This window comes from Streptomyces sp. SS1-1 (assembly GCF_008973465.1).
Taxonomy (GTDB): Bacteria; Actinomycetota; Actinomycetes; order Streptomycetales; family Streptomycetaceae; genus Streptomyces.
This window is the reverse complement of the sequence record NZ_WBXN01000004.1, coordinates 56,798-114,468: the sequence shown is the minus strand read 5'-3', so window position 1 is coordinate 114,468 and position 57,671 is coordinate 56,798. Positions and strand designations below refer to the sequence as shown.

The window sequence follows — 57,671 nt, the reverse complement described above, 5'->3', positions numbered from 1 at the left end:
GAAGCGGCCGGTGCACACGCCCCTCACGCGGCCACCCCCGCCCGCGGTGTGAACCGGTGGGCGACCAGGTCGGCACCCAGATTCAGGACGACGGTCAGCACGCCGAACACCACCGCCAGTCCCTGCACCACGGGTACGTCCCGTTCGGCGACCGCACCCAGCAGGACGGTGCCGAGCCCGGGAATCACGAACAGGGCCTCCACCACGACGACACCACACAGCAGCCAGTCGACCGTGCGGGCCAACTGCTGCGCGGCGGGCGCCGACGCGTTCGGCAGCGCGTGCGCGTACCGGATCCGGACGCCGGACACGCCGTAGCGGCGGGCGTGTGCCACATACGGTGAGCCCAGGGCGTCGATCATGCCGGCGCGGACCAGCCGCGCCAGCGAGCACACCGGCCGCGACAGCAGCACCAGTACCGGCAGGACCAGCGCCGCCGGATGCGCGAGCAGGTCGGTGCCGTAGCCGAGGGCGGTCGGCGGCAGCCAGCCGAGCCGCAGCGCGAACACCGTCACCAGCAGCACCCCGAGGGCGAACTCGGGGACCGCGTACACGGCCAGTGTCACGGAGCTGATCAGCCGGTCCACCGGCCGGCCCGCGTGCCGGGCGGCCAGCACCCCGAGCCCGAACCCCACCGGCACCAGCAGCAGCACGGTCAGGGAGGCCAGCAGGAGGGTCGGGCCGAAGCCGTCGGCGAGGTACTGGCGCACCGGACGGCCGGAGACCAGCGAGGTGCCGAGGTCGCCCCGCGGCAGCCCCGCCGCCCAGTCGGCCAGCCGCTCCCAGGCCGGCCGGTCCAGCTGCATCGCCTCCCGGATGGCCGCGACGCGGGCCGGGTCGGGCTGGTCCCCGGCGAGGGCGACCGCGGCGTCGCCCGGCAGCGCCTCGGTGAGCGCGAAGACCAGCAGCACCACGGCCACGGTCTGCAGGCCGCCGAGGAACAGCCGCCGGGCGACGAAGGAACGCGAGGTGCTCACGCGAGCCACACCGTGTCGAAGCGGGCCCAGTCCAGGGTGTTGGCGGGCGCCTTCGCGTCGAGCCCCCTGACCCGTGGGGCCGTACCGATGATCCAGTCCGCGAACCCCCAGACCAGGAAGCCGCCTTCGGCGTGCAGGCGGCGCTGCATGCGTTCGTAGACGGCGGCGCGTCCGGCCCGGTCGCGGGTGGACTGGGCCTGCTGATAGAGCGCGTCGAAGTCCTTGTGCCGCCACTTGGTGGCGTTCGTGGTGGAACCGGTGAGCAGCCGCTGGGATATGTGGGCCTCGATGGGCATGGCTCCCGAGCGGTAACAGGACAGGGTGCCGTTGTCGAGGATGTCGCTCCAGTAGGAGTCCTTGCTGCCCATCGCGACCTCGACGGTGACCCCGGCCCTCCTCGCCTGGTCGCGGAAGATGCCGGCCGCCTCGGTGAACCCGGCGGCGACGGCTGAGGTGTTCAGGGTGACCTTCAGACCCTCGGCGCCGGCCCGCTTCAGCAGCGAGCGGGCCCTGTCGAGGTCCTGCCGGCGCTGGGGCAGGGCGTCGGCGTAGTACTCGTACCCCTTGCCGAACAGGTCGTTGCCGACCTCGCCCGCGCCGGACAGCGCACCGTCGACGAGTTCCTGGCGGTCGGCGATGAGGAAGAACGCCTGACGCACCCGTGCGTCGTCGAAGGGCGGCCGGTCGGTCTTCATGCAGAACGCCTGCATGGCGCTGCCGCGCAGCCGCACGATCTCGATCCGCCCCTTGTCCTCGTGGGCGCGGGCGGTGGTGGGGCTGAGTTCGTGCGCGTACTCGACCTGCCCGCCGAGCAGCGCGTTGACCCGCGCGGACTCCTCGTTGGCCACGACGAACTCGATCTCGTCGAGGTGCGGGGCACCCTCCCAGTAGGCGTCGTGGCGGCGGAAGACCGCGGAGCGGCCGGGTGTGAAGGACACGAAGCGGAAGGGACCGGAGCCGACCGGCTTCTCGTCGAAGTCGGCGGCGTCCTCGGGCACGATGTACGCACCGAACGCGGCGAGCACGTTGGGGAATTCGGCCGTGGGCCGCTTGAGCACGAACTCGATGGAGCGTTCGCCGGTGGCGCGGCTGGCGTCGAGGTCGATCGGCTCCAGCGACGCCCTGGCGCGGAACGCCCGCTTCGGGTCGGCGATCCGGCGGTAGCTGTGGAGGACGTCCCGCGCGGTGACGGGGCTGCCGTCGTGGAAGACGGCCTCGCGCAGGGTGACGTGCCAGCGGTCCAGCGTCTTGCCGGGCTCCCAGCTCTCCGCGAGCCGGGGCACGGCGGACAGGTCGGCGCCGTAGTCGGCGAGCTTGTCGAACAGGGCCTTCGCGCGGGCGACATCGGCGAACAGGTTGGCGAGGTGCGGATCGAGGGTCTCGCTCGCACCCCCGCCGGCGAAGGCGGCGCGCAGCCGCCCGCCCTTCCTGGGCGAGCCGGCGTCCTGGCCCGCCCCGTCGTCGGCGCCGGGGCCGCCGCACCCGGCCAGGGCGAGCGCGCCGGCGCCGGTCGCGGCGAGGAAGCCGCGGCGGCGCAGCTCGGGGAAGGGGGAGGGACGGTGGGTCGAAGCGTCGTGCATGGGAATCCTCAATGGGTGGTGGTGGGGCGGGTGGGCGGCTCGGTGGGACCGGGCGGTCGGATGAGACGGGCCACCACGTGCAGCCGGTCGGCGTCCGTGGTGTGCCCGGGGAGCAGGCCCTCCCGCCAGGGCGGTTCGGTACGCGGGCCGGGTCCGTCGTGCAGCTCCAGGACCTCGAAGCCATGGCCGGCCAGCACGTACCGCAGCTCCTGTGGGAACAGCAGCCGCCACGCGGAGTGCTGCTCGACCGGCGCGGAGCCGTCGTCGGCGGTCCACACGCGCCTGCGGCGCAGCAGTTGGTCCGTACGGTCCACCGTGAGGGTGGTGACGGATCGGCGGACGGTGCCCTGCCAGGTGAACGCGTCGGTCCTCGGCGTGTCGAGGAGGTCGGTGCGGCCGAGGAAGTACGCGCCGTTGCGCATCTCCGCGACGAGCAGGCCGCCCGGCGCGAGGGCGTGGCGGCAGGAGGAGAGGAAGCCGTCGAGCTGGTCGTTGGTGTGGCAGTACAACAGGGCGCTGTCCAGGCACACCACGGCGTCGCACACGGCTCGCCCGAGGTCGAATCCGTGCAGGTCGGCGCGGACGTACTCGGGTCCTGGGTGATGCTCGCGGGCGTAGGCGAGCATCGCCTCGGAGAGGTCCGCGCCGATCACCGTACGGCCGGCGTCCCGCAGCCACGCCGCGTCGCGGCCGGTTCCGCAGCCGAGGTCCAGTACGCGCGTGCCGGCACCGTGCCGCCGCAGGCAGTCCTGCGTCCAGCGTGCGGCCAGGTGGCCGGGGTCGGGGAAGCGGGCCTCGTACAGGGCGGGGTGGTCGGTGAGCAGGTTGTGCACCACGGAGGTCATGCCGGGGTCCTTCCTCGTACGGCGGCGGGGACAGCGGGCTGCGGCGGTGCGGGCAGCGATCCCAGGCGGCGCAGCCGCAGCACACCGACCGCCGAGGCGAGCCCGGTGAGCGCGCAGCACGCCCACGGCAGCCACGCGGCGCCGCCGTGCCGCCCGGTGTCCATGGCCCAGCCGACGACGGCGTTGCCGAGCGCGGCGGCGACACCGGAGACGACGTAGAAGAGCCCGAAGTGGGTGCCGGTCAGTGCGGGGCGGCCGAAGGCGGGGACCATGTCCATCACGAACGGCTGGGCGACCATCAGTCCGAGGTACAGCAGCAGGGCGCCCGCCAGCACGGGCAGCACCCCCGACACCGCGCCGCCCGGTCCGTCGGACGCCGTGGCGACCAGGACGGGCGGCAGGAACGCCGATGCCATGAGGCACAGCCCCGTCGCGATCCAGCGGGCCCGGTCCCCTCGCCGCCGGAGCGCACGGGTCAGCCGCAGCTGGAGCGGGAGGCTCGTGAGGGCGCCGACCACGAAGACCAGGCCGGCGGCACCGTCCCAGCCGGTGGCCCGCCGTGCCTCGTCGGGCAGCAGCAGGTACAGCTGGCTCTCCAGGGTGAACAGGCCGGACATGGCGAGCGCGAAGGCCAGGAAGGCGCGGTTGCCCAGCACCTCCCGCCAGTCGGTGAGCACCCCGCCCCCGCTCGGCTCGACGGGCCGGGCGGGCAGCATCAGGGCCTGTGCGACCGTCAGGACCGCGAAGACGCCGGCGGCCGTCAGCGCAGAGGTGCGGAAGTCCACCAGCAGCAGCGCGCTGCCCAGCAGTGGGCCGATCAGCGCCCCCGTGGTGGCGAACACATGGAACAGGGCGAACGCCTCGGCCCCGCGTCCCTCGGCCTCCCGCGCGACGTAGGCACGGACGGCGGGGTTGAACAGCGCGCCCGCGAACCCGCTGAGGACGGACGCCGCGAGCAGGACGGCCAGGTGGTCGCCGAGCGCGAACAGGGCGAACCCGGCGGTGCGCAGCGTGCAGCCGGCGATGATGACGCCTCGCGCACCCAGCCGGTCGGAGGCGGAGCCGCCGATGACGAACAGCCCCTGCTGGCTGAGGTTCCTGACGCCCAGGACCACACCGGCGACGGCGGCCGACAGACCCAGGTTCTCGGTGAGGTGGGTGGCGAGGTAGGGGATGAGGAGGTAGAAGCCGGTGTTGACCCCCAACTGGTTGACCAGCAGGAGCCGAACGGCGGGTGGCAGGCGGCGTATCTCGTGCCAGGTCTTCACGGCGCCCCGCCCCCTGGTGCGACGCCCAGCCCCGGCGATCCGCTCGCCCGAACCCAGCCGTCCCTACCCCCGATGCCGGTCCACGGGTCGTGCGCGAGCAGCAGGTGCCCGTCCAGGTCGGTCCAGCGGGCCCGGTCGGCGAGGTGCACGGCGGGCGCGATCCCCAGCGTGCTGGCGGCCAGACAGCCCAGCATCAGCCGCGTACCGCTGCCGTCGATCGACGCGGCGATGCGCAGCGCCGCGTGCACCCCGCCGCACTTGGCGAGCTTGACGTTGACACCGTGGACGCGCCCGGCCAGGCGGCGCACGTCCTCCAGGTCGACGGCGTCCTCGTCGGCGATGACGGGCAGCGGTGACCGCTCGGCCAGCGCGGCCAGCCCTTCCGGATCGCCGGGTGCGAGCGGCTGCTCGACGGCCTCGACGCCGAGCGCGGCGAAGCGGGGCAGCAGGGCCCTCGCCCGCGCGGTGGTCCAGGCGCCGTTGGGGTCGAGAAGCAGCCGTGCGTGGGGCGCGGCGTCCAGGACCGCCCGGACGCGTTCGACGTCCTCCTCCGGATCGGTCGCCCCCGCCTTCACCTTGAGCACCCGGAAGCCGCTCGCCGCGAGGGCGCGGGCCTGCGCCCCCGCACGCGAAGGCGACGTGATGCCGATGGTGCGGGCGGTGGCCGCGACCGGGGGGTCCTCGGTGCCGAGGAGTCGGTGGACGGGCTTGCCCGCGCGCTTGCCGACGAGGTCCATCAGAGCCGCCTCGACGGCGGCGGTCACGGCCGGGGGAGTGCCGTCGGCGGCCAACTGGCCCGTACGCAGGGCCTCCAGCGCGGTCTCGGGATCGGGGAAACGGTCCAGGTCCGCGCCGGCGGCGGTGAGGTGCCGCGCGAGCCCCACGGCGTCGAGCCGGTAGTACACGCTGGCGACCGCCTCGCCGTGACCGGTCACGCCCTCATGCCTGACACTCAACTGGACGGCGTCACGGGCGGACATCGTCGAGCGGGAGATGCGCAACGGCTCGGCGAGCTCCAGGCGCACGGTGCGCAGGTCGGTCCTCATCGGCCCTCCTCGGGGCGTGAGTGGAGCGGGGACACCGGTGCGGGGGCCGGCCTCCTGCGACCTCTCCGCGAGTCGGGAGCGGGTCGGTGAGGCAGGTGCCGTGAGCCGGCGCTCACTGGTCCTCCTCACGCGGCGCGACCGGATCGGTGACACGGGTGCAGCGCGCCCAGCCGGTGGCCTCGGCGGCGTACGGGTGCGGGATCTCCACGGGCCGGGTGGCCGCCGCGGCGGGGTCGGCGCCGTGGGCGGTGGTGAAGTCGTCGTCGTAGACGGTGGAGAGGTAGCGGTGCGGCCCGTCGGGGAAGACGGTGGCGACGACCGCGCCCGGGTGGACCCGGGCCGCCCAGGCGGCGACGCGGGCGACGGCACCGGTGCTCCAGCCGCCGCTGACGAAGTTGCCCCGGGCGAGCCGCCGGCAGCTGTCCACGGCCTCGGCAGGTCCGACCCAGTGCACCTCGTCGAAGGCGTGGTGGGCGACGTTGCGCGGATGGATGCTGCTGCCCAGGCCCCGCATCAGACGGGGCCGGGCGGGCTGCCCGAAGATGGTGGAGCCGACGGAGTCGACACCGATCAGCCGTAGGGCCGGCCAGTGCCGCCGCAGGGGGCCGATCACGCCGGCGCTGTGCCCGCCGGTGCCCACGCTGCACACCAGCACGTCCACATGGTCCAGCTGGGCGGCGAGTTCGGCGGCGAGCGAGGCGTAACCGGCCGTGTTGTCGGGGTTGTCGTACTGGTCGGGCCAGTAGGCGCCGGGCAGGACGGCGAGCAGGGCGCGCAGCCGGGTGATCCGCGCGGCCTGCCAGCCGCCCCGGGCCGCGGGCCGGTCCACGATCTCCAGCCGCACCCCGTACGAGCGCAGCAACTGCCGTATGGAGGGCTCGAGTTCGCTGTCGCCGACCAGGACGACGGGATGGCCCAGGGCCTGTCCGGCGAAGGCGAGCCCGACGCCGAGGGTGCCGGAGGTCGACTCCACGACGGGGGCCCCGGGGCGCAGTTCGCCGCGCTCCCGGGCACCCATCAGCATCGACACGGCGGCCCGCGCCTTCATACCGCCCGCGGCGAGACCTTCGAGCTTGGCCCAGAATCCGGGGTGGGGGCCGGGCAGGTCGGTGGTGACGCGGAGGATCGGGGTGCGACCGAGCAGGGTGAGCAGTTCCGGGCGGGCGGTGGTCCGCAGGGCGGTGGTCACGGGGTGCCTCCCGGGCATCCGGCGCGGTAGCGGTGGACGGTGCCGGGGCCGCCGTCCAGCCAGAAGAAGGGGTACGGCTCCGCGCACACCGCGCTCACGCCGTGTCCCAGCAGCCGGGGGAGTACGGCGCTGCCGGTCTGGGCGAACATCACCAACTGCTTGCCGTGCCGCAGTGCGTGCTCCCGCAGCGCTTCGAAGGTCCCGTTGCCCAGGGTCATCCCGGACACGAGCAGGGCGTCGCAGCGGCCGGCCCGGGCGAGCGCGTCGGTGGCGACCGGCTCGCCCCACTCGGTGACGCCGCCCTTGAGGTCGCAGGGGATGTAGCGCAGTCCCCGGGAACGCAGCGCCTCGAGCAGGGAGTTGACCACGCCGACCACGAGCACCGTCGACCCGGGCGGCAGGACGAGCAGCCCGGCGACCGCGTCCGCCCGGACCCGCGACTTCTCGAGCGACGTCCCGGCCGGCAGGGCGACGGGCCGCGCCCCGTTCTCCGGGGTGTGCGGGAACACGTGCATCAGGTAGGCGTCGAGCGCGGCGACCCGCACCGGCAGCATCGGATGCCCGAGCAGCCGGGCCACATCAGCGCCGGCGCAGTCCTCCACCGCGCCGTCGGGCAGCGCACCGGGCTCGACCGCGCAACTGCCGACGGCCTCGGCCAGCCGCAGACTGAGCACCTCGTTGCGGTACCCCGTGCCGCGTCCCTCGTGTCGCACGGCCTGCCGGGTGGTGAAGGCCACGGAGATCCGCAACCCGGCCGGATCCGGGCCGAGTTCGCCGGCACGGGCGAGGGAGAGCAACTCCTCGAACGTCGTGGCGCCACCGGCGGAGAGCGGGTCGGCGGAGAACGGGCCGGCAGTGGCACGGGCCGCACCGGGGGACAGCGAGCCGACGGACCTCACCGGATCACCATCCCGGACCGCACCTCGGCCAGCAGCGACTCGACGCGGGCACGAGCGCCGCCGCCCGACGGGTCGCCCGCCATGACATGCCCCAGGTACTCGTTGTTGCTGCCCGCCCTCCTCACCTGCCGCCCCGGCTGGGCGAGTTCCACCTCGAGCACGTCCGGGGCCGTCCGCGCACGGCCGCCGTCCAGCGCCACGAGGGTGCCCGTGGCCTCCGGTACGAGGAAGCCGATGGCCGCGCTGCGCAGTCCGGTGTCCGTGCGCCGCAGGTCGGGGGAGCGGCCCAGGCCGACGTCGACGAAGGCGGCGGCGAGGTCGATACCGGTGACATGCCGTAGCAACTCGGTGATGCGGTTCCCGGCAGGGCGTGGATTGACCTCGACCACACGCGGGCCGGCCGACGTCAGCTTGATCTCGGTGTGCGCCACCACGCCGTCCGTGAGCCCGAGCGCCGTGATCGCGTCGATCGCGGTCCGCTCGACGGCCGCCCTGTCCGTGGCGGACAGGGCGGCGGGGAACATGTGGCCGGTCTCGACGAACGCCGGCTCCCCAGCGATGCTCTTGTCCGTCACCCCGACGACGTGCGCCACGCCCGCGTGGGAGACCGACTCGACGCTCACCTCCGGGCCGTCCAGCAGCTCCTCCAACAGCACGGCGGACGCCCGTTGCTGCCCGCGCGCGTTGACCGGGAAGTCGGCCAGCGCCTTGACGGCGGCGGCGAGTTGCGCCTCGTCGTCCACCCGCCGCACCAGCATCCCGGCGCACAGGTCCACGGGCTTGACCACCAGCGGATAGCCGATGTCCCGCGCACACCGCGCGATGTCGGCCCACTCCTCATGCACCCCGAACCGCGGCCCGGGCACCCCTGCCTCCGCCAGCACCCGGCGCGTGGCGTCCTTGCGGCAGGCGTTCTCGATCGCCTCTGGAGCCGGTCCGGGCAGCCCGAGCCGGGTGGCCGTACGTGCCACCACCGGCAGGTAGTAGTCGCACGACGTGATCACCCCGTCGAACCCCAACACGCTGTGCAAACGCTCCACTTGAGGCACCAGTGTCTCCGCGTCATTGGTGTTCGCGGTGATCACGTTGCGCGCCCCGAGCAGCGGGTGCGCGGTGCCCTCGGGCGCGGCACGCAGGTAGTGGTGGAGGTCCCGGGTGAGGAAGGTGAACTCGTGGCCACCCTCCCGGATCGCCCGTGGCAACAGCCTGCTCATCGATCCGACCCAGCTCTCGACCACCAGCAGATGGGCCACGGCTCCCCTTTTCATGTCGTCTTCGATTCGTCGCGAAGGACGCGGCCAGGAGGGTCCAGGCCACGACGTCGTCGACACGATATCGGTAATCATTTTCATTGTCAGGTAGCGTGGGGGTCCCGATGAGGCCCGGACGAGGCCGAGCTGAGGAAGGAACTGCCGATGCCCCGCACCACACCCACCGGTTACACCGTGCGTCCCGCGACCACCGAGGACGTCGACGGCGCCCGCGCCGTCATGCTCGACACCTTCTACAAGGAGTTCGGCTACGGCTACGTACCCCGATGGCACCAGGACGTCATGGACATCGAGGGCACGTACCTGGACGACCCCCGTCACGTCCTCTTGGTCGCCCTCCACGGCGGCGAGGTGATCGCCACCACCGGCGTGCACTCGACGGGCCCGGCTCACCCGCCGCACCCCCGCGCCCTGGCCGAACGCTATCCGTCCGGGAGCACCGCACAGTTGGTCCGCGTCTACGTCCGCCCGGAGCACCGGCGCCGGGGGCTGGCACGCACGCTGGTCGAGGAGGCCCGCGACTTCGTGGCCGGCACTCCGGGCTACGACCGCCTCTACCTCCACACCAACACACGGGTGCCGGGCGCCGAGGCCTTCTGGCGTGGCATCGCCAAAGAGATCTTCGACGCCCGCACCACGGGTGAGCACGGCCCGGGTGTCGCCACGGTGCACTTCGAGATCCCGCTCTGAGGACGCCCCGCTGAGCGCGTTCATCTTCGAGCGACGGCCTGGAGACGATGGCCGGAAAACGGCCTTTGCGCCGACAGCCGCGCATGCCGCGAGGGTGGGGCTGGGCAGGGTGGTCCTCGAACGGGCAGCCGTAAGGGGGATCGGATGTCATGGGACTGGGCAACGACGGTCACCACGGCCGGAGGTGTCGCGGCCGCGTTGATCGGTGTCGTCGCCGGCTCGTACCTCACCAGCCGCGTCAACCGGATGCACTGGTCGCGCGAGAAGCAGATCGACGCCTGCTCGGCCATCGTCGCCGAGTCCACGCGCATCCAGCTCGCACTGCGTCGCGCCTGGAAGCACGGCGACTCCGTGGACTGGGTGCCGTGGAACGTCGCGTTGGGCACGATCTGGCTCGTGGGCAGCCCTGCCGTGGTACAGGCGGCGGCAAGGATCGACGAGGTGTTCTGGGCCCACAGCGACCAGTTCATCGACCAGACCGCCCCAGGTGAACAGGAGTGGCGCCGGGCCCGGGACGAGATGGAATCCGCCCGCCTCGAGTTCATCAACGCCGCCCGTGTGTCAGTCGACCCTCAGCACACGCCGCTGCATCAGGCACCCGTCGCCAGGCCCCCGTTGCCGGGTGCCGATTCCCCCGGCGCTGCCGGCGCGGACGGTGCGAGTGGCGCCGGGGTCGCCTGATCCGGCACCGCGCTCGCCCAGGCGAGGTGCCTGTCGTCCCTGTGCCGTGACACCACGGAAAAGACCCGAGAGGGATTTGTAAACGCTCTTGACCTATGAGGTCGCCGTACATACGGTCCTCCGTCGAAGCGCTTCGACGCGCCTCATCGAAACGATTCGACTCGATCCGGTGAGGCGCCTCATCCGTTCGGCCCAGGTAGGAGTCACTTCAATGGTGAAGGTGCGCAGTCCGCTGGCTCTCACGGCAGCCGCCCTGGCGGGCGTCATGCTGATGACGTCGTGCGGGAGTTCCGACGGTGGTGCGGAGGGCGACGGCAAGACGCTGAAGCTCTGGCACTACGAGGCCCCCAACAGCGCCATGGGCGTCGCCTGGAACCAGGCGATAGACGAGTTCAAGAAGTCCCACCCGGGCGTCAAGGTCGAGTTCGAGGCCAAGGGCTTCGAGCAGATACAGAAGACCGCCTCGATGGTGCTCAACTCCAGCAACGCCCCCGACCTCATGGAGTACAACAAGGGCAACGCCACCGCCGGCCTGCTGGCCAAGCAGGGCCTGCTCACCGACCTCACCCCTCAGGTCACGAAGCACGGCTGGGACAAGCTGCTCAGCCCGAGCGTCACGACCACCAGCCGCTACGACGCCAAGGGCGTCATGGGCTCCGGCAACTGGTACGGCGTCCCGAACTTCGGCGAGTACACGATGGTGTACTACAACAAGGACCTCTTCGCGCGGCACGGCGTCAAGGTCCCGACCACGTTCGACGAGTTCGAGCAGGCCCTCGCCGCCTTCAAGGCCAAGGGCATCACCCCGCTCGCCAACGGCGGCGCCGAGTACCCGGCCCACCAGTACCTGTACCAGCTCGCCCTCACCAAGGCCGACCGCGCCTGGGTCGACTCCTTCGAGCTCTACAAGGGCAAGGCCGACTTTCACGACGCCGCCTGGACGTACGCCGCCGCCACCCTTTCCGACTGGGTGAAGAAGGGCTACATCGCCAAGACCAGCAGCGGCGCGAAGGCCGAGGACGCCGGCGTGTCCTTCATCGGCGGCAAGTCCCCGATCTTCTTCTCGGGCAGCTGGTGGTACGGCCGCTTCCGCGACGAGAACAAGTTCAAGTGGGGCTCGTTCCTCTTCCCCGGCTCCCAGCTCACCCTCGGCTCCGGCGGCAACCTCTGGGTCGTCCCGAAGAACGCCAAGAACAAGCAACTGGCCTACGACTTCATCGACATCACGATGAAGAAGGGGATCCAGAACACCCTCGGCAACAACGGCGGCGTGCCCGTCGCCGCCGAACCCTCGGCGATCACCGACGCCAGTTCCAAGGAGCTGATCGAGAACTTCAACAAGGTCTCGTCCGCGGACGGCCTCGCCTTCTACCCGGACTGGCCGGTCCCCGGCTTCTACGACGTACTCGTCTCCGCCACCCAGAAGCTGATCACCGGCAGCGCGAGCCCCGACGCGGTCCTCGACGAACTGCAGAAGGCCTATGACGCGGGTGCGCCCACGTCATGAGCGCCCGACCCCTCCGGCCGCGCAACCCCTACGCGCTGTACCTGATCCCCGGCGTCCTCGCCTTCCTGGCCGTCGTGATCGTGCCGTTCGCGATGAACGTCTACTTCAGCCTCACCCACTGGCAGGGCGTCGGCTCGCCCGCCTGGGCCGGGCTGGATAACTACCAGGCGCTGATGAAGGACTCGCGGTTCTGGGAGTCCTTCCGGCACAGCGTCGCCATGGTCCTGGCGATGGCGGTGATCCCCACCGCCATCGGCCTGGTGGTCGCCGCGGCGCTGTTCGACTTCATCGGCAAGCACTTCGGTTCGAAGACGGCCAGCGTGCTGCGCGCCTGCTTCTACCTGCCCCAGGTCCTGCCCATCACGGTCGCGGGCATCGTCTGGAGCTGGATCCTGGCCCCCGAGAACGGCTCCCTCAACGAGCTGCTGGAGGCGGTCGGGCTCGGCTCCCTCCAGCAGGACTGGCTGGGCGACCCGGACTTCGCGCTCTACAGCGTGATGGCCGTCATGGTCTGGGTGCAACTGGGCTTCCCCGTCGTGATCTTCATGGCGGGACTCCAGCGGGTCGACCCCTCGCTCCACGAGGCGGCCGAGCTGGACGGGACGAACTGGTGGCAGCGCTTCTGGCACGTGACGCTGCCTCAGATCCGCCCCGAGATCTACGTCGTCATGCTGTGGTGCACCATCGCCGCCCTGAAGGTCTTCGGCGCGGTCTACGTCCTCACCAAGGGCGGCCCCGCCGACGCGACCATCGTGCCGTCCTACTTCTCCTTCTCGACGTTCTTCGAGAAGACGGACGTCGGCTACGGCTCGGCGATCGCGACGGTCCTCACGCTCATCATCCTGGCGCTGACCACGATCGGACTGCGCTTCCAGACCCGGTCGGAGGACGCACAGTGAACGCGCTCAAGCGCTACCCGGTGCTGGTGGCGATGCTCCTCGGCGCGGTCTTCATGGTGCTGCCGCTCCTCATCGTCCTCGTCAACGCGCTGAAGTCACCCGCCGAGTACTCCGCGCACGGCCCGCTGTCCCTGCCCGACGGCCTCTACCTGGACGGCCTCAAGGACTTCTGGACCCGCGTCGACTTCGGGAACACGCTGCTGAACTCGGTCGTGATCTCCGGTTCGGTCGCCGTCCTCGGCGTCATCCTCTCCGTCCTCAACGCGTACGCGATCGGCATCGGCCGCATCAAGGGCAAGGCGTACTTCCTCGCCTTCTTCGTCCTGGCCAACGTGCTGCCGCAGGAGGCCCTCGTCTACCCGCTCTATTACCTCTCCAAGGAAGTGGGCCTGTACGACACGAGGCTGAGCCTGATCATCGTCTTCAGCGTCGTACAGGCGGCCTTCGGCACGTACCTGCTGTCCTCCGTGCTCGGGGCCTTCCCCAGGGAGATCATCGAGGCCGCCCGGATCGACGGCGCCAACAGCTGGCAGATCCTGTGGCGCATGGTGGTCCCGGTCAGCCGGCCCACCATCGGCGTCCTGCTGGTGTTCTTCTTCATCTGGACGTGGAACGAGTTCCTGCTGCCCCTGGTCATGCTGCCGTCGAACGACAACCAGACCGTCTCGGTGGCGCTCGGCGTCCTCCAGGGCCAGCGTCTGATGGACGCGACGATGACCAACGCCGCCGGCCTGCTCGGCGCCCTGCCCGCGATCGTCTTCTTCCTGCTCTTCCAGCGGACCCTGACCCGGGGCATCGCCGTCGGCGCGGTGAAGTGACCCCCAACCCCTCCGTACATACCGAGAACGCCGGTGGCCGCCCACCGGGAAAGGCATCGACGATGAAGTTCACCAACGGGTACTGGCTGCTGCGCGAAGGCATCACGGCGGCGTATCCGGCCGAGGTCCTCGATGCCGTCCCCGGCCCCGGCACCCTCCGGGTCCACGCCCCCACCCAGCACATCCGGCACCGCGGCGACCTGCTCAAAGGCCCGCTCATCACGGTCGACTGCACCGCGCCGATGCCCGGCGTCATCGGCGTGCGCATCACGCACTTCGACGGCGGAGTCGAGACCGGCCCCCACTTCGAACTGCACCACCAGCCGCACGACCCCGTCGTCGCCGTCGACGACGAGCAGGCCGTCCTCACCTCCGGCGACCTGAGCGTCCGCTTCCGCCTCGACGGCGACTGGCGCATGGAGTTCCAGGCCGGCGGACGCACCCTGACCAGCAGCGACACCAAGGCCATGGCGCTGATGGAGACCGCCGAGGGCGAGCACTACATCCGCGAGCAACTCCGGCTGGGCGTCGGCACCTCCGTCTACGGGCTCGGCGAGCGCTTCGGTCCGCTCGTCAAGAACGGCCAGAGCGTCGACATCTGGAACGCCGACGGCGGCACCAGCAGTGAACAGGCTTACAAGAACGTCCCGTTCTACCTGACCGACGCCGGCTACGGCGTCTTCGTCGACGACCCCGGCAAGGTCTCCTTCGAGGTCGCTTCCGAGCAGGTCTCACGCGTCCAGTTCAGCGCCGAGCGGCAGCAGTTGCAGTACTACGTCATCCACGGCCCCACACCGAAGGAGATCCTGCGCAGGTACACCGCGCTGACCGGCCGCCCGGCGCTCCCGCCCGCCTGGTCGTTCGGACTGTGGCTGACCACCTCCTTCACCACCTCCTACGACGAGGAGACCGTCACCGGCTTCGTCGAGGGCATGGCCGAACGCGATCTCCCGCTGTCCGCCTTCCACTTCGACTGCTTCTGGATGCGCGAGCTGCACTGGTGCGACTTCGAGTGGGACTCGCGGGTCTTCCCCGACCCCGAGGGGATGCTGCGCCGCCTCAAGGAACGGGACCTGCACATCTGCGTGTGGATCAACCCGTACATCGCCCAGCGCTCCCCGCTGTTCGCCGAGGGCAAGGCCGCCGGGTATCTCCTCAGACGCCCCGACGGCGGCGTCTGGCAGTGGGACCTCTGGCAACCCGGCATGGCCCTGGTCGACTTCACCGATCCCGACGCCCGCGCCTGGTACGCGTCCAAGCTCGAAGCCCTCCTGGACATGGGCGTCGACTGCTTCAAGACCGACTTCGGCGAGCGCGTCCCCACCGACGTCGCCTGGTCGGACGGCTCCGACCCGGAGCGGATGCACAACTACTACACCCAGCTCTTCAACAAGACCGTCTTCGACGTACTGCGCAAGCACCGCGGTGAGGGAGAAGCGGTGCTCTTCGCCCGCTCCGCCACGGCCGGCGGCCAGCAGTTCCCCGTGCACTGGGGCGGCGACTGCGAGTCCACCTACGAGTCGATGGCCGAGTCCCTGCGCGGCGGACTCTCCCTCGGCCTGTCCGGATTCGGCTACTGGAGCCATGACATCGGCGGTTTCGAGGGCCTGCCCGACGCCGGCCTGTTCAAGCGCTGGACCGCCTTCGGCATGCTCTCCTCCCACAGCCGCCTGCACGGCTCCTCCTCCTACCGCGTGCCATGGCTGTTCGACGAGGAGGCCGTGGACGTCCTGCGCCACTTCACCAAGCTCAAGCTCAGTCTCATGCCCTACCTCTACGGAGCCGCCCACCAGGCGCACACCGAAGGCGTCCCCATGATGCGGGCCATGCTGCTGGAGTTCCCCGACGACCCGGCCTGCGCCCCGCTGGAACGCCAGTACATGCTCGGCGGGGACCTGCTCGTCGCCCCCGTCTTCTCGGAGGACGGGGAAGTGTCGTACTACGTGCCCGAGGGCACCTGGACCCACTTCACGACCGGCGAGCAGGTCACCGGCCCCCGCTGGGTGCGCGAGACCCACGACTACCTCAGCCTCCCGCTGCTGGCCCGCCCCGGTTCCGCGATCCCGGTCGGCTCGGTCGACGACCGTCCCGACTACGCGTGGGCGGACGACGTCACGATCCGCGTCTTCGAGCCGGCCGACGGCTCCCGCACCACCGTGCGCATCCCCGGCGAGGACGGCACGACGGCGGCCGAGATCACGGTCGTGCGCGAAGGATCCACCCTGCGGGCCGAGACCTCCGACGCCTCCCTGCCCTGGGGCGTCGAGGTCGCCGGCGGCCCCTCCGCCCGCGCCGAGGCCGGTACGGCCGTTCTCGCCCTGACACTCTCCGATGCCCGAGGATGATGGGGCACAACGGGACTCGAGAAGGTACACGCATGGTCAAGATCACTGACGTGGCGCGGCACGCTAACGTGTCGCCCAGCACCGTCAGTTACGCCCTCAGCGGCAAGAGGCCGATCTCCGAGGAGACGCGCCGCCGCATAGAGGACAGCATCCGGGAACTGGGCTACCGGGCGCACGCCGGCGCCCGCTCCCTGGCCAGCAGCAGGTCACAGGTGATCGGCCTGGTCCTGCCGCTCCGCAAGGGCATGCACCTGCCCGTGGTGATGCAGTTCGCCACCTCCGTGGCCACCGCCGCCCGGGAACACGACCACGACGTCCTCCTCCTCACCCACAACGAGGGGGAGGAGGGCATCAACCGGGTCGCGCGGAGCCGCATGGCGGACGCGTTCATCATCATGGACGTCGAGATGGACGACCGCCGGCTGCCCCTGCTGCGCGGCTTGGAGCAGCCGTCCGTCCTGATCGGCTTCCCGTCCGACCCGGCCGGACTGACCTGCGTCGACCTGGACTTCGCGGGCGCGGGCGAAGCATGTGTGGAACACCTGGCCTCGCTCGGCCACCGCACCGTGGCCCTCGTCGGCTCGCCCCCGGAGGTGTACGTCCGCGGCACCGGCTTCGCCCGCCGCGTAGCCGCCGGCTTCACGGCCGCCGCCGACCGTCTCGGCCTGCGGTCCTCCGTCCACCCCTGCCCGGAGACCCCGGCGGCCGCGCAGGCCATGGCCGAGAGACTGCTGCACGAGCAGCCGGAGCTGTCCGGCGTGGTCATCCACAACGAGCCGGTCACCCAGCCCCTGATCGCGGCCTTCCAGACGATGGGCCTGCGCGTCCCCCAGGACCTCTCGGTCGTCGCGATCTGCCCCGACGAGACCGCCGAGCAGGCACCGGTGCCCATCACATCGGTCTCGATCCCCTCGGCCGAGATAGGCACGCGCGCGGTGGAGCTCCTGATGGCCAAGCTCGCCGAGCACGACGACGTCCCCGAGACGACGATGCTCCCCGCGACGCTGACCCACCGGGCCACGACGGCGCCGCCTGGCGGCCTGCCCGACTGAAGCGCGGCGCCGGCCGGCGCGGCCCGGCAGGCCGGATCGAACGGCGCCTGGTCGCGGCGTATGCCCCAGGGCGCGTTCCTGGCGGCGGTCCGGGAAAAAAAGATCACGCGTCGCTGTCGATCCGCTCACGTCCCGTTCGACGTCATGATGTGCGGCACCCGGCCGCACGAGGACCCGACGGAAGGTGATGAGGCGACCCATGGGGCAACTCCTGCGCGTCATGAACTTCAACGTCTCGAGCGACGGAATCGGTGCCGGTGAGGACCAGACCCTTGAACGGCCGTTCGGTCACGTGCGCCCCGAGGCGCTGTTCGCCTGGGCCGGAGCCACGGCGAGCTGGCCCATGCGCACTGATCCGGGAGGGAGCAGGGGCCTCGACGACTGCTTCACGCGCGACTTCGCGCGCAACATCGGTGCCGAGATCATGGGGCGCAACAAGTTCGGCCCCCAGCGAGGGCCCTGGCAGGACCACGAGTGGAACGGCTGGTGGGGCGAGGAGCCTCCCTTCCGCACTCCCGTCTTCGTCATGACCCACCACGTGCGTCCGTCGTTCACGCTCTCCGACACGACGTTCCACTTCGTCGACGGCAGCCCGGCCGAGGTCCTCGGACGTGCGCGAGAGGCGGCTCAGGACAAGGACGTCCGACTCGGCGGCGGGGTCACCACCATCCGGCAGTTCCTCGACGCCGACCTCGTCGACACCCTGCACGTCGCGGTCTCGCCGGTGAAGCTCGGGTCCGGTCTACGGCTCTGGCAGTCCCCTGACGAATTGCTCGACCGGTTCCACCTGGAGGTCGTGCCCAGCCCGAGTGGTGTGACGCACCACCTGTTCTGGCGAAGGTGACGCGGAGCCGTCCGCGGCCAGTGCGAGCGTGCGCCCGGGTCCGACCGGTCGCGCGCCGCGAGGCCGCGGTGGGTGGAACGCTCCCGCCGGGGGGTGTCACGTCGACCAGATCACCCCGCCGTTCTGCACGATCACCACCTTGGCGTCGGCACGCAGGACCAGTTGGGCACCTTCGTGGCCCCAGGTCTGCGAGGCCCAGATGGGGCGGTCCTCGCCGTTGTGGATGACCAGGTTGCCGTCCGGCTGGAAGATGGCCCGGTGGTTCGGGCCGAAGGTCATGGACGCCCAGATGGGCTTGCGCTGCTCGTTGTATACGACCAGGTTGCCGTCGGTCTGCATGACCATCCGGATGCGGTTGGTGGTCCAGGCCTGGTTGACCTCCAGGACACTGGGCGCGGAGACGGTCTCGGTACTCCAGTCCGGCTTCGGGCTCGGCTTCGGCTTCGGCTTCGCCTTGGGCTTGGACTCCGGCTTGTCGCTCGGGCTGGACTGCGTGGCGGGCGCGGCCGGCTGCGCAGGGGCGACCCTCGTCGGCGCGCTCTGCGTCGCCTTCGCCTTCTTCGGGGACGGACTGGGCTTCTCGGCCACGTAGTCGTCGAGGGCGGCCGGGGCTGACGTCGGATTCAGGACGGTGTCGGAGCCTCCCGCGGCCAGCTCCCTGGTGGACTCGGGAGGCCCGTCGTCCCTCGCGCTGCCGGTGAGCAGCAGCGGAATGGCGATCAGCGCGGCGCCGGCGACCGCCGCTCCCGCGAGGATCGGCTTGCGGGGGCGCCCGCTCCGCACGCCGGTGCCCGTCCCGGCGCTGGGCGGCACGGTCCCGACGGCCGCCGCCGCGGCCACGGCGACACGTGCCTCGGGGGATGATCTGGTGGACGCGCTCGCCGCGGACGATGCCGGGGCGGTGGTGCCTCGGGCCTCCGCCGTACCCGGGGCACCGACCTCGTCCGACGCCGGGCCTTCGGCGGCGCCGCCCTCCGCCTCCGCCTCCGCCGCTGAGGCCACGGGGGCCGTGGCCTCCTCGGCCCCGGCGGCAGGGATCTCACCGGCTCGGGTGGGTCCTGACGGGGCGCTCTCGGTGCCGGCCTCCCCGTCCGGGTCTTCACGTTTCCGTATGTCCGGCTGCGCCCCCGAGGGCGGGGTCGGCCCGTCGGCGCCGGAACCCGGCCCGGTGTTCAGGGGCCCGGCCTCCGGGGCGGAGCCGCGGTCCGGGGCCGGCTCGTCCGGCGTGGAGGGGCTGGACGGTGAACCGGTGCCCCTTGCGCGGGTGGCGGCCGCCTCCTTGTTCGCGTCGGGGGTGGGGTGCTGGGGGGACATGCGGTACTCCTCCTCGGTGGCGGAGCTGCCGGTCGTGGCCGGGGCCCGTGCAGTGGTCGGCTGGACGAACGCCGGGAAGCCCGGCGGGCGTCGGTCGGGCGCGCCGCGCGAGGGTGGACCGGTGCGAGGCCCGGTCCGGGTCGTCGAGGGGTGCCGGTCCGCAGCGGTGGCGACCGCGGGCCGGTCCGGCGCAGTCTCGAGTCATGAGGTCTTCCCGTGCGGCCCAACTTAGCCTGCGTGCAAGGCGATCGACCGATCACCTCTCCCAACTCCCCCGTCACTTTGTCCGCTCGGACCTCGCTGCTCCCGGAATGTTCCCGACCCGGGCGGCGAACAGGCACGTGGGCAGGCGATTCGGACCGTGCCCACCCCACAACGGGCGATGCTCGTGTGGCATCCTGGGGCTCCTGATCTGATCATCGTCGGCGCGCGAGCAGGCCGACGGCATCCAAGTGTTCGTACCGACCGAAGAGTTCAGGTGGAGATGCGGCCCGGACAACGGCTGGAGGGTGGGCCCGAGGCGCCCGCCGTCTCCGGGCCGGGGCACGCGGAGCCGGCCGGCTCCGGCGAGGCCGGGGCCACCGACAGCCCCGAGATACCCGAAGCGGTCCGGGACGCGGCCCGCCGGGCGCCCGGCCACTGGATCGGGGTCGTCGACCCGGAGTGGACCCAGGACCGTACGCCGCCCACGTGGGCGGTGGTGGGGGAGTGGCAGTCCGACGAGAGCGGGGACGTCGGGGACTACCGTCCCAACCCGGACTACCGGCCCTCGGCCCGAGTGCTCGGCTGGCCGGACCCCACCGACCCGGTGGACGCGGCCGCCCAGCGGGCCGCCACCGGATACGGCTCGGTGGACGAGGCGATCGCGGCGCTCGCCCGAGCGGAGATCACCGTCGTGCGCGGACCGGACGGCGGGCCGCTGACGGCGGCCGGTCTGGACGGCGCCCCGGTGGTCCTCTCGTTCACCTCGCCGGCACACGCGTTCACGTCCACGGCACTTCGGCATGACAGAGTCCCGGCGGCGGAACTCGTCCGGTCGCTGCGCGGCTCGGGCACACAACTGATGGTCAACGCCGGTGCCGCGGCACCCCTGCTCGTCCCCGTGGACACGCTCCTGGACATCCTGCCCGAGCCCGAACCGGAGGCCGAGCGGGCGCGCCCGGCTCCTCCCGCGGGCGAGCCCCACCACTCCTCTGAACCCTGGCCCCACACCACAGGGAGGACCCCGTGACGCGTCCGGCCCAGCACACCTCCGCCTCCTCTCGGGGGACGTCCGGTTCGGACGGCGAGGCGACGGCTCCGGCTGCCGCCGCAGCCCAGCCCGGGCCCCCGCCCGAGCCGGAGACCTCCCACGCCCCGGGCGCGGGGGCTGGGGAGAAGTCCCCCGATCCGCAGGCGAGTTCCGCGGCCGAGGAGACGGCGACCGTGGCTCGGACGCCGGCAGCCGAAGCCGCGCCCGGCGGCCGGCCCGAGGCCGAGCCGGACTCCGACGCGGAGTCCGACCCCGGCGCCGCCGCCGAGGCCAAGAGCCGGCTCCCAGCCCTCGTACGGACGATGACCGCGACCGCCATCGACCGGCCGGAGCAGCAGGCCGCCACCGTGGGGCGGCCGGGCAGGGCGGCGCTGGCCGGGGCCGCGGTCGCCGGGGCGCTGCTCGTCTCCGTGCCGTTCCTCGTGCTCACCGGAGGCGACGACAAGGACGCCAAGGCCACGCCGGCCGGAGGCACCGTCCTCGGGGGCGGCGGGCAGGAGGCGCCGGGCGACTTCGTGATGACCAAACCCGACACCGCCACTCCCGACCACGGCGAGAAGAGCTCCGGCAAGCCCGGCAAGCCCGACAAGCCGGTGGAGCGAACCCCCGGCGGGTCCGCGCCGCAGGACTCGGGCAAGAAGACGGCGAAGCAGGACGACGGGAAGGACCGGCCCAAGGACGGCACGGTCAAGCAGGACGCACCCGCGAAGTCGGCTGGTGGCGGGAAGACGTCCGGAGGCGGCCGGGCCGACCAGCCCTCGAACGCGGGCTCGGGTGTGACCTTCAGTGCCCCGGTCTCGATACGCAGCCACCTCTCCGGCCGCTGCCTCGACGTACCGAACGCCGACTTCGGCGACGGCAAGAAGCTGTTCGTGTGGGACTGCAACAACGGCGTCGCGCAGAAGTGGCAGTTCGCCTCCGACGGCACCCTGCGCATCCAGGGACTGTGCCTGGACGTGGCCAACGCGAACTACAACGACGGCACTCCGATCCAGCTCGCTTGGTGCAGTGGCAACGCCGCCCAGAAGTTCGTCCTCAACGAGCGCCACGACCTGGTGAACACCGTCGTCGGCAAGTGCGTCGACATCAAGGACAACAACCGGGGCAACGGCGCCTGGCTGCAACTGTGGACCTGCGCCGGCACCGACAACCAGAAGTGGAGCGTCTGACCGCGCCCCCGTCGCCTTCCGGCCGAGAGCGTCGCTGCCGGGCCCCGGCCGCCCCGGCGGCGGGCATGATGGCACCCGTCGGCTCGCCGACACCGTCCCCGACAATCGGGGGAACCCGCTGAGAACGTTGTCCCACAAGGAGGTTGGTGCGTGTCGCGCCAGGTACTGACGGTCGGTCCCGGGGAGCGGGACCGCTACCGGACGATCGGTGAGGCACTCGCGGCTGCCCGTACCGGTGCGCTGATCAGCGTCCGGCCCGGGACGTACGCGGAGAACCTGGTGATCCACACCCGGGTCACCCTCACCGCCGCCGAGGGCCGGGGCACGGTCGAGATCCGGCCGCGTTCGGGCAGCGTCCTCGCCCTGCGAGCCGACGCCGTGATGCTCTCCGAGCTGTCCCTGCGCGGCGGGGACGCCGAGCTGCCGGCCGTGGACGTCCGGCGCGGGCAGGCCGCGCTCGACGGCTGCGAGATCGTCGGCGCCGCCTGGACCGCGGTGCTGGCCGGGGGCACCGGCTCCCTCGCGCTGCGGGACTGCCGGGTGAGCAACCCCCAGGGCGCCGGCGTCGTCGTCACCTCGACCACGCCGACCACCGTGGAGTCCTGCACGTTCGAGCACCTGGGCACCAGCGGAGTCGTCCTCGCCGAACAGGGCGAGGCGCGGCTGCGCGGCTGCACGGTGCGAGCCGCACGCGGCAACGGCCTGCTCGCCAACGGCGACTCCACCGGCAGCGTCGAGGACTGCGACATCTCCTCCACGGACAAGCCGTCCATCGCCCTGGAGCAGAACTGCTCCCTCACGGTGGTGCGGACCGTCGTGCACGACACCAGCACCGGAGTGCACCTGAGCAGCGCGGGCCGTACGACGCTGGAGGACGTCCGGGTCACCGGGGCCTCCGGGAACGGGATCGCGCTGGCCGGGGGCACCGACCCGGTGCTGCGCCGCTGCCGTGTCTCGCGGACCCGGGGTCAGGGCGTCGTGATCACCGACCGGGCCCGCGGCACCTTCGAGGACTGCTGGGTGGACGGCGCGCAGGGCGCGGCGCTCCGCGTGGCGGGAGCAGCGTCCCCGGCGCTGACCGGACTCACGGTCCGCGACTGCGAGCAGACGGGACTGCTGCTGGAGGAGGACTCGGCGCCAGAGCTGGACCGCCTGGAGGTGATCGGCGGATCGCCCGCGATATCGGTGCGCGGCGGGGCCAACCCGCTGCTGCGCCGGGCCCGTCTCGTGGAGCCCTCCGGAGACGGCATCGCGGCGGGCAGGGACGCCCGCGGCCGGGCCGAGGACTGCGAGATCGTCCGGCCGAAGGGCGCGGGCGTCCGTGTGGCCGCCGGCAGCACCCTCTACCTGGCCGGCGGCGGCGTGTCCGACACCGCCACCAGTGGCCTGGTCGTGGAGGACGGTGGCAACGTGACCGTCCGGGACTTCCGCGTCGAGGTGTCCGGCGAGGACGGCGTGGTGGTCGCGGCGGGCGGTGAGCTGACCGCCAACCGCACCACGGTGCACGCCCCGCAGGGCCACGGCTTCCTGCTCCGGGAGGGCGCGCTCGCCTCGCTCAGCGGCTGCGAGGTCTCCGGCGGTGCCCAGGACGGCTTCCGGGTGGAGTCCACCGCGCCGGTCTCCCTCGTGAACTGCCTCGCCCGGGAGAACGAGGGCGGCGGGCTCGTCCAGACGACCCCGGGCGAACGGCTCGCCGTGGACGGCCTGAAGAGCACCGGGAACGGCAAGCGGGACGCGTGGGGCAGCGGCAGCGCCGAGAACACCGACCCGGCCGGATCCGGCGCCGCGGACGGGCCGGCGCCGGACCGCGTGGACGGCCCGCTCGGCGCCCTGAAGGCGCTGATCGGCCTGGAGAACGTCAAGCAGCAGGTCGGCACCCTGGTCAACCTCACCCAGCTGGCGCAGCGCCGCGAGCAGCTCGGCATGTCCGCCCCGCCGATGAGCAGGCATCTGATCTTCGCGGGCCCGCCGGGCACCGGCAAGACCACCGTCGCCCGCCTCTACGGGGCGATCCTGGCCGAACTGGGCTCCCTGCGCAGCGGTCACCTCGTGGAGGTCTCGCGCGCCGACCTCGTCGCTCAGGTCGTCGGCGGCACCGCGATCAAGACCACCGAGACCTTCCAGCGGGCGCTCGGCGGTGTGCTGTTCATCGACGAGGCGTACACCCTCACCGCGGACAGCGGCAACGGCGGCGCGGACTTCGGCCGGGAGGCGGTCGACACCCTGCTGAAGCTGATGGAGGACCACCGCGACGACGTGGTCGTGGTCGCGGCCGGGTACTCCCGCGAGATGGAGTCCTTCCTCGGCTCCAACCCCGGTCTGGCCTCCCGCTTCTCCCGGACCGTCGAGTTCGAGAACTACTCCGTGCCCGAACTGGTCGCCATCATGGAGAACATGTGCGCCCAGCACCAGTACGAGCTGGGCGAGGGCACCGCGCAGGCGCTCGCGGCGCACTTCGAGGCGATGCCCAGGGACGCCGGATTCGGCAACGGCCGTGCCGCGCGCGGTGTGTTCGAGGAGATGGTGGACCGGCAGGCGGTCCGTCTCGCCGCGCAGGCCCACGTCGGCGAGCACGACCTGAGGCTGCTGCTGCCGGAGGACGTGTCGGCCGCCGCCGCCGCGAAGGCCGCCGAGACAGGCACGCCGCAGGACGACCCGCTGACCCGCCTCGGCGACATGATCGGCCTGGCCGAGGTCAAGCGCGACGTCGCGGACCTGGTCAACCTCATCACCACGGCCCGCCACCGCGCCGCCGCCGGACTGCCGGTGCCCTCCCTCAGCCACCACCTGGTCTTCACCGGCCCGCCCGGCACGGGCAAGACCACGGTCGCCCGCCTCTACGGCGAGATCCTGACCCAGCTCGGCATCCTGCAGCGGGGCCAGCTGGTGGAGGCCGCCCGCGCCGACCTCGTCGGGCGCTACATCGGGCACACCGCCCAGCTCACCCGCGAGGTCTTCGAACGCGCCCGCGGCGGAGTGCTGTTCATCGACGAGGCGTACACGCTCACCCCGCAGGGCGGCGGCGCCGACTTCGGACAGGAGGCGGTGGACACCCTGCTGAAGCTGATGGAGGACCACCGCGACGAGGTCGTCGTCATCGTCGCCGGCTACACCGACGAGATGGAACGCTTCCTGGCCTCCAACCCGGGTCTGTCCTCCCGTTTCCCGCGCCGGATCACCTTCGCCGACTACTCCTCCGAGGAACTGGTCACCATCGTGCGCGCCCAGGCCGCGAGCATGGGCTACGAGTGCGGACCCGGCACCGGCCCGGTCCTCAAGGCGTACTTCGACGCGCTGCCCCGGGACCGGTCCTTCGGCAATGCCCGGCTGGCCCGGCAGGTACTCGAGTCGATGGTCACCCGCCAGGCGGGACGGCTCAGTTCGCTGGCCGCGCCCACCCTGGACGACCTGCGCATCCTCGTACCCGAGGACGTGGCCGCCGCCCCGAAGGCGACCGGACGGTGAAGCCCGCCGCCCGCCTGCTGTCCGGCGCCGGCCTCGCCGCCGCACTGCTGCTGCCCACGGCCGTCACGGCCCACACGGCATCTCACGAGGGGTTCGGGGCGGCCGACGGGAAGAAGAGCCAGGAACTGCCGGCGATGCCCTCCGCGCTCGACGCGGACGCCGCGTGCACCGCCCCCTCGCGCGAGAGGGCGAAGAAGCAGGACTGGTCACGCCAGCGCCTCGACCTGGACCGGACGCACGGGCACGGCCGCGCAGGACTGCGTGGGGCACGGCACCTTCCTGGCCGGGCTGATCGCCGGTACGGACGCCCGTCTCACCGGAGTCGCCCCGGGTGCGCGGATCCTCGCCCTGCGGGGCACGGACACGCGCGGCCGGGCGGACGCGGCGCTCGTCGCCGCGGCGGTACGCGAGGCCACCGAGGCCGGGGCCGACGTCATCGCCGTCACAGTGGCCCTGCCGCGCCGGGACAAGGACCTGAGCCGTGCCGTCGCCGACGCCCTCCGCGCGGGCGCCGTCGTCGTCGCCGCGGCGACCCCCGACCCGCCGACGCGGGGCGACATCGACGCGATCCCGCCCCGGGTGTACTGGCCGGCCGGGGAACCCGGGGTCCTCTCGGTCGCCGACATGCTCCCCGGTGGCCTCCGGCCGGAGCGGGCCCTGCCCACCACGGGCATCGACCTGGCCGCCCCCGGGGCCGGGGTGGTCTCCGGCGGTCCGCGCGGTGACGGCCACTACCTGGGAGCCGGCGCCTCGGTCGCCGCCGCCTACGCCGCCGGGGCCGCAGCGGTGGTGCGCGCGGCCCACCCGGACGACTCGGGCGAGGCCGTCACCCACCGGCTGACGGCGACCGCGTACCCCGCCGCCATCCCCCAACTGGACCCGTACGCCGCCGTGACCACGGTCCTCGGCACCCCGGAGGCACCCGCGGCCGGCGACCGTGCCGCGGAACGTGTCGCCGTCCGCGACACCTCGGACGCCGACTCCGCCACCGACCGGGCCACGCTCCTCGCCCTGCTCGGCTCCGGCGTCGTCCTGGCCGTCCTGTGGGCCGCCTTCGCGCTGCCCCGGGCCCGCGCCCGCGGCTGGCGCCCGGCGCGGGCCGGGGACGGGGAAGCGGCACAGGACTGACGGTCCGGACACGAACGGCGACGGCGGGATCACCCGGTGACCCTGCCGTCGCCGTCGTACCTCAGCCCTCCTGTCCGGCTGCCTGCTCGACCAGCGCGGTCTGCATCAGGCGCGCCTTGCGGCGGGCGATGTGCAGGGCCCGGCCCGGCGGCAGGTTCACGGGCTTGGCGTTGCCGAAGAGACGGCCCTCCGTGGGCGGGCAGGAGAGCAGGATCGCGGGGTTGTTCGCCTCGTCCATCCGGCGGATGAGGGCGTCGCTCAGGCCCCTGCCCGCGCCCATGGCGCTCCGGGCGACGACGAGGTGCAGACCCATCTCGAAACCGAGCGTCAGATGCTCGAAGAGCGGCTCGAAGGGACTCTGGAACGAGTTGCTCGAGACCATGTCGTAGTCGTCGACCAGGATGAACAGACGCGGCCCCGACCACCAGTCGCACGCCCGCATCCGGGCGGGGGCGATGTCCGCTCCGGGGACGCGGGTCTTCATCGCGCGGGCGGCGCCGTCGACGGTCTCCTTGAGGTTGTCCAGGGAGATGACGTGCCCGATGCGGTACTCCTCCGGGATGCCGTCCACCAGGGTGCGCCGGTAGTCCACCGCGATGATCTTCGCCTCGTGCGGGGCGTAGCGGGCGGTGATGCCCGCGGTGATCCGGCGCAGCAGATTCGTCTTGCCGCTCTCCGTGTCACCGACCACGATCAGGTGCGGGGTACGGCTGAAGTCGTGCCACACCGGCTCCAGGGCGTCCTGGTCGATGCCGAGGGGCAGCCGCATACCGCCGCCCTCGGTGGGCTCGGGCGCGGGGAGTTCGGCGAGCGGCAGCCGGTGCGGCAGCATCCGGACCTGCGGGGCGGCCGGGCCCGGCCAGTGCCTGGCCACCTCGCCGACCAGGTGGGCGACCCCCTCGCCGAGGTCGTCGAGGGAGCCGCTGCCGTCCAGCCGGGGCAGGCCGGCGAGGAAGTGCATCTTGCTGTCGGCGGTGATGCCCCGGCCCCCGGTGCGGGGCACCGAGCGCGCCTTGCGGGTGTCGATCTCCGAGTCCATCGGATCGCCCATCCGCAGTTCCAGGCGGGTCGCCGCCTGGTCGCGGACCTGCGCGGACAGCTCCACCCAGCGGGTGGTGGTGATGAGCAGATGGATGCCGTAGTTCAGGCCGCGTGCGGCCAGTTCGTTGAACTTCGGCACCAGGTCGTCGTAGTCCTGGCGGACCGTGGACCAGCCGTCGACCACCATGAACACGTCGCCGAACGGCTCGTCGGGGAACTCACCGGCGGCGCGGCGCCGTCGGTAGGACTGCATGGAGTCGATGGTGTGGTCGACGAAGAACTGCTCACGGCGGGCGAGCAGCGTCATGACCTCGGCGACGGCCCGGTGCACCCGTTCCGGGTTGAGCCGCGCCGCGACGCCGCCGACGTGGGGGAGCGCGGCGAACTGGGAGAGGCCGCCGCCACCGAAGTCGAGGCAGTAGAACTGGATCTCGGCCGGGGTGTGGGTGAGGGCGAGCGCCGCGATCAGGGTGCGGGCCAGGGTGGACTTGCCGCTCTGCGACCCGCCCGCGATGGCGACGTGGCCGCCGGCCCCCGACAGGTCCACGACCAGCGGGTCGCGACGCTGCTCGAAGGGCTTGTCGACCAGACCGACGGGCACCCGCAGCCGGCCCGTGCCGGACCAGCCCGCGGCGCTGAGGCCGCGCTCGGGGTCGGGGGCGATGCCGGGCAGCAGGGCGTCCAGCGGTGACGGCTCGTCCAGCGGCGGCAGCCACACCTGGTGGGCGGCGGGGCCCGAGTCGCGCAGCCGGTCCAGGGCGACGTCGAGCAGGGTCTCCTCGTCCCCGCTCTCCTCGGCCGCCGGCTCCGGAACGGGCGTGGGGTCGAGCGTGCGGGGCACCACCCAGCCACTGGTCCACGGCACCACCTGGCTGGCCACCCGGGCCTGCACGACGGCGCCGGTGCGACGTCGGTAGGTGCCGGAGGAGTAGGCGGCACGGAAGCGCGTGAGAGCCTCCACACCCGACTTGAGATAGCCGCTGCCCGGCTGCGCGGGCAGCTCGTAGGCGTCCGGCACACCGAGCACGCCCCGGCTCTCCATGGCGGAGAAGGTGCGCAGGCCGATCCGGTACGACAAGTGGCTCTCCAGCTGGTGCATCCGGCCCTCGTCCAGGCGCTGCGAGGCCAGCAGCAGATGCACGCCGAGCGAGCGGCCGAGTCGGCCGATCATGACGAACAGGTCCATGAACTCGCGGTGCGCCGACAGGAGTTCGCTGAACTCGTCGACCACCACGAACAGGCTGGGCAGCGGGGTGAGGCCGGCGCCGCCCGCCCGGGCGCGTTCGTACTCCAGGGCGGAGGTGTAGTTGCCGGCGGCGCGCAAGAGCTCCTGACGGCGGATGAGTTCGCCGTGCAGCGCGTCCTGCATACGCTCCACCAGGGCGACCTCGTCGGCGAGGTTGGTGATGACGGCGGACGTGTGCGGCAGTTCCTCCAGGCCGAGGAAGGTGGCGCCGCCCTTGAAGTCGACCAGGACGAAGTTCAGGGTCTCCGAGGAGTTCGTCAGGGCGAGGCCCAGGACGAGCGTGCGCAGAAGCTCGCTCTTGCCGGAGCCCGTGGCGCCGATGAGCATGCCGTGCGGGCCCATGCCGCCCTGCGCCGACTCCTTGATGTCCAGTTCCACCGGGCGGCCGTCGACGCCGACCGCGATTGGCACCCGCAGCCGTGCGGAGCCCGTGTGCCGGGCGAACAGGGCCTTGGTGTCATGACGGTGCAGATCGGGGATGCCGAGCAGTGTGGTGAGCTCCACGTCGCTGTCCAGCGGCTGCGCGATGTCGGTGCCCAGACTCATACGGCGGGAGGCGAGCAGCCGCGCCAGCGACTCCGCGCCGAGCGGGCCGAGCCGGTCCGGCCGGCCGAGCGGTACCGAGCGCTCCTTGCGGCTGCGGTCGGTGCGCACCAGGTTCACCTGGTCCGGCCCGGCGGTCAGCCGCAGCGTGTTGCGGCCGGGCCGCCAGCGCAGCGCGCCGGAGACGTCCAGCACGACCGCGTTGCGGTAGCCGTGGCCCTCCCAGCGGTGCCCCTCGGGGACGGTGACGCCGTCCAGGACGACCACGGTGTACGGCTCGTCCCGCCCCGGCCGGGCGTCCGGGTCGAAACCGGGGCGCTCGGCGAACTCGGCACCGAGCAGGTCGTCCAGCTCGGTGAGGTCGGACGTGATCCGGCGGACCTGCCCGGCGCCGTCCTCCTCGTGCGGATCCAGGGCGTGCGGCAGCCACTTGACCCACTCCCAGTCGGCCCGTCGCTCGTCGCTCACGCAGAGCGCGATCCACAGCTCCTCCGGCGCGTGGAACACGGCGAGCTGGCCGAGGGCGGCCCGCAGCAGAGCGCGTACGGCCTCCTCGCCGGCGCCCCCGGACGACGACGAGACCGCGGACGCCCCGTCCGGTGCCGTCTCGGGGCGCAGCAGCACGCGCGCCGACGACCGCAGATAGAGACCGAGGGGCTGTTCCGGAATCGTCGAGTAGGCGCGGATGAAGCGGCGCAGGGCGTGGGCGCAGAGCGGTTCGAGGTCCTCCACCGGGCGGGTGGACACCGGGTTCAGGGTGAGGGCGAGCTGCTGTTCGCCGACCGCGAGGCGCACCTCGCCGAAGTCCTCGTCGGCCGGGCGGCGTTCCCACAGCCGTGACGTGCGGGCCAGCGAACGCAGGGAGGAGGGCTCCGGATGGCGCCAGGCGAGCGCCCGCTGCTGCTCCACGATGGTCGACCGGACCCGCTTGCGGATCTGCGCCAGATAGCGGAGGTAGTCGCGGCGTTCGCCCTTCAGCCGGTGCTTGCGCTCACTGGAGCGGCGCATCAGCTGGCCCAGCAGCATCGCGCCGGCGGACAGCGCCATGACGCCCATCGCCAGGTAGATGAAGACGCCGTTGCCGCCGCCGGGACGCAGGAACATCAGCATCATCGACACCGACATGAGCGCCATCGGCAGATAGGTCCATATCGCCGAGGTGTCGGGCACCGTCTCGGCGAGGACCGGCGGCTCCTGGAGGGTCAATTGCCCTTCGGGCATCTCGGGACCGCGCCTGCGCGCCGGCCGGCGAAACAGCACCACACTCAAGGAACAGAACCTCCGGTTTCACTGGCTTTCCGGCCCGCGCCGAATACCGGGACTCCGGTACCCGTAAAGACCGCACCGCTCATTTCCGGGGACCCGGGTACGCGGTGAACGCCGGATGAACGATGTGAGCGGAAAGCAGGGAATGGTCAGCTCTCCCACCATTCGACTGCATACCGGACAGGCGGCCCGGTCCCCAGCATGTTCCGGCGAGCGTAGGCAGTAGTGTGCATTCACGAAACGCGACCTGTCCACGCGGGAGCGGTGGTTGCCGGTCTCGCGGGCACAATTGCCCTGTCCGACCCCCCTGTTCGGGCCGTACGGACCTTCCGTAGTCTTCGCACTGCCCCGTGCGCGGGGAAGTCCTCCTGTCAAAACCCCCAAGGAAGACGAGAGTTCAGCTGATGACCGACAGCGCGGTGGCCGAACTGTGCCGCCTCACCGTACGCGCGCCGAGCGTCTCCGTCGATCTGGCCGTGCCCGCCGACGTGCCCGTCGCCGATCTGCTGCCCACGCTGCTGCGTTATGTCGGCGAGGAGGTCGAGGAGGCCGGACTCGACCACGCGGGCTGGGCGCTCCAGAGACTCGGCGACGCCCCCCTCGACGAGGAGACGACCCTCGCGCGGGCCGGGCTGGCCGACGGGGACGTGCTCTATCTGCGCCCCCACACCGAGGCCCTGCCCGAGGCCCGGCTCGACGACCTGGTGGACGGGATAGCCGACACCGCGGGCCGCAGGCTGCACACCTGGCACGCCGAGGCGGCCCGCGGACTCCTCGTCGGCGCCACGGTGGCGACCGTCACGGCGGCCCTGGTGCTGGTGTTCTGGCCGGGAGCGGCCGGTTCCGGCTCCGTCCGGGCCGCCTGCGCCGCAGTCGCCGGGCTCCTGCTGCTGGCCGGCGCGGGAACCGCCAGCCGCGCGGTCGGCGACCGCCTGTCCGCGACCGCGCTCGGGCTGCTGGTCGCGCCCTGCCTGGCACTGGCCGGCTGGGTGCTGCCCGGCGGTGATCTGACCGGCCCGGACGCCGCGCAGGTCGCGGGCGCGCGGCTGCTCGCGGCGGGCGCGGCCGGAGCGGGCGGCGCCGTGCTCGCGCTGGCCGCCACCGCGGTCGGCGCCCCGGCCCTGCTGGGCACCGCGGTCGTGTCGGTGGCCCTCGCGATCTCCGGCGCCCTGATCGGCTACACCGACCTGCGGGTACCGGCCGCGGTGGCCCTGGTCGCCACGGGGTTCGTGCTCGCGGCCGGGACGGTGGCACCGTTCGCCTTCAAACTGGCCGGGATGCGGATGCCCGCCCTGCCCTCCTCCGCCGGCCAGCTCCAGGAAGGCATCGAGCCCTACGCGGGCAGCGACGTCGCCGAACGCACGGAGCTGGCGGGACGCTGGGTCACCGCTCTCTTCGCCGTCACCGGCGTCATCGCCGCGGGAGCCCTGGTCGTCCTCGCCGAGCGCCCGAACCTGCCCGAGGTGCTGACGGCGCTCGCACTGAGCCTGCTGATGCTCCTGCACTCCCGGGGTCTGGTGCACATCGGGCAGCGGCTGACCCTCGCGGTGCCCGGGATCTGGGGGCTGCTCCTGCTCGCCCGCAGCTGGGCGGTGGACAGCGAGGCCGACGGGCGACTGGTGGTCTTCGCGGTCCTGCTCGGCGCGGCCACCGCGCTGGTGATCGCCGCCTGGACGGTGCCGGGCCGCCGGATGCTGCCGTACTGGGGCCGGGCCGCGGAGGTGGCGCACACAGGGATCGCGGTGGCGCTGCTGCCGCTCAGCCTGTGGGTGGCGGGCCTCTTCGGCTGGCTGCGCGGCCTGTTCGGCTGACCCCCACCGCACTCCGGCACAGGAACGACTAGGAGAGGCCGTGCAGTCCAAACGCGACCAGGTACACGCCCACACCTTCATGATGGGCAGGCTCAGCTCGGGCCTGCTGATGGCCGACCCGGACGCACCGGAGAGCCCGCTGGGACGCACCACACGCGGCGTGGTCTTCGGCGTGCTCGTCACCGTCCTCGTCGGGGCCGGCGCCACCGTCTACGGCCTGCTGCGGCCCGGAGGCAACGACGCCTGGCGCGACGACGCGCACCTCGTCGTCAACCGCGACACCGGCGCGCGCTACCTGTGGACCACCACCGACGGCGTGCTGCATCCGGTCCGCAACTACGCCTCCGCCCGCCTCATCGGGGGCTCCGCCCTGGAGTCCGTGGACGTCTCCTCGGCGTCGCTGAGCGACGTACCGGTGGGCGCCCCGGCAGGCATCCCCGGCGCCCCCGACACCGTGCCCGAGCCCGGCCGACTCGACGACGGTGCCTGGCACATGTGCGTCACGGGCCCCGACGGCGCGCTGCCGGACACCTCGGGCGCCGTCGCGAGCACCGGCGTGGAGAAGCCGGGCGCGACCACCCTGGTGGCCGGGGCGCCGCTGGACTCCAGCGGTATCGGCGGCGGTCGCGGAGTGCTGGTCGAAGGGCCCGACGACACCGAGTACCTGGTCTGGAAGGGGAGCCGGCTGCCGTTGGACCGCGCGTCGGACGCCCGCAACGCCCTCGGCTACGGTTCCGTGCGGCCGATGCCGGTCTCGGCGGCCTTCCTCGACGCCCTGGCCCCCGGTCCCGTCCTGAGGCCGCCCGCGGTCGAGGGGCGCGGTGAGGCCGGCCCCGAACTCGGCGGGAAGGCCACCCGGATCGGCCAGGTGTTCAAGGTCGGCGTCCCCGGTGGCGACAGCACCTACCACTTGCTGCGCAAGGACGGTCTGGTGCCGCTGACCCGGCTCGGCGCCGCCCTGGTCCTGGGCGACCCGGCCACGCAGAAGGACGCCTACCAGGGGCGCTCGCCCGAGGTGCGTACGGTGGGCGCCGACGCGTTGCGTGAACACCGGGCCACGACGGAGGGCGCCGCCTCGCCGGAGCTGCCCGACGCACCGCCCGTCCCGCAGTCGGCGCCGCGCGGCACCGCGCTGTGCGCACAGGTCGACGGCGACGACGGCGGAGTCCGGATCAGGTCGGTACTCGTACAGCTGAGCAGTCTGGCCCCGGTCGCGGTGTCGGAGGGCACCGCCCAGCCGCTGAAGCCGGCCTGCGTCCCGACCGACGCCACGGTGGTCCGGCCCGGCCGGGGCGCCCTGGTCCGTGCCCTCAACGCCAGCGGCGCCGCCCACGCCGGGACGAGCTACCTGGTGGCGGAGAACGGCGTCAAGTACCGCGTCCCGTCGAAGAAGGCGCTGGCCGCGCTCGGTTACGAGGCCGCGGACATCGCCTCCGTCCCGGCGCCGCTGCTGGCGGCTCTCCCGACCGGCGCGGACCTCGACGCGGCCGCCGCGTCGGGCGTCGCCGAGCCCACGGTGACCGCTCCGCGGTGCCTCCCGTCCCCGGAGCGGAGACGGGGCGCGGCGAGCGCCGTCGGGGACAACGCGGACACCCCGCGCTGATCACGGCAAGGAGCGCATTCGGTGCCGATGAAAGGAAAAGGGCGGGGGCGGCAGACGTATTGAGCCAAAGTCGTCGCCGACGGTGTGAAGTTCGTCCCAGCCGTCGGGGAACGGCCCGTGGTGGAAACCTCAAAGAAAGCTCAGATATTCACGGCCGGCCGTGCCCTCGGAATCCCTGGGAAGCGTCTGCAATGCCGGATACGGCCGTTCGTGAAGCCCGTTCGGCTTCCTCCGGTGCCCGCTTCGCGCCCGCCTCGCGTCTCCCGCGCGGGGCCGTGCGCCGGGTGCCCGAGAGGCGTGTTCATATCGCTGAAACCTGGCCTCAACTCCTGTGCCACGCAGGAATTCTGAGACAGACCGACCGAAGCTCAAATCTTCCCTGGGCGCGTTGCGCGGAACACCGGGTTCTCTTTAGCCTCAGCGGGCAACCGCGTGACGAGACAGGGCTGAACGAAGGGAGCGCGACATGGCGGACAGCGCCGCGAGGAAAGCGGACTATGCCAAGGGCTTGGGGGGTGTCTCCTCGCTGGAGTCGGCCCGGAACCAGGTCGAGAAGATCCAGAACAACGTCGCCGAGATCGCCGCTCGTTCGGGCGTCGGCGGCGACGAGGGCCAGGCCCTGCTGAAGCTCTTCCGCAGCTGGAACGCCGAGGCGCAGAAGGTCGTCATCCAGATCAGCAAGATGGTCGACGCGCTCCAGGAGAACGTGACCTCCGCCAACCGTCTGGCGCAGGAGAACCAGGACCTGACCGAGGTCCTCAACAGCAAGACCAGCCAGGGCGTCTTCGAAGCGCTGCGCTGACCCGACCGGCAGCACCGGCCCCGCCACGGCGAGGCCGGACCCCTTGAGCTTCCCGGGCCGGCGCCCGGCCGTACGAGAGGAGACGTCATGGCCGACGGCATCATCGACGTGCAGTACCCCGTGGTCCGCAACGCCATCGAGGAATTGATGGCGCAGACCCAGCAGATCATCACCACCCTCAACAACCTGGAGGACGAGCTCAAGCCGCTCGTCACCTCCTGGGAGGGCTCCGACCAGGAGACCTACCGGCAGGTCCAGGCGGAGTGGGACCAGGCCACCAAGAACATGGCCCAGCTCCTCGGCGACAACGGCGAGCTGATCCAGACCATCCACGACAACCACTCCCGTGACGAGCGCAGGAGCGCCGACAACTGGGGCAACGTGCGGGCCCGTTAGGGCATCGCCGGAGCTTCCTCCCCGTCGAGGCTTCGGCGGCGCGGCCCGGCCGTCGTCCGTGAAGGGGGCGCCTGCCGGGCCCCCGTGTCCCCGTCCGGCACCAAGCGTCAGGAGTGCGTCCCATGGCCGGTGAGAAGGCCGACGTCAAGCATTTTGACCTCAAGCAGATGGAGAACTTCCGGGACAACGAGGTTCAGCCGGTCCACACCGCCGCGAAGAAGCACAAAGAGCAGGGCGACGGGTCCCACATCCGTCCGCTCGGCCACCTGATCGACGGCCACACCACACCGGACAACCTCGCCCAGGACAAGCAACTCCTGCGCATCGGCAGGATGGTGACCGAGCCGCTGGTCTCGGGACCGAAGCTGATCGAGGACATCCGCACAGCGGCCGAAGCCATCGACAAGCTGCTCGGCGACCAGATGGACCTCTTCAAGGAACTGAAGGAGGCCCTCACCGAGACGATCGAAGAGGCGAACAGGACCAAGGACAAGAACCTCGACGCGATCGACGCCCAGACGCTGCTCCAGACCTTCGACGAGGTCGACACCCTCACCGCCGGCGGCACCGGCGCCCCGGGCGACAAGGCCTGACCCCACCGACCAGAAAGGGCACCACCGGTGGCAGATCGGTACGATCCCAACTCCGTCGCCAACCTAGACAAGTTCGACAGCGCCGGCGACCCGTCGACCGACACCTGGGCCACTCTGGTCACCCACATCACCGGCTATCCCGTCCCCGACCGCAACACGGTCTTCGACTCCCTCCGTTCCGAGCACGGCGGCAAGCTGTTCCGGATGGACATCAAGGAGCGCAGCCTCAGCCTGCTCGTCAAGGACTCCGGGTTCCTGACGAACAAGGGCGAGGACTACGACATCTGGTTCTTCGACAGCGGCAAGAAGCGCTCCATCATGCAGGCCCGGATCGTCTTCGAGGGCCGGGTGAAGGCGGGCGAGGAGATCATCTTCGCCAGTCCCGGATCGGACAACGTCCACGACGCGCAGGTCCGTGAGGGCAACGAGTTCACGGACTACAACAAGGACAAGATGAGCACGATCCCGCTCGCCCGGTACATGAACGGGCCGCGGGCGGCGCTCCTCGCCCTCCTGGGCGGCAACACCGCGGACGCCCGGTTCAGCAACCTGGGCGTGCCCGGAGCCGACGTCGTGGACCTGAACTCCTTCAACACCACCGGGGAGTCCTTCGACTTCGCCGCCAAGTTCTTCAGGGACCACGCGATCGTGCTGAAGGACTGGGAGGACCGCTTCGGACGGGACGACGCGAGCTGGAAGGGCGAGGCCGCGGAGGTCTTCCGCAGCCTGCTGAAGAAGATCCGCGAGAACTACGACAGTTACGTCGAGACCTTCGACGAGACCCCCACGGCCGGCGAAGGGACCGGCGGCACCGTGTACTCGCGCGCCCTGTCACTGGGCCGCAAGTACCTTGAGGACGCCGCGAACAAACTGCTGGAGGCATGGCTCGCCTGGGCCAAGTCGCCGTACTACGACCCTCACCAGGTCCTGCGCTACGTCCTGGACGACCTCGCCCAGTGGGTGGACGCGAACAACGTGGCCAAGACGGACATCAAGTCCTCCTCCACCCGCTACACCACGACCATCAGCCACAGCCCGCAGGCCGGCTTCACCCAGGTGCACCCCGAGTACGGCGACCTCACCGACATCGCGAACTGGGCGAAGGTCGGTGACGCTGCCGTCAAGATCTGGAGCCAGGGCGTCAACGAGTACCTGGGCAAGCCGGCCGCCGAGGTGCAGTCGAACCTGAACAACCACTTCCTGGACCTGGGCGGCGACTTCTCCGGCAACGTGCCGAAGCCGAAGTCCACGAGCACCGCCTCGGAGGAGTACGAGAAGAAGAAGGCCAAGGAGGAGCAGGAGGAGATCAACCGGCAGAACGAGGAGAACCGCCGGTACCAGGACGAGCTGCGCGCCGAGCAGGAGCGGCAGCGCGAGGAGGACCGCAAGTACCAGGACGAGCTGCGTGCGGAGCAGAACCGTCAGCGGGAAGAGGACAAGAAGTACCAGGACGAGCTGCGTGCGGAGCAGAACCGTCAGCGGGAAGAGGACAAGCGGCTCCAGGACGAGCTGCGCGAGGAGCAGAACCGCCAGCGCGAAGAGGACAAGAAGTACCAGGACGAGCTGCGCGAGGAGCAGCGGCGCGAGCAGGAGGAGGCCAAGCGCCTGGCCGAGGAGCAGGCCAAGGCCATGGAGGAGAGCCTCGGCGGCATCAACGACCCGAACAGCGTCACCCGGCAGAACCTCGACGGCCTCGACGACCTGCTGAACCAGAACAACCCGGTCACCGAGAGCCTCGGCGACCTGGGTGACGTGAACGCCCGGGGCGGCGACGAGGCCTTCACGTCCACCCCGCCCCCCGGCATCACCAACCTGGGCAACCTCGGAGCGGTGAACACGGGAGCGGGCGGCTCGAACAACGCGAACAACGACGCGATCACCCAGAACCTGGGGAACCTCGGCGGCCTGAACGCGAACGGCGGTCCGGTCAAGACGCCCGGCGGCGGCACGACCCAGTTCGACGACGGCAAGCTCACCACCGACTTCCCGGACGGCAGCAGCACCAGCTTCGACCCGGACAGCGGGGTGCTCACCACCACCCACCCGGACGGCAGCGTCACCACGCAGGACCTCGGGGACGGCACCCGGGTGACCAACCCCGACGGCTCGGTGACCAGCCTCGGCGACGACGGCAGGCTGACGACGACCTTCCCCGACGGCAGCGTCCAGACCGTCGACCCGTCGACCGGGCAGGTCACCACCACCGACCCCGACGGCACCACGACCACTCAGAACCTCGGCAGCCTGGGCGATCTCAACAGCGACGTCAACGCGGATCTGCCGGACATCGACTCCGACCTGCCCACCCAGTCGGAGACCGACCTCGGCGACCTGGGCAACCTCAACAGCGACGGGGGCGGCCTGGAGACCCCGACCGGCGGCAGCACCCAGCTCAGCGACGGCGACATCGCCACCACCTTCCGCGACGGCAGCAGGATCAGCTTCGACCCGGACAGCGGTCTGCTCACCAGTACGGCCGCGGACGGCACCACGACCACCACCGATCTCACCCACGGGGCGACGGTGAACAACCCGGACGGCTCGCGGACCAGCCTCGACAACGGCATGCTGACCACCGAGTTCCCCGACGGCAGCAAGCAGGTCATCGACCCGGACACCGGGATCGCCACCGTCACCGATCCGCAGGGCAACACCGAGCGGATCGACCTGCACGATCTCAACACGTCCGGAGGCCGGGACACCTCGGACCTCCTCGACGGCCTCGGCGATCTGGAGAGCGGCGGCCTCCGCGACACCGGAGGCGATACCTCCGTCCAGGACCTGTCCCTCTCCGACCTGGGTGTCGGCGGCGGAGCGGGCGACGGGGCATCCGGTGGCGGCATCGGGGAGAGCCATGTGACCGCGGACGGCTCCGGCGTGGCCATGACGGAACCCCTCTCGGACGGTGCCGCCGAGAGTGCGGGCACACCGCTCGCCCCGGCCGCCGGAGCCCCGGGAGCACCCGGCATGCCCGGCAGCCCCGGCATGCCGATGGGCGGCATGGGCGCCGGGGGCATGGGAGCGGGCGGCGACAAGGGCAACGGCGAGCGGGTGCGCGCCGTCCTGGTCGACGCGGCCGAGGAGAGCGAACGCCGCAACCGCCGCCGCCGCAGCCCGTGGAACCGTCAGGAGGACGACGACACCTTCCTCGCCCCCGCCTCCCGAGTGGCGACCACCGGCGGCGACTCCCCGGAGGAGGAGACGCAGCCCGGCCGCGGCAGGGTCACCAGCTCCGACTACCTGGAGGAGGACGCCGACGTGTGGGGCACCGAAGAGGGCGGCACACCCGCCGTCATCGGACGGTGAGCCTCGCCGGGCGAGGCCGGGGCACCACACGGAGACGCATCACACCCTGCCCCCGCTTCCGCGGCGGGGGACTCACCGGGCATGATCAGCAAGGCAGTTGACGGACCGCGGGGCAGCCGGCGGACGCGGGGCACGACCGGGCGCACACGGCGACCGACGGGGAAGGAAGGAGCGGGCGTGACGGAACCGCTGGAGAAGCGCCTCGAGAAGGCGATGGCCGAGCTCCAGGCCGCCCAGGAGGCGGTGGCACGCACCGAACGCGAGCTGCGCCAGGCGTCGTTCGCGGTGCTCTCCTCCGACCGCGCGGTCCGCGCCACGGTGGGCCCGCAGGGCGAGCTGTCCGGGATCGAGTTCCTGGAGAACAAGTACCGCGACATGTCGCCCCAGGAACTGGCGGCCAGCGTTCTGGAGGCGGCGAACGCGGCGCGCCTGAAGATGAACCGCCATGTGATGAAGGCGATGGCTCCCTTCACCGAACCCAGCAGCGGCGTACCGGAGCTGAAGGGCTTCGAGCTGGACTGGGAGCGGATCTTCGGACCCGAGGTGCTCCGCGACGACGACGAGGACACGAGCCGCGACAGCGGGGCCACCCCCGCCTGGCGGGACGCGCTCGGCGAGGACGGGGAGGACTGATGGGACAGCGGTACTACGCCGACCCGAACCGCATCGAGGCCCTGGCCAGGCAGCTCGAGGAGATCGGCACCCTGGCCAGGAACATCACCGAGGAGTTCCTCGACGACCTGGCGCCCACGGTCAGCTGGCCGGGCACGGAGGGCGAGTTCGCGGAGAAGGCCAAGCCGCAGGAGCAGAAGGAGCGCCAGACCACGAAGGAGACGATGCTGTCCATCCGGGACGCGGTCGTGGGCATCACCGACGCCACGGTCAGCCAGGTCCGGATGATGAAGGAGACCCGCGACCGCCACATCGAGGACATCGAGCGGGTCGACCGGCGCATCGAGACCGACGGCCTGAACGGCGACGGCCCGGGTGGGCATGGCCGTCGCTGATCCGCGTACCGCCGGCCGCTCCCACACCACGGCGCGAGCGGCCGCCCCGTCCTGCCCCGGGGACGGCAGCCGATGAGCATCAAGGCATCGCCCGAGGTCAACGCGATGATCTTCATCCTCACCGGGGAGAAGCTCATCGACGCCGACGAGGACCTCGCCTACGAGAGCCGGCGGCCCTACTCGGGTCTGGGCCGCAAGGTCGACCGGCTGTCCTCGCTGATCGACAAGTCCATCCACGACATCGCCGAAGTGATGCCGGACGACCTGTCGAAGTCGTACGCCAAGGCGATGGGCATGCTCATCGACGACGGCGGCAAGAACTACCTGCGCGAGTTCGCCGAACAGCTCGACAAGATCGCCGAGGGCCGGCGCAAGACCTCCATGGACATCATGGAGTCCAAGTGGCAGGTCATCGCCGAGGTCATCCGGCTGCTCATCGAGATCGCCATCTACCTGGCGATGTCCTTCTTCACCGGCGGCGCCTCGGCCAGCCAGATCATGATGGCCAAGCTGCGCAGCCGCTTCCTCATCCTCACCACGCTCAGCCACCTGCTCCAGCGCCTGCATCTGGCGCCCTCGCTGACGGAGGCGTTCGCCGAGGCGTTCACCACCTTCGCGGTGCGACTGGCGATGATGAACTTCGCCCCGAACGGCCGCCGCCCCGACGGCTTCGACTGGGGCGACATCCTGAAGGCCGCCGCGTTCGGCGCCGCCGCCGGCTTCCTCACCAGTATCTTCGACGACATCGCGAAGAAGATCGTCAGGAGCTTCGACACCAACTTCCTCAAGCAGGGGCCGGATCTCGACTTCAAGCCCAACCCCAACCTCAAGAACATCCCGGACCCCGAGTTCGGGAAGTCCGGCCCTGGCCCCAAGCCGGACCCAGGCCCCGGCCCCGCCCCGAAGGACCGGCCGGACCCCGGCCCGAACGCGAACGGCCCGGGCGGCGCCCCGCACACCCCGCCGCGGACCTTCCGCGACGACAACCCGCTCTCCTTTAGGAACAACCCGAACCTGTGGCGCAACAGCCGGATCCTGCGCGACAACGCCGACCGTCCCGGCGCACTGGCCGGGCACTACGGCATCAAGGGCACGTCCGACTTCCTGGCGGCCGGCGCCGGTGAGGCGCTCGCGGAGATCCTGATCAAGGGCGCCTTCGACGGCGACTGGTCCACCAGCTGGTCGACCTTCGTCGGCGCGGGCCTCAGCAGCCGGGTCGAGGCCACGCTCACCGGCACCGCCGTGAACAGCGGTGCCGAACTGCGCCACGTCATCGACAAGTTGCGCCACCAGCCGCCCACCGTCTCCACCGGCGGCGACACCCGGGACACCGGCACCGGCGACACCACCGCCTCCTCGGGCACCCGGGACGGCGACGGGCCGGGCCGCACCGGCGGTGCCCCGGACACGGACCTCACGGGCGACCCCGGCTCCCCGCTCACGCCCCCGCCGGTCCGTACCGGGGACAGCCCGCCGCCGTACACGAGTGCGGACCCCCCGCCCTACACCTCCCAGGACCCTCCGGCGTACTCCCCGGGCCCGCTGCCCGCGACGGCCGCCGAGAACGCCCTGTGGCAGCAGGTCCACAACGGCCCCGCCGACGTCCGCGAGCAGGCCCTGCACGACATCGCCGCCCTGCGCGGCGCCCAGCCGCCCGGCAGCGCGGAGATCGGCGTCCGCGACACCCTCCACGGCGGCCTCTCGCAGGTGCCCGAGGTCCGGGTGGTGCCCCTCGGGGAAGGACCCGCGGTCCAGATCGCCGCCGACGAGGTGCGGCGCGCCCTGGACGGCTTCGGCACGGCGACGACGGTGGAGGACGCGGGCGGCGGGACGGGGTCGCCGGACACCGGCCCCCACGGCGGTTCCCACGGCATCGTCCAGAACGACGCCGACGGAACGGCCGGGCAGGCGGCCCCCGGCCAGGTCGGCGGCAACCCCGTCGCCGCCAACGGCTCCCAGCAGGCGCCCGCTTCCGGCACCGGCGGCGCACGGCCCGGTGGCGCGCCCGCGCCAGGAGGCTCCCAGACCGCCCCCGGCGCCCAGTCTTCTTCCGGCGCCCGGACTCCCTCCGGCTCGCAGTCGCAGGGCGCGCGCACCTCGGACACCCTCACGGTGTCCGACGATGAACGCGCCGCGCAGGACGACAGGGCGGTGCAGGACGGCCCGCACCTCGTTCAGGACGGCCCGCACCTCGTTCAGGACGGCCCGCACGTCGTTCAGGACGGCTCCGCGCAGCCCTCCGTGACGTCGGAAGCCTCCGCCTCGGAGGAGACCACGCCCTTCCCTGACAGCACCGGGTCCTCGGAGAGCACGTCCTCCCAGGAGACCGCCTCCCCGGCCGGGTCTGCCTCATCCTCCGACCACGCCCCGGCCCCGGACGCCGACCTCGGCGGCGCACCGAAGGTGAGCACCACGGGGTCCTACGCCGACACCGGCGACACGTCCCAGAGCCCACCGCTGACGATCGTCGTCACGCAGACGCAGCCGCCCGGGGAGGGTTCGCCGGAGGCGTCCGGCCTGCTGGACCGTGCCGGAGCCGACCGTGCCGTCGTGCTGGGGCCGGCGGTCACGCCCGACGGGGCGGGGCGGCCGACCCGCGGCGCCGTCGAGCTGACCCGGGAAGGCCCGGGCGCGCCGGTCCGCGTGCGTCCGCTCACGAACTCCCTTCCGACGCCTGACGGCACCACATCGGGCACGGGCACCACCGAGACCGCCTTCCCCGGCGCGGACATCCTCCTGCCGCTCGCCGACGCGCTCGGCCCCGCACCCCGCCCCGTCACCGAGAGCACCGCCACGGCCGCCACGACCGACGACGGCGGCCCGGTGCGCACCACCACCGCCCCGTCGCCCGAGAAGGTGCCCACGGAGTCCGCGACCCCTCCGCGCGGCAAGCGAACCGCCCCCGAACCCGCCGCCTCCACCGCCCCCGCACCGGCGAAGTCCGCCACGCTCTCCCGCCCTTGGACGGAGACGGCCACCGACCTGCACCTGGAGTCCGGGCAGACCGAAGGAACCAGCGGCAACGCACCCGGCACCGGCCGGGGACGCGGACCCGGGGCCGGCGGCACCCCGCCCCCGCCGGCGTCACCGCACACACCCGTGGCCCGGCCACCGCGAGGACGCGTCATCGTGCGGCCCACGGAGCGCCCCGGGCACGAGGGAACCACCGGCGACGGCGGCACCCAGGATCGGGAGGCCGTGGTCACCACCCTGGACGGTCACACGGTCCCGATCACCCAGCTGCGCCGCTGGGTGCCCGAGTCGGCCGTGCAACCGCGGCCGGGGCAGGCCGTACGGACACTGACCATCTCGCAGGACCCCGCCGACGACGGAACGCCGCGCGGCACGGGCCGTCGGGCGCTGCTCGACCAGGACACCTACCGCGGGGTGCGCACCACATCCGGTCCGACTCCCACCGGTCCGGCCCGCACGGTGTTCACCGGCCCACCGACCGCGCTGCCCGGCGCGGGTACCGACGAGGGCGCCGACTACTTCGTGGGGCACGGCACCCCGCGCACCGTCACCCTCGGCACCGACGACGCCGCACACCCCGCCGTCAAGGTCAGCGGTGTACAGCTCGGTGAGGTGCTCAAGTCCTGGTCGCGGGACGGCGACCGGTCGCGGCCCCTCGTGCTGTTCTCCTGCGAGACCGGGCGGCAGCCGCAGGTGGCGGGGCTGCCGGTGGCGCAGCACGTGGCGAACCGCACCGGACGGCCCGTGTACGCGCCGACCACGGAGGTCGGCACGGCCCGGGACGGGAACGGCGACGTCCGTGCCGTGCTCACCGAGGACACGGAAGGTCCGGGCCGCTGGCGGCTGTTCACCCCGGAGCCCGGTGGCACCGACCTCGACGCTCTCGCCCGCGATGCCGGTCTGCACGCGGGCCCCGGTCCCGCCGACGCCTTCGCCCGGGCCCGTACCCTCCAGCAGATTCGCACCCTGCGCGACGCCCTCGGTCCGGACGCCGAACAGCGGCCGGAGAACAGGCAGTTGCTCGCCGCGCTGGCGTACGTGGACGGTCTGCGCTGGCTGAATCCCGACACCGCGGCCCGCTACGGCGACGGCCGGATGACACCGGACCTGCTGCGCCGGATGGTCGGCGACCGACCCGGCGTCGCCGTCGACCCGGTGACCGGGCCGACGGCGGGCCAGTACACCGACTTCCTGCGCGCCGCGGCCGAACTGCGCGACACCGCCGGACCGGACACGACGCTCGACGCCCTGCTGCCCCCGCCACCTCCCGCGCTCCCGCCGGACACCCTGGTCTCCCCGGACGACGTGCGCGGGCTGACGTACGCGCCGTCCGCGCGGATCACCTGGTCGCTCTCCAGCACTCCGCTGCCGCTGTCCGAACTGGCCCTGAGCGCCGAGGACACCGCCGAACTCGCCCGGCGCAGACCCGACCTCGCTCCGGCGCCGAGCCGCCCGGCGAGCCTCGCCGAAGACCTGACCCTGCTCAGCAAGGACGCCACGAGCGGGGACGGCGTACGGGCGGACGGCCGGACCTTCCGGCGGCTGGACACACCGGGCGGTGGGAACTGCCTGTTTCGGGCCCTGCTCGACAGCGCGCGCGGCCAGGAGGTCCCACCCGAGTGGGCCGCGCGCAACGTCGCCGGGCTGCGCGGCCTGCTGCGCGACCGGATCGCCGGCTCCGAACTGGCCGCCGCGGCGGCCGAGGCCACCCCGGACCCGGTGCTCGCCGTGGTGGACGACCTGCGCATGACCGCGCTCGCCGGGGTGCGCGACCCCGACGCGCAGCGCAGGATCACCGAGCGCTGGAACGGCATCGCTCAGGCCGTCGTCGAGGGCGGCGACGCCCGGCGGTGGCGGCGCCTCCTCAGGAACAGCGGCTACCCGCAACTCGCCGAGATCGCGCCCACCCCGGACGAGGCACGACGGCTCGGGACCGACGGACTCGTCGCCGCGGCGGCCGAACACGCCGGGCTGTGGGCCTCTCCGTTCGCCGACGTGCTCCCGCAGGCGCTGGCCCACACCCTCGACCTCGACCTGCGCCTGGTCCAGGCCGACCCGCACGCGCCGGCCACCACCCTCGTCACGTCCCTCCACCCGGGCGGCCGCGGCGGCACCCTGCACCTGGCCTACAACGGCACCGACCACTACGACGCCCTGATCCCGGCCACCGCTCCGCTCGCTCCCGTGCCCGAGACCGTCACGACGCCCGGGGCTCCGGCCTCCGGTGAGCCGGAGGGCGACGACCCCTTCGCCGAGTGGCTGCGCGGCATGGGCGGGGTCACCGACCTCGACAGCCCCGCCACCGAGGCGCCCGACCGGGGAGACCCGGTACCGCTGGAGACACAGCTCGAACGGTACCGCCCGGCCCGCCTGCTCACCGGACCGGACGCCCGCCCACCGGGCCCGCCACCCCGCACCGTCACCTTCGAGGACGGCAGCCGGATACCGACCGTCCTCATCGACCCGGGCGCCGACCCGGACGGCGGCGGCCCGGCGCCCCGCGCGGACGCCACCCGCCGGGGCCGGCCGGCCGGCCTCTTCGCGGGTCCCGGCGTGCTCACCCTGCGCTCGCCCGAGCAGGTCGCCGAGGAGATCCTCGGGCAGCTGCCGAAGAACCTGCGCGACCGGTTCGACGAGGCCGAACTGCTGCGCCTGCTGACCGACCAGCCCGGCGCCTTCACCGCCCCGCGCGGCGCACGCCTCGTGGGCCGGGAGAAGTCCGGCGTCGGCCTCGAGATGACCGTCGAGGCCATCCCGTACCACCGCTGGGAACGCTTCTCCGACGTGCACGGCGGCACCACCCGCGTGGACACCATGCGGCGCGGCCAGGCGGGCACGGGCGGCGGACGCGGTGTCGGCCACGGGCGCCGGATCGCGGCCGCGCTGAGCATGGGCCCGCCGCTCAACTGGCTGGTGAAGATCGGCGTCTCGCTGGGCTGGACCCGCCGTACCGACTACGCCCTGGGCACCCAGGCGTACGACCAGACGGAGCACCGCGCCCACGAGGGCTCGCACCTGCACCTGGACGACGTCCACTACCGGGTACGGGTGGAGCGCGTCACCGAGGCACCCGAGGCTCCGGACCGGGCCACCACGCCCGCGACGGGACCGAACTGGCGGCGCGGCCAGGTGCACACCGCGCACTTCGCCGTGCGGGACGGCCTGAGCTGGCGTCTGCCCGACGACCTCACCGTGCCGTTCGGCGGACCCCGCCGGGCCCCGCGGACGCTCACCTTCCCGGACGGCACCGAGCCGCGGATGACGGACACCACCGGACTGCACCTGGTGGACCCGCCCGAGGACGTCGCGCTCGCCCTGTCCGGTGCCCGGCCCGGCAGCTCGGCGCACCGCACCCTCGTCTCGTACGTCCGTCCGGGACGGCTGCTCGCCCTGTTCGGCCGGTTCGCCGGGCCGGTCAGCGGACCCGAGCTGACCCGGGGGAGCGCGCTGCGTCCGCTGGGGCACCTCGTCGTCGAGCGGTCGATCCCGCACCGCGCCACCCTGGTCGCCGAGTCGGTCAAGGCGGAGCTGCGCGACCTCACGCAGACCACGTACCAGAACGAGCGCGGCCACGTCCGCGACACCCGCTTCGGCATCCAGATCACCGCGGGCCCCAACCACACCCTCGTCGGCCCGGAGACCGACGTACGCCTCCAGGGCGGGCCGCTGGTCCGCGCGGACCTCAGCTCCGGGCGCGGCCATCATCTCGGCACGGACGCGGCCCGCAAGACCACCGGACGGCTGCGCAACCACCCGGTCGCGCTCTACCGGGTGGAGCGCACCCTCATGGTGCGCAAGGCCGGGCAGCCGGCGTCCGCGGCGCGTCCCGTGCGCGTGGTCAGCCTGGACTGGATCTCCACCCAGGACGCGCGCCGCCTCGCCGGCTGGGACAGCCGCACGCCCGGACGGACCGGCCCTCACCCCGACGCCGAGCCTCCGGTGCCCTGGTACCTCACCCGGGAGGACCCGGTGCACCTCGGCGGGCAGGTCCGCGCCGAGGGCTTCCGCCCCGACCGGGCGGGCAGCGCCGTGCCGGGCGGACCGACTCAGCCGCCGAACCAGCCCCGGAACGACGCCGGGCCCGCCGTCGCACCGGACCCGCTGCGCGTCTTCGCGGACACCGTCCTCGACACGCTGCACCGCTCCTACCCGTCCCTCTTCGTCCCGCCGTCGATGCTGCGGCACCCGCGGCTGGCCCGCTTCTGGTACGGCGACGGCAGGATGCGGACCGCGCTGCACAACGACCGGCAGGTCCGCGAGGCGCTCAACCGGCCCACCCTGGCGCAGAGTCTGGACGACCTGACCACCACCGGCGTGCCGGTCACCCTCACCGAGGACGGCAAGGTCCGCCGCGGCCACCACACGCTGATCCTGCGCGCGAGACTCACCGACCGCCGCTTCGAGACCACCATGAGCGAGCGCTCGCTGCGCAACGCGGTGATCGGCACCGAGGTGTCCGGGCAGAGCCAGCAGGCCTCCACCACCCTGTCCGCCGGCATCGAGGTGGGCGTGTCCCCGCGCGACCACGACAAGGTGCCCGAGGCGGGGCTGCCACGCCGAACCGGCAACGTGTCCGTGGGAGCCCGTTACGCCAGGACCGAACAGAAGGGCACCCGCAGCACGGCCGCCGTCACCCACGACCACCTGACGTTCCAGAACGGCGCCGACCTCTACAGCTACCAGGTGGAACTGGGTGCGTCCTTCGAAGGCCACCGGCGCCCGCGCGGCTGGGCCCGGCTCGTCTCGCTCGGCCTCCTCGGCGCAGGCGTCTTCGTCAGCAAGGTCGAGGAGCGCCCGCTGTTCCACCGGGGCAGCGAGACCGTCGGGCGCGTCGAACTCGCCGTGCCCGCCGCGCACGGCTCCGACCGGTACGCGCCCGCCGACCGGCCGACCGCCGGACCGGCGCCGACGGCCGCACCCGTACGGCTCTCCGCCGTCGAGGCCGGCCAACTCCTCGACGGCACCCGTCCGTCGCCGAGGACGGACCCGGCGGGGCAACGGCTCGTCGGCAGGCTGCTGCGCGCCCCGCACGTGGTGCTCAGTACCGAGGGCGGCGCCCGGCGGCAGCAGGTGATGCAGGACACCGCGGACCGGGCCTCCGGCACCTCCTGGCATGTCAGCGCACCCGGCGCGCCGGTGCGCGGCGCACTGCGGCGGGCCATGGCCGACCTTCACATCGCCGGTCAACTCGGCCAGTACCTGGGCCCGTTCGGCTCCCGCGTCACCGGGCTCAATGGTGCCGGACCGCTCCAGACGCACTATCTGAAGGCGGCCGTCCGCGGCGAACTGGAGAACCTGCAGGTCAGGAGCGATCCGAAGGCGGCCAGCCTCGAAGCGACCATCGGCAACGAGCACCGCGTGGCCGGCAGCGCGAGCACCGTGTCGCGCACCACCGTCGGCGTCCAGGGCGCCGACATGCCGCTTCAGCAGACGCCCGGCGGACCGGCCGTCGTGGGCTCCTACTCGACCGCGCTCCAGTACGCCTGGGGCAAGGGCCGCAGCGTCGTACAGACCCTGACCCGGGGGCGGAACACGACCCTCACCTACGCGGGCCGGATGTACCTGGTCGTCGCCGACGCCGCCGAGACTGTCGCCGTACGGGACCGCTGGACGGCGGCGATGGGCACCGTGGGCACCCGCGCCGGGACCGCGATCAGCACCGCCGCCGGACGGCTGTCCGGGCGCCTCGGGCGCGCACTCGCCCCGCGCCACGCCGCCGCCGCACTGCACCGGGTGCGCGACGCGGTGATGTTCCACCTGCCCATGCAGGACGTCATCGAGGCCGGGCTCGCCCCGGACGGCCTGGGCACCAGCACCCCGCGCAACCTCGGCCGCGGCTACCGCGTGCCTCCCTTCCTGCGCGGCCGCCGCTTCCCCGGCCACCCCAGCGGCCGGCTCGACGCCGGTCACGCCGCCCGGCAGCTCATGGAGCGCATGACGAGGATCGGCGTTCCCTCGCACGACCGGGAACAGGTCCTCCAGCGGCTCTCCCCGGACTTCCTGCGCGCCCATCTGCACGAGCTGACCACCGACGGAATGACCCTGCCGGTGCGCCACCGCACCTGGCGCGACCCCAGCCGTCTGCCGGTCGGCGGCAGCCCCGCACAGGTCCGGTTCAGACTGACCCCGGTCACCACCACCGTGGAACGGCTGCGTACCGGCTTCGAGTTGGAGGACTACCGCACCACCTCGCGCGACGACTCCGGCAGCACCTCCCAGGACAGAGGTGCCGACGTCACCCTCTCCGGGGGCCAGCGCGCGGCCGAGAGCGGAATCCTCCTCGCCAACCCCTCCCTCCAGGGCACCGCCGCCAAACGGCGTGCCGCCACCCGGACGGAGACCACCGGCACCACCTCGATGCCGAACATCGCCACCACCCAGGCCCACGCCGAGATCGTCACCAGCTACGTCCTGACCGTCACCATGACCGACGCGGCCGGTGATCTCCTGTCCCCGCGCGCCGTGGCGTCGGTCGGCACCCTCCACGAGATCGTCCCGGCCGGCCTGCTCACCCCCACCGACGACGGCACCGACGGCGTGCTCACCGAGGAGGACGTGCCCGAACCCGACCGCGCCGTGAAGATGCTGACCGCCGAACAGGCCCGCCCGCAGGGCATCGCCGCCTGGCGCACCGGCGACGACGGCACCGGCCGGGCCGACCCGGACGTACTGCCCTTCGACGACCGCATCGGCTCCGGCATCCTCGCCGTGGACATCCGGGGCGCGGCCAACGTGCGGGACGCCCTGACCCTCGCCACCGCCCGCGCCGACGGCCTCGGAGACGGCGACCTCGGCCGCCGCCACACCGGCCACGTCCTCACCGAACGCGTGCGCATGGCGCGCCTCACCCCGCTCACCGGTCCCGGCACCGCCCCCGCGCAGGCCCAGCAGGAGGCCACCACCCAGGTCGGCCTGACCGCCGGCTTTCGGGAGGCCCTCGGCGCGTACGGCTCACAGCTCCCCGCCCAGGCGTCCGCCCGTCTCTTCGGCCAGTCCCACACCGCCGACTCCCGGCTCTACGCGAGGATGCACCGCGGCGGCGCCCGGCTCCTCGCCGTCGAGAACAAGCCGCGCATGGAGGCCATGCGGCGAACGAAGACCTCCGACGCGCTGGAGGCCGGCATCACCGACAACGTCGAGGGCATGGTCGGCACCTCGCCGCTCGCGGGCAACAGCAACGCGGGCGTCACCAACCCGGGCGCCTCGGTCCCGGTCGGCGGCGCGAACGACGGCACCGCCCTCAAGGGAACCGTCGACACCACCCTCGGCACCCATCTGAAGGTCGTCACCGACCGCAGCATGCTCTTCGCGATCCCCGTGAGCTGGCTGACCGTGTCCGAGGTGGACCACCACTTCACCGACAGCCGCCCCCTGCACGCCCTCGGCAAGGCCAAGCGCGGCCCACGCGCCGCCGAGGCCGAGACCACCGCCCTGGTCTGGCTGCGCGAGGACCTCGCCCGCGACTACGGCCTCCTGGACGACACCACGTTCCCCGACGAGGTCGGCGCGGCCTGGGACGCGATGGCCAAGGCGGCCGGCGACCTCGCCGCGGCGGAGAAGGGCTACTACGACGCCCGGGCCCGGGCCCGGGAGACCTGGCTCGCCCTGAGCGCGCAGGAGCAGGCGGCGCTCGGCGACGACGACCCCGGCCGGCCGACCGTCCTGCCCGAGGCCATGGCCCAGTCACCGGCCGTCGCCGCCTGGCAGGCCGCCCGCGAGGAGGTCCGCCGCCGGCAGGCGCACACCGACGCCGCCGCCGCGGACCACCACCGCCTGCACCTCGCGGCCTCCCGCCTCACCGCCCACCACCAGGGCCGCGCCTCCGTCCCGGTGCCGGACCGGGCACAGGAGTACACCGTGCCGGCGTGGCGCTCCGAGGCGCCCGCGCCGTACCGGATCACCGACGCCACCGACTCCGCCCCGCGCACCCTCACCTCGCCGGACGGCACGCTGGCGCGCGAGGTGCACGAGATGCCGCACGACGGCGCCTCGTTCTTCCACGCGCTGATCGCCGTCGCCCAGGACCGCGGACGGCTGCCCCACCTCCTGGGCACCGGCCTCGCGGCCCGGTTCACCGCCGCTCCCGGCGATCCGGCGATCACCGAACGGGCCGTCCGGGCAGCCCGCAACCGACTCGCCTGGGAACTCGGCGAGAGCCGCAACGCGGACCTGCTCGACACCCTCGCGCTCGACGTCGCGGACACCTTCACGCAGGAGGAGCTCGACTTCGCGGGTGTGCGGTTGACCCCCGCCCAGCAGGCCGAGTTCGACGCGTTCGGCCGGCTTCCGCTGACGTTCTGGCCGTCCCCGGGGCAACGGGTGGCCCTCGCCACCGCCGCCCTGCTCCGGCCCTTCGCCGTCGAGCCGCCGCAGACCGGCACCGCCGGGGCGGACACCGCGGGGGCGGACACCGCACACCTCGCCCGGCCGGAACGCCGCGCCGGCGACCACGGCGGCGCCGACCTGCTGCCCGCCCTCGCCGCGCGGCTCCTCGGCACCCCGCTGACCGTCGTGACCGGTGAGGGCCGCGAACAGCGCTTCCTCCCGCACGGCACCGACCCGGCCGCCGTCGACCCGGCCACCGAAGCCGTCCTCCTCGCCGCCGACGGCTACTTCCACGCCGCCCTCCCGCCCGGCTCCCCGGCCCCGGTCGCCACCGCGCTGCCGGCGACGGCGGCCCCCTCGGGCACCGCCCCGGACGACGAGATCGCGGACCCCGCCCCCGCGCACCGCAGCCACGCCACCCCGCCCTGGCACCCACCCGCCGACACCAACGGCCCGCGCTACCGTCTCGCCCGCGACGGCGTCCTCACCGCACCGGACGGCGCCACCTACACCCAGGGCGCGCCCGCCGGCCGCGGCAACGGGTTCTTCGCCGCGCTCTCCACCGCCCTGCACCACGCCGCCGGGCAGCCCGGACCGGACCGCCACGAGGCGGGCCGCCTACGCCGGCGCGCCGACGTGCCGCCCGCGCAGCTGATGCGCCTGAACGGCCTGCCCGGCTCCCGAGCCGAGCGCGACACGCTCTTCGCACCACCGCCCCTCGTCGTCCGCCCCGGCGCGCCCGCGCCGAGCCAGGACGCCCGCGACGGCCACCTGCGCCGCCATCTCGCCGAGGCTCCCTGGGGGCCCGGTGCCGACCGCGCGGTCGCCGAATGGGCCGCCGCGGCGACGGGCACCACCGTCACGCTCGTGGAGGAGAACGGCACCGCCCACACCTACCCCGGCCCGTCCGGCGAGGCGGGCCCGCACCTTCGGCTCCGGCGCCGCGGCGGCGACTTCGTCCCGCTGCTCCCGCGGACCCCGGCCCCCGCACCGAGCCAGGACCCGGCCACCGCCCCGCCGTCCCCGTCGCCGACCGACGGGGACCTCCCGGGACTGCCCGGCGAGGAGGAGGCGTACGACCTGCACACGCTGTCGGGAGCGGACTCGGACGTCGAGATGGACCTCGACTCCGGCTCCGAGAGCGAGCGGGAGGCCGTCGAGGCGGGCCCGGAGCACCCGTTCGCGGTCGAGTTCGCCACTCTGCTGGAGGAGCCCGAGCTGAGGGCCGACGCCCTGCTGGACGTGGTCCGGCGGCGCAACGCACGACTCGGCGGCCTCCCCGACGTGGCGTTTGACAGCGCGTTCACCGAGCACACCGGGATCGGGGTGCCCGAGGCCCTGGACCAGGTGGAGCAGGCCGGCCGGCTGTCCTCCGAGGAGTACGAGGTGCTGCGGGAGGCACTCGGCCTCGGGACCGGGGTTCCCTTCACGCAGACGAGGCCGCCCGGAACGTCCGAGCGGGACCGCGAGGTCACGCTGCGGATGCTGGACCGGGTCGCCCGTCTGGTGAAGGAGGTGCTCCGCAAGCCGGACCGGCAGGCCGACGCCCAGGTCACCCCGCACATCGCCGTCACCGTCCTGCCGGACGGTTCGCTCGGCATCGCCGGCAACACGGGCGCGAAGGCGCTCACCGCCGACGAGGCCGCCCTGGTCGAGCGGGAACTGCGCTGGTTCGTCACCGGTCAGGAGCCGGGCGGCACCCAGCGGGTGCGGGAGCTGGAGCAGTGGTCCAGGGACGAGGAGTCCCACCGGCGGTGGGCGGCCCGGCTCGACCAGGACGAGCGCGACCTCGCCGACCGGACCGCCGGGCAGGCGCGCCTGCGGACGCGGCTGGAGGAGCAGTACGACACGGGGGAGTGGGACGACACCCTGGAGCAGCAGTGGCAGACGCTCCTGGCGGACGAGACGGCCGCCGAGCAGGAGCAGCGGCGACTGGCGGGGGAGCGGCAGCAGTGGAGGCGCGACGAGCGGTGGCTGGCCCGCAGACGACCCGCTGTCGCGCGGGACGTCCGGGACCGTACGAAGCTGCGGGCGCTCGCCACCGGCTGGTACCGGCTCTACCATCCCGCATCACCCGAACTCGACCTCGTCAAGCGGGCGCTGGCGAACCCCCGCATCCTCAACGTGGCGGGCCGCGACGGCACCCCGGCACCCGGGGAACACGGCTCCGAGCACGGTGAACTCACCCTCCTCGGGCACTGGGTCGCCCACTGGGAGAACAACCCCGGCGACCCGGACGCGCCGCGGACGCTTCCCATGGGCGGGTTCAAGATGGCCTGCGCCTCCTGCGACCTGGCCTACCAGGCGGTCAACGAGCACATCGGGCGCCCGCTCGGCCACCGCGTCCAGGCGTCCGGGACCCACGGCATGTTCTTCCCCGGCTGGCGCATGCCCCAGTGGATGCGGGAACGGCCGCCGTTGGTGCGGCACATCAGGGACAACGCGGAAGACATCGGCGCCTACCTGGACCAGGGCGGCGTTCTCCAGGGCGAGCGGACCGAGGGGACGCACGAGCAGTACCCCGCCGGGTCCTCGTCCGAGTACGAGTCCGGCGACGAGGCCATGGACACCGACGACCTGCCCGGCTCGCCGGCGCGGGGCACGTCCCCGCGACTGCCGCAGGGCACCGACGCGCCCCCGCAACAGCCCTCCACGGTCACACCCCGCCCGCGCGACAGCCGTCCGCGCTTCGTGGTGCGCTCCGGCTTCGACGCCCGCCGCTTCACGTATGGGGGCGAGCCGGTCACCGACCTCACGGTGCGCCTGGCCATCCGGGGCCCCGAGGACCAGGCCGAGCAGGTACGCCGCCGACTGGACGACGGCGTACGGCAGTTGCTCAACGACCCGGCCCACCGGCTGCCCGGTGGGGACCGCCTGCACGTGACCGTCGAGCACGTGAGCGCCGACGACTCACCCCACCTCACCGTGGATCTCGCCGGCCGGGACCGGGCGATGGACCAGACGACCTGGTGGGCGGACGCGTCGCCGGCCCACCTCGTCCACGAGCTCACCCATCAGCTCGGCCTGCGCGACGAGTACCGGGACGCCGACTCCCCCCACCGCCCCCACGTCCCGGGCAGCCTCCTCGGTGCCCTGGACGAACCGCCCGAGGACGCCTCGCTCACCGCCGCCGGCCTCCGCGACCGGCACCTGGCGCTGCTCAGTGCCCTGATCGGCGAGGTGACGCCCCAGCCGCAGCAGGAGAGCCGGACCTGGGACGCGGCACGAGCGACCGCCACGCCCGTCACGCGGCGGTCGGTCTGGGTGGACCCCGTCTCCCTGCCCCGGACCGGACCGGCGGAGGTCCCGGCGCGCACGCCGCAGGCCGCGGCCATCACCCCGTTCCGGTCGGGCACCTACGAGTTCACCAACCTCAAGCACACCGACGAGACCTACCGTGACAAGGCCGTCCGCATCATCGACCTGCTGCGACGGCACGACACGATCCGGGAGTACGTCGGCGGGCGCCCCTGCCGCATCACCCTGCATGTGCGCACCACGGAGACGCCGGCCGACGTGATCGACCGGGGTGAGGCCGGGGTCGACATCAACCTGGCGAGCTACTACTTCGAGAAGTACGACATCGGCCACATCATGGGGATGCTGGCCCATGAGATCGGTCTGCACCCGCTCGCGTCCCGGAACACGAACATCCCCGACGAGGAGGAGATGTTCGCGGGCGTCCCGCTCGCCGTGCCCGGCCTGACCGACCTGAGGACACCGCGCTCGATGAGCACCGAGGGCGCCGGGCAGGCCGACCACATCATGGCCGCCTTCCCCAGCAGCACCCGCCACCGGATCTACCGCGACATCGTCGTGAGGATGGCGACCGTGCTCGCCCAGGACGTCCAGGCGGGCGAGGAGGGCGCGAAGGCCAAGGACGTCACCGACCTGATCGACACGTACCTCATGGACCTGGCGACCATCGCGGTCACCAACGACCGTCGCAAGGACGCTGCCTGGGAGCCCCGCTACACGGCGAAGGTCTACAACGCCTACAAGGAGATGTTCGCCGCGCAGTTGCCCGACGACAGCCCCGTACGGCCGCTGCTGCCCGCGAACAAGAGCTGGTACAACGTCACCGGGAACTTCCTCGGTCTCGGCACCAGCCTCGCGTTCAACAACCAGGGCGACAGCATCCAGACCGCCGGCGCCACCGCCGGCGAGGCCCGCCCGCGCCTTCCTCAGGCAGGCACCGGAACGGCCCCGCCGCCGACCGGCACGTCCCAGCGGCGACGCGACAACCGCCCCCGCTTCGTGGTGCGCTCCGGCTTCGACGCACGCCGCTTCTCCTACGACGGCGAACCGGTCACCGACCTCACCGTCCGCGTCGCGCTGCGCGGCACCGACGCCCAGGCGGCCCAGGTGCACGACCGGCTGACCGCGGGCGTGCACGAGTTCCTGAACAACCCCGGGCACCGGCTCCCCAACGGCGACCGGCTGCACGTCACCGTCGAACTCGTCCGGCCGGAGGACTCCCCGCACCTGACGGTGGACCTCGCGGGGCGCGACCGGGTGATGGACCAGAACACCTGGTGGGCGGACGCCGACCCGGTCCACCTCGTCCACGAGCTCACCCATCAACTGGGCCTGCGCGACGAGTACCGGGACGCCGACGCGCCGCACCGCCCCCACATCCCCGGCAGCCTCCTCGGCGCGCTGGACGAACGGCCCGACGACGCGTCCCTCACCCCCGCCGGCCTCCGGGGACGGCATCTGGCCCTGCTCGGCGCGCTCGTCGGCCCCGTGACCCCGAGCCCGCACCCCCAGGACGAGGAGCGGACCTGGGACGCGGCCCGTACCGGCACCGCACCGGTCACCCGCCGGTCGGTCTGGGTGGACCCGGTCTCGCTGCCCGGGACCCGGCCGGCCGGCACGGGCACCGGCGTGCCCGCCCGCATGCCGCAGGACGGCACCCTGACGCCCTTCAAGTCCGGCAACTTCGAGTTCACCAACCTCAAGCACACGAACGAGCGCTACCGCGACAAGGCCGTGCGCATCATCGAACTGCTCGGGGACCACCCGACGATCCGGGACTACATCGGCGGGCGCCCCTGCCGCATCACCCTGCACCTGCGCACCACGGAAACCCCGGCCGACGTACGTGACCTGGGCGACGACGGCGTGCAGATCAACCTCGCCAGCTACTACTTCGAGAAGTACGACATCGGCTACGTCATGGGGATGCTGGCCCACGAGATCGGTCTGCACCCGCTCGCCTCCCGCAACCGGGACATCCCGGACGAGGAGGCGATGTTCCGCGGCATCCCGCTCCCGGTGCCCGGCCTGGCCGACCTGAGGACCCCGCGCACCATGAACACCGACAGCGCGGGCCAGGCGGACCACATCATGGCGGCCTTCCCCAGCAGCACCCGGCACCGTATCTACCGGGACATCGTCCTGCAGATGGCCGACATGCTGGCCCGGGCCGCGCGGGACGGAGTGGAGGGCGCGAAGGCCAAGGACGTCACGGACCTCATCGACTGCTACCTCATGGACGTCGCGTCCATCGCGATCACCAGCGACTACCGGATGAACGCCGCCAAGGAGCCCGGCAACACCGCCAAGGTCTACAACGCCTACAAGGCCCTGCTCGCCCAGCACCTGCCCGAGGACAGCCCCGCCCGCCCCCTTCTGCCCGCCGACAAGGGACTGTTCGGTGTCGTACGCGACTTCGCCCAGCTCGCCACCAGCCTGGCGGCGAACAACCGCGGCGACAGCATCCAGCAGCCCCTGACCGGGGACGAGGCGTCACCCCGGCTGCCGCGGGGCACGGACGCGCCCCCGCAGCGGACCTCCGCGGTCACACCCCGCCCGCGCGACGGCCGTCCCCGCTTCGTGGTGCGGGCCGGTTTCGACGCCCGCCGCTTCTCGTACGGCGGCGAGCCGGTCACCGACCTCACCGTGCGCCTGGCGATCCGGGGACCGCAGGACCAGGCCGCCCGGGTACGCGAACGGCTGGCGGCGGGCGTGCGCGAGTTCCTGAACGCCCCCGCCCACCGACTGCCCAACGGGGATCGCCTGCACGTCACCGTCGAGCACGTGGACCCGTCCGGGAGCCCGCAGTTGACCGTGGACCTGGTGGGCCGCGACCGGGCGATGGACCAGAACACCTGGTGGGCCGACGCCGACCCGGTCCAGCTCGTCCATGAGCTCACCCACCAGCTGGGCCTGCGTGACGAGTACCGCGACGCGGCGTCCCCGCACCGCCCGCACGTGCCGGGGAGCCTGCTGGGTGCCCCGAACGAGCCCCCCGAGGACGCCTCGCTCGCCGCCGGCGGCCTACGCGGCCGGCACCTCGCCCTGCTCGGCGCCCTCATCGGGGACGTCACGCCCGCCCCGACGGCGGACGCCCCGCCGACCTGGGACGCGGCCCGTGCGGCGGCCGTACCCGTCCCGCACACGTCGGTCTGGGTGGACCCGGTCTCCCTGCCCGGGCGGGGCGCCGGCTCCGCGTCGGCCGACGGGGTCCCGGCGCGGACGCGGCAGGATTCGAGCGCCCCGGCACAACCCGCTCACG

Annotated in this window: 31 protein-coding genes and 1 pseudogene (2 of these 32 running past the window's edge); 21 read left to right on the top strand and 11 right to left on the bottom strand. The window is 72.8% G+C overall.

All coding sequences use genetic code 11. The features are described from left to right. The 9 genes from F8R89_RS01755 to F8R89_RS01715 all read right to left on the bottom strand — a co-directional run. On the bottom strand, positions 1-27 hold the beginning of the coding sequence (locus F8R89_RS01755) for an ABC transporter permease (RefSeq protein WP_151782263.1). The gene continues 792 nt to the left of window position 1, outside the view; only the first 27 of its 819 coding nucleotides appear in the window; the start codon lies at positions 25-27; its stop codon lies off the left edge, out of view. Next, complete coding sequence (locus tag F8R89_RS01750; protein ID WP_151782262.1) at positions 24-977, bottom strand: ABC transporter permease; 954 nt, start codon at positions 975-977, stop codon at positions 24-26. The genes F8R89_RS01755 and F8R89_RS01750 overlap by 4 nt, the downstream gene beginning before the upstream one ends. Continuing rightward, positions 974-2,557: an ABC transporter substrate-binding protein gene (locus tag F8R89_RS01745; protein WP_151782261.1), complete on the bottom strand. Its 1,584-nt coding sequence runs from the start codon at positions 2,555-2,557 to the stop codon at positions 974-976. Before F8R89_RS01745 ends, F8R89_RS01750 begins: the two co-directional genes overlap by 4 nt. A gap of 8 nt (positions 2,558-2,565) precedes the next feature. After that, positions 2,566-3,402, bottom strand: a complete 837-nt coding sequence (locus F8R89_RS01740) for a class I SAM-dependent methyltransferase (RefSeq protein WP_151782260.1) — start codon at positions 3,400-3,402, stop codon at positions 2,566-2,568. Beyond that, positions 3,399-4,670, bottom strand: a complete 1,272-nt coding sequence (locus F8R89_RS01735) for an MFS transporter (protein WP_151782259.1) — start codon at positions 4,668-4,670, stop codon at positions 3,399-3,401. The genes F8R89_RS01740 and F8R89_RS01735 overlap by 4 nt, the downstream gene beginning before the upstream one ends. Next, the gene (locus F8R89_RS01730) at positions 4,667-5,716 is read right to left on the bottom strand and encodes a dipeptide epimerase (protein ID WP_151782258.1); all 1,050 of its coding nucleotides are present in this window, start codon (positions 5,714-5,716) and stop codon (positions 4,667-4,669) included. The genes F8R89_RS01735 and F8R89_RS01730 overlap by 4 nt, the downstream gene beginning before the upstream one ends. Before the next feature lie 112 nt (positions 5,717-5,828). Then, positions 5,829-6,923 carry a PLP-dependent cysteine synthase family protein gene (locus tag F8R89_RS01725; protein WP_151782257.1) on the bottom strand — a complete coding sequence of 365 codons (1,095 nt, stop codon included), beginning with the start codon at positions 6,921-6,923 and terminating at the stop codon, positions 5,829-5,831. Next, positions 6,902-7,702 (bottom strand): Rossmann-like domain-containing protein, encoded by an 801-nt coding sequence (locus F8R89_RS01720; RefSeq protein ID WP_225994607.1) that lies wholly within the window; start codon positions 7,700-7,702, stop codon positions 6,902-6,904. Before F8R89_RS01720 ends, F8R89_RS01725 begins: the two co-directional genes overlap by 22 nt. 98 nt (positions 7,703-7,800) lie before the next feature. Further along, positions 7,801-9,057, bottom strand: coding sequence for an ATP-grasp domain-containing protein (locus tag F8R89_RS01715; protein WP_192806333.1), 1,257 nt, complete (start codon positions 9,055-9,057; stop codon positions 7,801-7,803). A 162-nt stretch (positions 9,058-9,219) separates the two neighbouring features. Here F8R89_RS01715 and F8R89_RS01710 point away from each other — a divergent pair, with 162 nt between their 5' ends. The 8 genes from F8R89_RS01710 (at position 9,220) to F8R89_RS01675 (ending at position 17,911) form a co-directional block, all read left to right on the top strand. Further along, positions 9,220-9,765: a GNAT family N-acetyltransferase gene (locus F8R89_RS01710; protein ID WP_151782256.1), complete on the top strand. Its 546-nt coding sequence runs from the start codon at positions 9,220-9,222 to the stop codon at positions 9,763-9,765. Positions 9,766-9,909: 144 nt separating this feature from the next. Further along, a complete protein-coding gene (locus F8R89_RS01705) occupies positions 9,910-10,446 on the top strand; it encodes a hypothetical protein (protein WP_151782255.1) in 537 nt (178 codons plus the stop codon). A gap of 265 nt (positions 10,447-10,711) precedes the next feature. Further along, a complete protein-coding gene (locus tag F8R89_RS01700; RefSeq protein ID WP_413251287.1) occupies positions 10,712-11,953 on the top strand; it encodes an extracellular solute-binding protein in 1,242 nt (413 codons plus the stop codon). Beyond that, positions 11,950-12,852 (top strand): carbohydrate ABC transporter permease, encoded by a 903-nt coding sequence (locus F8R89_RS01695; protein ID WP_151782253.1) that lies wholly within the window; start codon positions 11,950-11,952, stop codon positions 12,850-12,852. Before F8R89_RS01700 ends, F8R89_RS01695 begins: the two co-directional genes overlap by 4 nt. A gap of 32 nt (positions 12,853-12,884) precedes the next feature. Beyond that, positions 12,885-13,670: a carbohydrate ABC transporter permease gene (locus F8R89_RS01690; protein WP_151787942.1), complete on the top strand. Its 786-nt coding sequence runs from the start codon at positions 12,885-12,887 to the stop codon at positions 13,668-13,670. Between the two features lie 62 nt (positions 13,671-13,732). Beyond that, positions 13,733-16,015, top strand: a complete 2,283-nt coding sequence (gene yicI, locus F8R89_RS01685; RefSeq protein ID WP_151782252.1) for an alpha-xylosidase — start codon at positions 13,733-13,735, stop codon at positions 16,013-16,015. Between the two features lie 32 nt (positions 16,016-16,047). Continuing rightward, positions 16,048-17,067, top strand: a complete 1,020-nt coding sequence (locus tag F8R89_RS01680) for a LacI family DNA-binding transcriptional regulator (protein ID WP_151782251.1) — start codon at positions 16,048-16,050, stop codon at positions 17,065-17,067. A 199-nt stretch (positions 17,068-17,266) separates the two neighbouring features. Beyond that, positions 17,267-17,911 (top strand): dihydrofolate reductase family protein, encoded by a 645-nt coding sequence (locus tag F8R89_RS01675; RefSeq protein WP_151782250.1) that lies wholly within the window; start codon positions 17,267-17,269, stop codon positions 17,909-17,911. Positions 17,912-18,007: 96 nt separating this feature from the next. On the opposite strand, the gene F8R89_RS01670 is transcribed toward F8R89_RS01675, so the two are convergent. Further along, on the bottom strand, positions 18,008-19,225 hold the full coding sequence (locus F8R89_RS01670) for a mannose-binding protein (RefSeq protein ID WP_151782249.1): 1,218 nt from the start codon (positions 19,223-19,225) through the stop codon (positions 18,008-18,010). Between the two features lie 484 nt (positions 19,226-19,709). On the opposite strand from F8R89_RS01670, the gene F8R89_RS01665 reads away from it, so the two are divergent. The 4 genes and pseudogenes from F8R89_RS01665 to F8R89_RS01650 all read left to right on the top strand — a co-directional run bounded on the left by F8R89_RS01665 (position 19,710) and on the right by F8R89_RS01650 (position 26,239). Continuing rightward, entirely contained in the window at positions 19,710-20,456 is a 747-nt protein-coding gene (locus tag F8R89_RS01665; RefSeq protein ID WP_151782248.1) for a type VII secretion system-associated protein, read from the top strand. After that, a complete protein-coding gene (locus F8R89_RS01660; RefSeq protein ID WP_225994290.1) occupies positions 20,453-21,646 on the top strand; it encodes a ricin-type beta-trefoil lectin domain protein in 1,194 nt (397 codons plus the stop codon). The genes F8R89_RS01665 and F8R89_RS01660 overlap by 4 nt, the downstream gene beginning before the upstream one ends. Positions 21,647-21,796: 150 nt before the next feature. Beyond that, positions 21,797-25,111: a right-handed parallel beta-helix repeat-containing protein gene (locus F8R89_RS01655; protein WP_151782247.1), complete on the top strand. Its 3,315-nt coding sequence runs from the start codon at positions 21,797-21,799 to the stop codon at positions 25,109-25,111. Next, positions 25,108-26,239: pseudogene (locus tag F8R89_RS01650) on the top strand (S8 family serine peptidase). Before F8R89_RS01655 ends, F8R89_RS01650 begins: the two are co-directional and overlap by 4 nt. 61 nt (positions 26,240-26,300) lie before the next feature. Here the strand turns inward: F8R89_RS01650 and eccCa are convergent. Beyond that, the gene (gene eccCa / locus F8R89_RS01645) at positions 26,301-30,290 is read right to left on the bottom strand and encodes a type VII secretion protein EccCa (protein WP_151782246.1); all 3,990 of its coding nucleotides are present in this window, start codon (positions 30,288-30,290) and stop codon (positions 26,301-26,303) included. Between the two features lie 449 nt (positions 30,291-30,739). On the opposite strand from eccCa, the gene eccD reads away from it, so the two are divergent. From eccD to F8R89_RS01600, 9 genes are all read left to right on the top strand, one after another. Then, positions 30,740-32,146 (top strand): type VII secretion integral membrane protein EccD, encoded by a 1,407-nt coding sequence (gene eccD / locus F8R89_RS01640; RefSeq protein ID WP_151782245.1) that lies wholly within the window; start codon positions 30,740-30,742, stop codon positions 32,144-32,146. 40 nt (positions 32,147-32,186) lie between these two features. Beyond that, positions 32,187-33,749 (top strand): type VII secretion protein EccB, encoded by a 1,563-nt coding sequence (eccB, locus tag F8R89_RS01635; RefSeq protein WP_151782244.1) that lies wholly within the window; start codon positions 32,187-32,189, stop codon positions 33,747-33,749. A 466-nt stretch (positions 33,750-34,215) separates the two neighbouring features. Next, positions 34,216-34,551 (top strand): hypothetical protein, encoded by a 336-nt coding sequence (locus tag F8R89_RS01630; RefSeq protein WP_055620470.1) that lies wholly within the window; start codon positions 34,216-34,218, stop codon positions 34,549-34,551. A gap of 87 nt (positions 34,552-34,638) precedes the next feature. After that, positions 34,639-34,947: a WXG100 family type VII secretion target gene (locus F8R89_RS01625; RefSeq protein ID WP_062672674.1), complete on the top strand. Its 309-nt coding sequence runs from the start codon at positions 34,639-34,641 to the stop codon at positions 34,945-34,947. Between the two features lie 122 nt (positions 34,948-35,069). Further along, positions 35,070-35,540 (top strand): type VII secretion system-associated protein, encoded by a 471-nt coding sequence (locus F8R89_RS01620; protein ID WP_151782243.1) that lies wholly within the window; start codon positions 35,070-35,072, stop codon positions 35,538-35,540. 27 nt (positions 35,541-35,567) lie between these two features. After that, positions 35,568-38,846, top strand: coding sequence for an AAWKG family protein (locus tag F8R89_RS01615; protein ID WP_151782242.1), 3,279 nt, complete (start codon positions 35,568-35,570; stop codon positions 38,844-38,846). Positions 38,847-39,023: 177 nt separating this feature from the next. After that, positions 39,024-39,479 (top strand): YbaB/EbfC family nucleoid-associated protein, encoded by a 456-nt coding sequence (locus tag F8R89_RS01610; protein WP_151782241.1) that lies wholly within the window; start codon positions 39,024-39,026, stop codon positions 39,477-39,479. Continuing rightward, complete coding sequence (locus F8R89_RS01605; RefSeq protein WP_151782240.1) at positions 39,479-39,853, top strand: hypothetical protein; 375 nt, start codon at positions 39,479-39,481, stop codon at positions 39,851-39,853. Before F8R89_RS01610 ends, F8R89_RS01605 begins: the two co-directional genes overlap by 1 nt. A 72-nt stretch (positions 39,854-39,925) precedes the next feature. After that, positions 39,926-57,671 carry the 5' portion of a hypothetical protein gene (locus F8R89_RS01600; protein ID WP_151782239.1) on the top strand. The gene runs 824 nt beyond the window's last position, so only the first 17,746 of its 18,570 coding nucleotides appear in the window; its start codon is at positions 39,926-39,928; its stop codon lies off the right edge, out of view.

What these genes read in the sequence shown, in the direction of transcription:
- F8R89_RS01745 (WP_151782261.1), bottom strand. Translation starts at nt 2,557, where the DNA reads ATGCACGACGCTTCGACCCACCGTCCCTCCCCCTTCCCCGAGCTGCGC.
- F8R89_RS01740 (WP_151782260.1), bottom strand. Translation starts at nt 3,402, where the DNA reads ATGACCTCCGTGGTGCACAACCTGCTCACCGACCACCCCGCCCTGTAC.
- F8R89_RS01730 (WP_151782258.1), bottom strand. Translation starts at nt 5,716, where the DNA reads ATGAGGACCGACCTGCGCACCGTGCGCCTGGAGCTCGCCGAGCCGTTG.
- F8R89_RS01725 (WP_151782257.1), bottom strand. Translation starts at nt 6,923, where the DNA reads ATGCCCGGGAGGCACCCCGTGACCACCGCCCTGCGGACCACCGCCCGC.
- F8R89_RS01710 (WP_151782256.1), top strand. Translation starts at nt 9,220, where the DNA reads ATGCCCCGCACCACACCCACCGGTTACACCGTGCGTCCCGCGACCACC.
- F8R89_RS01705 (WP_151782255.1), top strand. Translation starts at nt 9,910, where the DNA reads ATGTCATGGGACTGGGCAACGACGGTCACCACGGCCGGAGGTGTCGCG.
- F8R89_RS01700 (WP_413251287.1), top strand. Translation starts at nt 10,712, where the DNA reads ATGCTGATGACGTCGTGCGGGAGTTCCGACGGTGGTGCGGAGGGCGAC.
- F8R89_RS01695 (WP_151782253.1), top strand. Translation starts at nt 11,950, where the DNA reads ATGAGCGCCCGACCCCTCCGGCCGCGCAACCCCTACGCGCTGTACCTG.
- F8R89_RS01690 (WP_151787942.1), top strand. Translation starts at nt 12,885, where the DNA reads ATGCTCCTCGGCGCGGTCTTCATGGTGCTGCCGCTCCTCATCGTCCTC.
- yicI (WP_151782252.1), top strand. Translation starts at nt 13,733, where the DNA reads ATGAAGTTCACCAACGGGTACTGGCTGCTGCGCGAAGGCATCACGGCG.
- F8R89_RS01680 (WP_151782251.1), top strand. Translation starts at nt 16,048, where the DNA reads ATGGTCAAGATCACTGACGTGGCGCGGCACGCTAACGTGTCGCCCAGC.
- F8R89_RS01675 (WP_151782250.1), top strand. Translation starts at nt 17,267, where the DNA reads ATGGGGCAACTCCTGCGCGTCATGAACTTCAACGTCTCGAGCGACGGA.
- F8R89_RS01670 (WP_151782249.1), bottom strand. Translation starts at nt 19,225, where the DNA reads ATGTCCCCCCAGCACCCCACCCCCGACGCGAACAAGGAGGCGGCCGCC.
- F8R89_RS01665 (WP_151782248.1), top strand. Translation starts at nt 19,710, where the DNA reads ATGCGGCCCGGACAACGGCTGGAGGGTGGGCCCGAGGCGCCCGCCGTC.
- eccCa (WP_151782246.1), bottom strand. Translation starts at nt 30,290, where the DNA reads ATGCCCGAAGGGCAATTGACCCTCCAGGAGCCGCCGGTCCTCGCCGAG.
- eccD (WP_151782245.1), top strand. Translation starts at nt 30,740, where the DNA reads ATGACCGACAGCGCGGTGGCCGAACTGTGCCGCCTCACCGTACGCGCG.
- F8R89_RS01630 (WP_055620470.1), top strand. Translation starts at nt 34,216, where the DNA reads ATGGCGGACAGCGCCGCGAGGAAAGCGGACTATGCCAAGGGCTTGGGG.
- F8R89_RS01625 (WP_062672674.1), top strand. Translation starts at nt 34,639, where the DNA reads ATGGCCGACGGCATCATCGACGTGCAGTACCCCGTGGTCCGCAACGCC.
- F8R89_RS01620 (WP_151782243.1), top strand. Translation starts at nt 35,070, where the DNA reads ATGGCCGGTGAGAAGGCCGACGTCAAGCATTTTGACCTCAAGCAGATG.
- F8R89_RS01605 (WP_151782240.1), top strand. Translation starts at nt 39,479, where the DNA reads ATGGGACAGCGGTACTACGCCGACCCGAACCGCATCGAGGCCCTGGCC.